The organism is Methanobrevibacter oralis (assembly GCF_001639275.1).
Taxonomy (GTDB): Archaea; Methanobacteriota; Methanobacteria; order Methanobacteriales; family Methanobacteriaceae; genus Methanocatella; species Methanocatella oralis.
In genome coordinates this window covers 1-57671 of sequence record NZ_LWMU01000114.1, presented here as the reverse complement: position 1 = coordinate 57671, position 57671 = coordinate 1, and the positions used below count along the sequence as shown (strand labels likewise).

Sequence of the window (57671 nt, the reverse complement as noted above, 5' to 3'; positions counted from 1 at the left end):
TTCTTACAGGTAAGTAAGTACCCATGTGGATAACTTCTGCGTGTTTGGATGCGTATGCAAAGTCTCCTGTTGCACCTTCACCAGCACATTGGTTGTATGCTGAAATCATTGACATACCAATTTGCATAGCAGACCATCTAGAGGTAGTACCTCCATCACAAACTCTTCCCACAATAGCAGGAATTCTTACAGCTTGCCATACACTTCCACCTACTTCAGCTTTTAAAGCTTCAGCTTGTTCTTCTGGGAACTCTTTATTAATATCTAAAACGAATGCTGAGTCAATTTCATCAGCTAATTCATCGTCACCAGTAAATACTTTTACGTAACTGTCAGATACTACTAATGGGTCAGTTTCTACCATGTGCTCTTGAACTACTGCTGCACCAGGCATAGCGTGGTTTACAGTTTCTAAGTAATGAGTAATAGTTTCTGGAGTTACTTCAATACCTAATCTTTTTTCAAGTACGTTGTGAGCAGTGTTTAAACCTACAATTACAGTTTTTCTAATGTCATCCCAAGCTTGTTGAATAGCTGAGTTGTTAATAAAGTGTAAATCGTCACCTTCAACAAAAGTATCAGTAGTAGATAATTGGTAAGACATTAAAGCTCTTTGACCTAAAGGAGTACCAATGTCTGGGTTGTACATTGGAATTCCCCTTTCTTCAGCTATTTTTTTACCTTCATTTACGAAAGCAGTTTTTCTTTCAGATTGTTTCCAACCACCCATGTTATAGAATTGTGTTCTTTTTTCAGTTGGATCTTCACTGAATTTTTGTTTCATTGCATCTAAGAATTTTTTATCTGCCATGTTAATTACCATCCTTCATTTGGATTAAATGCACCGAAAGATCTAGATACGTGAATATTTTTTAATACTTCAACAGCTTCTACATCGTCCTTGTATGCTTCACCATCAATTCTGTAAATAGTGGTTTTGGATTTTAATGTTTCTTCATCTAATGGTTCACCTAATACAACTGGTTCGTCTAAGTCTCTTCCAACTTGGTCTCTGACCATTTCAACATTACCAGTTTCTCTATTGAATACTTGTCTTCTAAGCATGTCAAACATCAAACCATTTTCATCTAACCTTAAAGAATGACCGTGTACACCTGCACCTCTAATACCAGTTCTTGCAGTATCGAAGTATTCAGTTTCTAAAAGATATTTTGAAATTCTTTCAATATCTCTTTCCCTTGCTTCGATTACTTGTCTTCCAGATAAGGTACCAGTATCAATTCCTCTAAATCTAAATAAATAAGATCTTGCCCTTAAGTAAGGTTGAGCTGGTGCGAAGTACATTGAATCTACGAATTGAATGTATCTAATCCTATCTCCTGCTTTTGCACCGTCAATAGGTGTTACTAATTCTCTTACAATATCATCAGGTTCATCGAGTTCTTCTAAAGGTGGGTGAACACTTTTGTATTCAGAACCTGGAGCTCTGTGACCTAATATTTTTACTACGTCTTCATCAGAAATTTCTCTTAACTTTTCTAATTCATAATCTGGATTAGTAAAGTTTCTTCTATTTTGAGCAACCTGAGAAGTACCTGGATAAATTTGTGCCATAATTATGCATCTCCTAATGCTAATTTAACTTTTCTAATAATTTCATCTAATTTTTCTTGTGAGATTGTTTCACCGCGAATAACTCCAGTGATAATATCATCAATGGACCCTTTAGTTTTAACATCTCTTTCAGATGGCATGACTTTTGAAGTTTTTACTCCAATTTTAGCAAAATCTTCACAATCAACTGGTGATTCACAAATAATAATACAATGTTTATTGATGTTCCTTAGAATCAACCTTGCTTTGTAAATAATATGATTGGCAACTCCACCTAAGTGAATGACTAACAATTTAAAATTACTCATTTGTTCTACTTCTTTATCAGTAAGTCCAAATAGAGTACCTCCTGAAGCAGGAGCGTCATGAGGAACACCCGCACCAGCATTTAAAACCATAGTACTTGTTAAAACATTAGCTTCACGTAATCCGAATGTAATTTCACAAACTGGTTTAGTAATGTGTCTACGTCCTGGAGACATAGCAACTGCACAAACATCAGTACCACATTCAGCAAAAGTCCCTCTTTGAGCAAGACTTCCACCTTTACCCATACCACTTGTTTCTCTACAATCAACAACGTGAGTACAACGTCCTATCATATTAATCAAAGTCATCCTTTTTAATAATTTTCACATGATCTTCAAAACTTGAATATTGATCTGTCATTCCAATTAATTCATCAGGTAAATCAGCTTCGCCATATTTAATACTATCAGAAACTGTTTTAACTTTCCTGATGTAGTTAGTTCTATCTTGATTAATATCAAAGCCATAAGGAATATTTTTCTTACAGACTTCTTCAATCTCTTTAATTGTTGACTCCATAGTTAGTTCAACAAAAATTCGACCAGTTTTTACCTTTAATTCAAGATCTTCACCATTAACTTGAATTACTCTACGTTCCCTATATTGAGGAGGTAAAGTCTCTTCAGTTTTTGGAAACCTAGGACCTTGAATAACAGTTCTTTTAACATCTTCAATGACTTCTAAGTCATTTAACAACTTTTCAGTTGTGTCACTTCCAAGAACTCTATAAGGAAATATTTCAATATCCATTTTTTTTAACCTTCTGAAAAATTAGATTTTTTAAATTAATTAGATGTCACCTTTAATATCATCAGCTGCTAATGCAACATATTTGAGAGGTTCTCTAAATTCGTCAATTTGACTGTATACTTCTTTAATTAAACCAGAAGTTGCTTCCGGTGAAAAGAGTTGTGTTCCTGCATCTAAAGACATAGCAGCAGCTACACAAGGAATACAGAATCCTTTACTGTGTCTTGTTACAACGTGGTTACCATTGAATAAACCAGGACCTCCACCACCATAAATAGAGTGACTGAAGAAGGAGAATCCTACAGCTACACCTTCTGCTCTACCATAGTCAATACTTGGTAAACCAGTAGCGAATTCAATATTATCATTGAAGTATAATAAAGTAGATGGTACACCTTGAGCTGCACGAGCTGCACCTATGTTAACCATAGTTGCTGCAACTGCACCAGCAGCAGCATAAGCGTTCCATTTAGCTGCATCATCAGTGTTGTAAATATTGAAATCAGTTAATGCTTTTTGTGGGGCAATTATTCCATCAGCTTCTGCTCTTTCAATAGTTGAGTTAACAACACTACCAACAGTTCCATTTGCATTTTCTTTAACTAAGTCAAATACTAAATTATCAGCGTTCATACCTTGATATGCCAATCCTAATAAATGTAATCTTTCGTAAACACCTAATGCATCAGCCATTTCAAACATAGCAGTTTGTTCGAAAATGGATGCTAAAGCTGTAGCTTGGAAAGTATTTTTTAAAGTTGCAGCGGCAAAATCATTTGCTTTTACACCTCTTAAAGCATAACCTGCACCTTCGAGTTTTTGTGGAATGTCTAACATGGTTGCAATGTTAGAACCTTTGTAATCTACAGATTGTGGGTATCTACCTAAAACTGCAGCTTTTACAAAGTTAGCATCGTAAATATCAACGTCTAAAATTTCAATTACAGATTGTACTAAAGCACTAGCTGTAGATAAAGGAGCTACAGAGTATTCAGCAGCAACATCAATTCTTTGAGTTGGTACCTGTACTAATAGTCTTTTACCTCCAGAAATAAGTTCAACTTTAGTATCGTCACTTTCAGAAATTTGAATAATTTCTTTCATTTTTTCTGCAATTGCTTCTGCATTACCTACAATATCAAGATCTAATTCTCTTCCCAATATTCTAGATTTATCTCCACCAACTGCACCAGTTTTTACAGATTTTTCAAGTCCTTCTAAATTTACAGCAACAGTTCTTTTTACACCTTTTACAATGTTTTGAATTGCTGGGTTTCTAAGTGGACTTAAAGCTTCAATAGGTACGTTAGATGCAATTTCTGAGCCTCTATCGTCATATAAATCGACTTTATCATCAAACTTTGCCATTTTTTCCCTCCTAAATAAATCAGAGTTTAATAATATACCACTCTCAATGGTAAATTTTTACCAAATTGAGCATTGAGCTACAAAGCAAGTTTATGCAATAGCCAGCCATATGGTATACAAATTTATTTTTAATTTAGATATAATATAAATATTACCCCTAAGAGATTTTAGAAAAGTTTATAAGCCATAATAAAACTTGTGATATTTAAGAAAAATGAGTACCAAAGTAATACTCATGATATCATATATATCTTTATTAAACATCAAAATATTAGTTAAAAAATCAAGATTAATATAATAATTGAATTTTAAATTATTTATTATATAAAAAATGAATGAACTAACATTAAATCAAAAAATAAAGTAAAATTATTAAAATATTACTTTTTATTTTGAAAGTAATAAAGGGTAAAAAAGTAATACTCGAAAATTCAAAAATAAGCGCCTCATTTATAAATAAAATGAATAAAATAATAATAATATTATGCAAGTTGTAGCTGATGTTGGAGGAATACCTGGTAAAGATTGTAATGGATTTTGCAAATACTGTTACTTCAGAAAGGTAAAAGAAATAAAAAGCTTTGGATGTGCTCACTGTCTTCCAAATAAAATAGGGTGTGAAAGATGCTCTAAAGGAATAGCTGATGCACAAAGTGACTTTAAATCACCTTTTGAAGTAATGAATGAAGTTCAAAATACAATAATGATGAATAGGGGTTTTGGAGATATTACAGCCAACATTAGTGGTGGTGGCGATGTTAGTTGTTATCCTTATTTAGAACAACTTACATCTAACCTTAATCAATTTTCAATTTCTTCACACTTAGGTTATACCTGTGGAAAAGGCATAACCGATAGTTCAATAGCTACAAGATTAATAAATAATAATGTTAATGAAGTAACATTTACTGTTTTTTCAATAGATCCTAAGCTTAGACATGAATGGGTTAAAGATCCAAACCCAATTGAAGCTTTAAATGCATGCAAAATCTTTTGTGAAAATATAAAACTAACAGGTGCTTCAGTTATTATTCCCGGTGTAAATGATGGGGATATTTTAAGGCAAACTTGTAATTCTCTTGAAGAATGGGGTGCAAAAGGATTTATTTTAATGAGATTTGCAAATACATTCAATGAAGGATTAATTCTTGGAAATGAACCCATTCTTAAAGATTTTGAATCTCAACCTGTTGAAGACTTTGCTGAACTTGTTGAACAAATTAATAAAGAATATAATTTTAGAGTAACAGGAACCCCATTATATGATCCTGAAACTGGTGGACCTTTTGCAATAGCTAGAGATGAAAATGAAATATTTTTACAATTTATTAAAAAAATTACTGGTGAAGCAACAATAATAACCTCAAAAATAGCTGCTCCATTTATAAAAAAAATATTTAATAAAATAGAAGCAGAGAGTGTTAATGTTGTAGCTGTTGAAAAAGAGATAGCTTGTTTAATTACAAAAGAAGATCTGGAAAAACTTGATTTAAATGAATTAAAACAAGCCGTGATTCTTCCTGGAAGATCATTTGTTCATCAACTTGATGCAGAAAGAATTTTAAGTGCCGATGGTATTGAACGAGTTGTTGGTCGTGGCCCAGATACTTTAACAGCCGATGGTGAACTAAGTATAGATATGAGCGATGAAAATGTAATTGAAAGAGAATTAGAAGATTTTAATGACTTAGTTGATGCTATTAATTTCTTTGGAATGAGAATAATTTAAAAAAAATAGTTTAAGCTTCAACAACAGAGCTTTCACTATTAATTTTAACTAATATATAATCATACATAAATGATTTTTTAATTTCTGCTAATTGTGATAATTTTTTACCATCAATTTCTATATTTTCTATTACTTTATGATATTTATCATAGTTTAATTTAACACGAACACCATCTAATTGAGAAGTAACTGGTGCTGGGGAAATAACATTTTTAATTTCTTCAACTTGATTTTCAATAGCATTTTTAACAACAATAGATGGAAGTAATGGTGGATCTAATGTCATTTCATGCTTTTTATTGTTTAAAGTTTCTTCAATGGTTTCAACTAACTTATCAAGTGCACGTATATCGGGTCCTCTTCTAAGTCTTCTTGGAATCCTACCAAGACCACCTACATATGCATCTGCTCCTGGAAGTTCTTCAATTGGAATATCTGGAGAACCAGTAACAATAACTGGAACATCCAAATCATCGTATAAAAATGATTTTTCTTTAATACAATTTTCAAAACTACCTAAAGCAAAAACAGCTACATCATGTTCTTCAATTAAGCTTTTTTCTTCTTCAGTAATACCAGATGTCCCTTTTCCATCTCCTCTAGCAAGTCCTATCATGTTATCTTTTGCACCAAATTCACGTAAATATTCTGAAATATCACATGCAGCATGAGGTAAGTGGTGTCTTGCAAGAGTTGGTGAAACAATAGCTATCTCTGAGCCCGCCATTGGAGCTACAGATATTTTAGCTAATAATTCTGAAGCTTTTTTCTCAATCTTATCAACATCTTCAATAGGAATGGCCATGTTTAAAACTAATTCCATTTGTAAAAGATTTTCTTGAAGAATAAATCCTCCTAAATCTTCAATTAATTCCTTAATTTCTTCACTTTTGTGGACTCCACCGGTAAATGTTAATGTTTCATACATATTACAACTCTCAATTACACATTTATATTAATAATTGTTCTTAATTTTATAGCTATATTAATTTTTCCAAAATAGAATATCTTAATTCAACTCTTTCAAATGGGTTTTTTGATGCAAAATTATGTGTTGGAATTTCAACTAATTCTTTATCCTCTCCGTTTACATCCTCTCTTAAATAATCTGGATAAATTACATAATCATAATCACTGGTAGATATATTAAATCCCATATCTAAAACTATATCCTTTAAAAATTTAGATAGTACTTTAACTTTGATATCATGTTTGAAATTATTATTAAGATATTTTTTGGTTAATTTATAATCTTCAAAAAATAATAATATTTCTTCATTAGATAATTCACATTCAGCGTATGTGGAAACTTTTTTAATACTATTAAAAATTTGAGATGCCGTATTCAGCTTAATAGGCATAGAATCCATCATAACTTTGCTTTCAGATAGTAATATCGCAAAGTCACCATCTTCTTTATCAGGATTTTTATTTACAAGATAATCATGAATTCCTGCTAATCTTAGAATTTCTTCACACATTGGTGTAGTTACAATCTTCATGATAATTAATTATATCATCAGTACTAATATACTATAATATGAAAATAACATTGAGTTTAGAAAAGACTATAAGTAATGATGTTTCGATAATGGTTGATGCCCTAAGGGCAAGTACTACTATTACATTAGCATTAAATAATTTTAATAAAATAATTCCTTGTTTTACTCCCGAAGAAGCATTTAAACTAAAAAAACTTGAAAACGGAATTATAGCAGGGGAACGTGGTGGAGAAATAATTGATGGTTTTGATATTGGAAACTCACCAAAATTAGTTGAATCTTATAAAAGTGATAAAAAAACTCTAATTTTAACTACAAGCAATGGTACAAGAATTTTAGAGAATATGAATTCTACCGTTCTTATTGGATCACTTGTAAATGCTAAAAGTGTTGGGAAAAAAAGTGTTGAAACAGCAGATAATCATATTGATGTTGTAATGGCAGGAGTTAATGGTGAATTTGCTTTAGAAGATTTTTTAGCATCAGGTGAAATACTATATTGGATTTGCAACAATTTAGATGAATATGATTTAAGTGATTATGCAAAAGCAGCTATAATTGCTAGTAAAGACTATGAATATCTAAAAAATGGATTTTTAAATTCTAAATCTGCTCAAAGACTTAAAAAACTCAATTATTACGATGATATTATCCTATGCTCACTTAAAAATATTTCAGATAATGTTGCTATTTATGAAAATAATGAAATAAAATTAATTAAAGATTAGATTTATATATTTAAATCCTATAATATAACTTAACATAAAAACTGAAAGAAGTGTTTTTTTAATGAGACGAGAATGTTTAACAATAATAGGTACTGCACATGTGTCTGCAAATAGTGCTAAAGAAGTTAAAGATGCTATTTACGAACAACATCCAGAAAGAGTAGCTATTGAACTTGACCAAGGACGATATATCAAACTTAAAAAGAAAATGTTAGGTATTGAAGAAGATGAAGAAATTTCAGTTAGTAAAATCATTAGAGAAAATAAAGTTGGCTTATTTTTAACAACAACAATCTTAGGCTATTTTCAATCAAAAATCGGAGCTGATTTGGATGTTGCTCCAGGTTCTGAAATGATTAGTGCAATTGAAGCTGCAGAAGACTTAAACATTCCAATTGCTCTTATTGATCGTGACATAAATATAACTCTTCAAAGAGCTTTAAATAAAATGGGTTTTATGGAAAAGATCAAATTCATGTTTGGACTCGTTACTGCTCTATTTGGCGGTGAAGATGAAGAGGAAATTGATGTTGAAGAGTTAAAAAATATGGATAATCTTGATGATTTAATGGAAATGTTTAAGGATGAATCACCAAGTGTTTATGAAGTTTTAGTAAAAGAAAGAGATGCATATCTTGCAGGAAACATTCTTAAAATTCCAGAAGACCATGTAATTGCTGTTGTTGGGGCAGGACATAAGCCAGGAATTAATAAATATTTGGATAATCCGCAATCAATACCTCAACTAAAAGAATTAGAAGAAATTAATAGTGGAAGAAATATTCCTTGGCTTAAAATATTTTTGGCATTAATTCCTATTATGTTTGTTGTGATATTTTTTCTTGCTTATATAAACGGAATTGATATAACTGGAAACATTTACGAATTTATTATAATTAGCATGATAATGGGATTTGTTGGTTCAATTTTATCTGGATCAAAATTACTTTCTGCAATTATTGGTGGAGTAGTAGCTCCTTTAACAATTATTCATCCATTACTAGCTGCAGGTTGGTTTTCAGGACTAGCTGAAGCTAAATTTAGAAAGGTCAAATCAAGTGACATAAATAATCTTACAAAAATTGAAAGTTTTAGAGATTTATGGAACAATAACATATTTAGGATATTGCTTGTGGTTGTTGGAACAAATCTCGGAGTTAGTATAGCTACACTTATTATACTTCCATCAAGAGTATTTTTACCCTTGTTTATGAAAATCTTCGGAGTCTAAAAGCTTTATATATTATATAATTTATAATATATTTACTAAAAATTTGGGAAAAAAATGTATTTTATATTTCGTTGCGATTGTGGTCGTGTATTATATGCAAAAAAAGGTGTTGCAACACGTAAATGTGTGTGTGGAAAAACATTAAAAGTAAAACAGCGCAGAATATTTAAAAAAGTTGCAACAAGAGAAGAAGCATCCCTTGCAGTTCAAAAAATGCAAGACGAAATATATGGGAATACTGACTTTAAATTAGCCAGTGATTTATGATTAATTTTATGGTCTGTTAAAAATGATTGGAACGACATTGGAAATAATTATTATGCTAGTTTTGATTATCCTTACTGGATATTTATCAATGACAGAATTAGCTATTGTATCTGTTAGAAAATCGAAAATACAAAAATATTTAAATGAAGGCAATGAAAATGCCAAAATTATTATGGATTTATTAGAAGATCCAAATCAATTTTTATCTACTGTCCAAATAGGAATTACCTTGATTGGAGTTTTAACTGGGGCATTTGGTGGAGCAACATTAGCTGAACCATTAGCTCAAATAATTGGATCTTATACTCATTATGGAGAAGTAATAAGTGTGGCGATTGTTGTAATAATTACTACTTATTTAACCTTAGTTATTGGAGAGATTGTACCTAAGGTAATTGCATTAAACGAACCTGAATCCATTTCACTAAAAGTAGCTAAAAGTATGCTTATTTTATCAAAAGTATCAAAGCCTATTGGAATGATACTTGCAAAATCTAGTAGATTTCTTTTATGGATTATGCGAGTGGAACATAAAACAGATGATGTAGTTACTGAAGAAGAAATCGAATTAATGATTGAAGAAGGAAGAGTAGACGGTACAATTGAAAAAGAAGAAGAAAACATTATTAAAAGAGTTTTCAAACTTGACGATCAAAAAGTTGAAAGTATTATGACTCCAAGAAATGAAATCATATGGATAGACTTAAAAGACACTCGTGAGCTTAACAAAGTAAAAATCATTGAAAGTAAAAGATCAATATTTCCAGTAGCTTATGAAGAATTAGATGACTTTATTGGAGTCGTACAAGCAAAAGACATATTATCTGTAATGTTTAGTGATAATGAATTTGATATTAATTCAATTGTTAAAGAGCCATTAGTTGTTTCTGAAAATCTTGAAACATTGGAATTATTGAAAGAATTTAAAGAAAATCAAGAATATGTGCATATGGCATTGGTAGTCGATGAATTTGGTAGTGTTGAAGGTTTAATTACTTTAAATGACTTACTAGAAGGCATTGTTGGTGACATACCTGCAATTGATAAAATTGATGAACCAACAGCCAGTCAAAGAGACGATGGAACTTGGTTAATAGATGGAAGATATAATATTGATAACTTTAAAGAACTCTTTGATTTCGATGAAGAATTACCCTATGAAAAAGAAGATAATTTTACCACACTGGCAGGATTCATTTTAAGTTTAAGTGGTACTATTCCTGATGAAAAAGACAAATATGATTGGAATCGTTTTAAATTCGAAATAATAGATATTGATGGACATCAAATTGATAAAGTATTAGTAAAAGATTTAGGCCCACTAAATGATTCAAAAGGAGAATAATATGGGTGTATCCATTATAATTCAAATAATCTTACTTATTTTAGGATTTGTATTTTTAATTAAAGGTTCAGACTATTTTGTTGAAGGATCAAGTAGTGTTGCTTCAATTTTAAAAATTCCAACAATTATTGTTGGATTAACTGTTGTTGCTTTTGGAACAAGTGCCCCCGAAGCAGCTGTTTCTATTACATCATCACTTACAGGCAATAATGCAATAGCTGTAAGTAATGTAATTGGAAGTAATTTGTTTAATATATTATTCATTATAGGGCTTTGTGCATTACTTAATGAATTAAAAATTGGAAAAGATGTTATTAAAAGCGACTTACCTTTTCTTGTAGCAATAACAATTATAACATCATTATTCATATTAGTTAATTGGAATATCTCAAGAATAGAAGGTATGATTTTATTAATAATAATTTTTGCTTATATAAGTTACTTAGTTATATCTGCATTGAGATCTGGCGGAGCTAAAGTAATTGAAAAACCGAAATTAACTCTTTCTAAGAGCATAATTTATATAGTTATAGGGATTATTGGTATTATTCTTGGTGCTGATTTAGTTGTTAATAACGCATCATCAATAGCTATTGCTGTTGGAATGAGTGAAACATTAGTTGGTTTGACCATTGTAGCAGTAGGAACTTCACTACCCGAACTTGTAACATCCTTAACTGCCCTTAAAAAAGATGAAAATCAATTAGTTATTGGTAATGTAATCGGTTCAAACATTTTTAATTTATTATTCATACTTGGATTAAGTAGTACTATTAGTCCTATTACTTTAAGCTCAAATATGCTAGTAGATATTTGTTTAATGGTATTTATTACCATTTTATGTTTAGTATTTGGTAAAACACAAAATAAGTTCGATAAAAAAGAAGGAATAATCCTTGTGGGACTATTTATACTATACATGATTTTCATAATTCTTAGAAACTAATTTTTTAATTTCACACGCTTTACAAATATTAGAAGATGTTGGTTCACCGCAAATCTTACATTCATTAAGATTTGTGGAAAAATCATTTTCAAAAGTTAAAATTTGTTTAAATGAATTCATTATGTTCTTTTTAATTCCAGGATATGCATCTTCATTTACATTTAAAAATTCTTTAATTTTAGCACGTAAGGATAAATGAGAATAAGGACATTCTTCTAAATGAATATCAATTTCATTAATCACTGCCCATATCCCTACTTCTTTTTCTGGAGTATTCCACAATGGTTTAATTCTTGGAACTAATTTTGGATGAATCGCATCTAATTGAGGGCCGAATTTTGAGAATTTAATTGTATCTCCACGAGCAAAACTCATTAAAAAAGACTGGATTTCATCATCTAAGTTATGTCCAGTAGCTAGTTTATTAGCTCCTAATTCATAAGTTGCTTTATTTAATATATTCCTTCTAAAAACACCACATGGAATGCAAGCACTTTTAAAATCCTGATAAATATCATCTAAAGCAAAACCTTCCTCTTCTTTAAATGATTTTTGAACCAATTCAACACCTAAATCTTTTGCATTTTTTATTGCAGAATCAATTCCATGTTGCCTATATCCATCAATACCCTCATCAACACTAATAGCTACTAAGTCAAAATCTAGGTAATTTTGATAATTTTTTAATGCATGAAGTGTTAAAACACTATCTTTACCTCCAGATAAAGCCACGGCTATTAATTCATTTTCTTTTATTAAATTATAATCTTTAATTAAATTATTAATCCTTGAGAAAATCTTTTCATTAAAATCATTCTTATTTAACTTAACCATACACTAAAATAATTTATAGAAAGATAAATAAATAATTTTACAAGGTGAAAATATGATAACTGCAGATTTCGCAATATTACCTGTTGGAACAAAAGACACAGAATGCAAAGAATACGTAACTATAGCTGTTCAATCAATAAAAAACTCTGGATTAAATTACCAGTTAACAGGAATGGGAACCCAAATTGAAGCAAAAAACTTAGAAGAACTTTACTCTGCAATAGCTAAAGCTCAAGAAGCTATTTTTGAAACTGGAATTGGTAGAGTATATACTGTAATTAAAGTTGATGACAGGCGAGATTTAGAAAACAGGACTTTGGATGCTAAGATAGATACTGTAGAAAAAATGTTAAAATAATAGGAATATTTCTAAAAATATCCTTTTAAAATTTAAAATTTCCATCCCCCTACCTCCTCCTGAATATTCCAAAATTGATAATAAAATCCTTTTTTATCTATTAATTCTTTATGTGTTCCCTTTTCAACAATTTTTCCTTCTTTTAAAAATATTATTTGATCTGCAGAACTTATAGTGTAAAGTCTATGAGCTATCATTATAACTGTTTTTGATTTAATCATTTTATTAATAGCTTTTTGAATTAAAAACTCGTTTTCAGAATCTAATGAAGAAGTAGCTTCATCTAATATTACTATTGGAGCATCTTTTAAAATAGCTCTAGCAATGGAAATTCTTTGTTTTTCGCCTTCACTTAATTTAGAACCTCTTTCACCCACTATAGTATCATAACCATTAGGTAATTTTTCTATAAAATCATGGCACATAGCATCTTTAGCTGCTTTAATTACTTCATCATCATTTGCATCTTTTTTAGCTATTTTAATATTATCCATTATAGAACTATCAAAAAGAAACACATCTTGAAAAACTATAGATATTAAATCAGATAATTGTTTTAAAGGTATTTCTTTTATATCATGTCCTCCAATAACTATTGAACCTTCTTGAATATCCCAAAATCTTAAAATTAAATTAGTTATTGTTGTTTTTCCAGAACCCGATGGACCAACTAATGCTGTTAAAGTTTTTTCCTCACAATCAAAATTAACATTATTTAAAGTTTTTTCATGGTTATAGCTAAAATTTACATTGGAAAAGTTTACATCATAGTTATTTAGTTCTACATCCTTTTTATTTTCTAAAATACATTTTTCGTTCATTAGATTATTAATATAATTAATACCTTGACCTACATGATTTTTAAGGTGTATATATCCAAACAGACAATCAGTCATTGCTGAAGATATTGTAGGTGTTGCAATAAAGAAAAAAATTATTTTAAAAAGACTAATTGAATTTGTTATATACAAATATACTGCAACAGGAAATAAAATTATTATACTAATACTTGCAAAAAATAGGACAAAAATATTTGGAATCATAGTAGCTTTAACATTTTCTATATTTTTATCTCTAAAATCTGTTGTAGCTAAATGAAACTTTTTAAAGTATTTTAAATCTAAATTATAAATTTTGATTATATTTATTCCTCTAACAAAATCCACAATAGCAGAATTATATTTAATTAAAGATTTCTCCCTATCTTTAACAACAACATTAGAAATTTTATCAGAATATTTAAATGATAAATAAGATAATGGAAAAACAATAGCCGAACAAATAGCAAGCCTCCAATCTAATACAAAAAAGATTATTGTGAGTAAAATAACTGTAATTTGAGAGGAAATCATAAACGGAGCAGTATATGTAACAAAATACTCAACTTTTGATACATATTCACTTACTATGGTATTAATCTCACCTAGTGCATTTTCATTAAAGAATCCCAAATATAATTCAGTCAGTTTTTTACCTATATCTAAACGTAAGCCATAGGAAATATCTAATCCCAAATTCATAAAACGTAAATAAATATGATGTTCTAAAACATTAAACACGATAAAATTAATAATTAAACCACATGTAAGGCAAATAATATTAAAAGTGCTAATACTACTCTTAAAAAATTCGATTACAAATAAAAATATTATTAAAATAGGAATAATACTAATAAAACTTCGTAATAATAAAAATAACAAAGATTCTTTAACTTTATAATTATTTTTATCAAAAAGAAAATAGATATCTTTAATCATTATTTCACTTTCCATTTATCTGTTGAACTATGAATATCCCATAATTTTTTATAATAATCATTTAAATCCATTAAAGTTTCATGATTTCCTTCTTCAACAATTTCACCATTGTTAAGAACAAATATGTGATCTACATTTTTTATTGTTGACAATTTATGTGCGATTATTATTACCGTTTTATTTTTTGTAAGCCTATCTAAGGCTTTTTGTATCAGATATTCATTTTCGGCATCAATGAATCCTGTAAATTCATCTAAAATTATCAAAGGAGCATCTTTTAAAATAGCTCTAGCAATAGCAATTCTTTGTTTCTCCCCATTACTTAATTTAGTACCACCCTCACCCACAACAGTATCATATCCCTTAGGGAGATTTTCTATAAATTCATGGCAGAATGTTTCCTTAGAAACTTTTATAACATCTTCTAAACTAGCATTAGGATTCCCAATACGAATATTTTCAAAAACTGTATCATTAAATAAAAAATTATTTTGAAAGACAATTGAAATAAATGATAATAATTTCTTTAAGGGAATCTCTTTTATGTCAATATTGTTAATTTTAATTTTACCTTCATAATCATCCCAAAATCGAAGAATTAACCTAGTTATAGTGGTTTTGCCAGACCCTGAAGGTCCAACTAATGCGTATTTTTTACCCTCTACAAATAAAATATTTAAATTTTTTAAAACTTTAATTTGATTATCATAAGAAAATGAAAGATTTTGAAACTCAATATAATTTATATCATCTAAAATAATTGATTTATCATTATCTTCAATAGATTGAAGAGATAAAACTTGATTAATTCTATTTAAAGACTCTCTTTCCTCCATATTATATCTAATAAATTCATATATCCTCATAAATTGATTACCAAAAATTGGTCCAATAATCATAAACAATATAAATGATTCAATAGTTAAGGTTCCATTTATATAAAAATAAAATCCTGATGGGATAATAAACAATAAAGTAGAACCAATGAATGCTTGATATAAAGTAAATGGCAATGCTCTTTGAGTTGACCAATTTTTCATACTGATATTCCACTTTAAAGCAGCATTTTTGTACTTATCAAATGAATCCTTAGATCTATTAAATACTTTAATAACTTTAATACCCATTACATATTCTAAAATAGTAGAATTAAGATATGACTGAGCCTTTAAATGATTGTTAATCATATCATTTAGAGATTTTAATTGGGAAAGAATTGGTATAAATGCTAAAATTATTGGAATCAAACAAATTAATGCCATTCTCCAATCAATATAAAATAAAAATAAAGCTGTAAAAAAAGGAACAAAAATCGTGCTTATCATCTCAGGAAGATGATGTGCTAAAAAGAGTTCTAAGATTTCAGAATTTTCATTTAAAACCGTTTCAAAATCACCAGTGTGTTTTTCTTGAAAATTACTTAAAGGTAAAGTGATTAAATGATTGGCTAACTCAATACGAACCTCATAAATAATTTCATAAGCGGCCCTATGAGAAATATTATAAGCAAACATCATTACAAAAAATTCCAAAGCATAAACAATTGGTATAGTTATCAAAATAAGTGCAAGATAGTAAAAATCAATTGAATCTTGGAAAAAAATTAAAATAATCAAATAAATCATGAAAAACGGGACAATTGACATTCCTGAAGATAAAAAATGCAAAAAAGAAGCAAATATCAATTTATTTCGGCGTTTTCCTGCAAGCAACAATAAATCTTTAAACATCCCTATCACCAATTAACTCATCCACATTTAACAATGGTGGTTTAATACCGGCTTTCATACTTATATCTGTAATAACAGAAGGTTTTATATCATAATTTTCAAAAGTGCTTAATTTCTCAAATGCTTTTCGAGTATCTAAATTAAACACTATTCCACCATCATCCATTAAAATAACTTTTTTACAATATTCTCCAACTACCCTCATATCATGAGTTATTATTAAAATAGTTTTACCATTATTGTTTAATTCTCTTAAAATATCCATAAATGCTTTAATATTATTCCAATCTTGACCTGTTGTAGGTTCATCAATTATTAAAATTTTTGGATTATGAGCAAGTGCTGTTGCTGTGGCAACTCTTTGCCGTTCTCCCCTACTCAAAGTTAAAGGATGATTATCTTTTAATTTGCCAAGATTCATCTTATGCAATATTTTATCTATATCCTCTCCTTTTTCAAGACCGTAGTTTATCTCTTCAGTTACTGTATTACAAAATAATTGATGTTCAGGATTTTGAAATAGAAATCCAACTTTTTTTCTTATCTTTTTAATATTGATATTTGTTTCACCTAAAATATTTATAACACCATTATTTTTTTTGAGAATACCCATTATAATCAAAGCTAATGTTGTTTTTCCAGCCCCATTTTTTCCAATTAAAGCTACAAAATCTCCTTTTTTAATTTCAATGTTTATATTACTTAAAATTTCATGACCATCTCTTTTAAAAGATAAATTTTCAATTTTAATGGCGACTTTATTCACGGAATTATTTACTAAATCTTGATATTGAATAGAAAACTGTTTATTAGAGATTTTTTCTTTTAATAATTTGACAACATTACTATTATCCATCAATATTTCATTTGATTTTAGTTTTAAAAGCATTTGAACAGATTGTGGAAGTCTTAAACCTAATGATTCTACAATTGAAGATTTTAAAATATTATCAGTTTTTCCAAACATCTTTATTTTGCCCTCATCTAATAAAACCAATTTATCAGTTAATTTATAAACTTCATCTAAGTTATGATCAACCAGTATAATAGTCATTCCATCATTTTTAAGCTTTTTTAAAGTTTTAAATACCATTTCTTTTCCTTTTGTATCTAATTCAGAAGTAGGTTCGTCTAAAACTAATATTTTTGGATTTACAGTTAATACAGAAGCCATTGCAACTTTTTGTTTTTCACCTCCAGATAAATCAAATGGATATTCATCTTTTAAATGTCTAATTCCAATTGTATCTAATGCAAAATCAACAGATTCTCTAATTGTATCAACAGGATATGCAAGATTTTCACAAATAAATGCTAATTCATCTTCAACACTAATATTAAAAAGTTGATTTTCGGGATTTTGAAAAACTACTCCTAATTGATTAGTTATTTCTACAATTTCATGTTCATCAGTATTTAAATTATTTATTTTAACCAAACCAGATTTTTCTCCCTTAATTTCATGTGGAATAATCCCAGTTAAACAATGAAGTAATGTTGATTTTCCACTACCTGATTTACCAATAATACCAATAAATTCTCCTTTTTCAACATTTAAATTAATATTTTTAAGAGCAAAATCATCACAATCAAAATACTTAAAAGACAAATTTTTAACATCAATTATAGGTTCCATTATCTAAAACCTCCAGAATATAAAATTATTGAAAAAATAAAAATTGAAATTGAAAAAATTGAAAAAAATAAATCATTTTTCTTAAAACTAATATTTTTCATTGAAGTTCTCTTTTTACTATAACCAAAGGATTTTACATCTAATGTTAAAGCCATTTGTTTAGCAGTTCTAAGAGAAGTGATTATAATCGATTCTAACATCAATAATAAGTCATTTAATCTTATTTTATCTTTTCTAATTTTTTGTGCATTTCTAGTAATTGAAATATTTTGAATTGTTAATGGTAAAAAGCGAATTGCCATTGTGAATAATAAAATCATCCATTCTGGAAATTTAAATTTCCTCAACATTAATATGATTTCACTAGGATGAGTAGTAAATGGTAAAATTAATGGTGGAATAAATATTGCTACCATCCTCATTGAAAAAATAATGCCATAAACTAATCCTTCAACAGTAACTGGCAAATATCCAATAAATGGAATATTAAAAGGCATTAAATTAAAAATAATCGTTTTAGTTCCATCATAACCAGGTTTTTCTGTGAAAAAAATAGCTTGACTAATGATTCCAACCACAACTATGACAAAAATCATTAAAAAAAATGGTTTGAAATTTTTAATTGGAATATTTGACATTTTCCATATTATTAAAGAAATAAAAATTAATAAAAATAAAATAGGAATTGAATATGTTACTATTGCAGAACCCAATATACAAAATGAAAATAGGAGCTTTGAACGAGGATCTAATTTATGTACAAATGAATCAGATTTAACATATTCAATTATAATAACATCTCCTATAAAATTGCGCCTTTTATCCTATTACCCATTTTATAACCTATCCAACTACCTATTGGAAATGTAACTAAATGAGGCAGTATGAAATAAGATATTGCTAAATAAAATGGAATATTCATACCATATACAAGTGTTACGATAAGCACATAAACTGTTCTCGCAACTAAAGCAAATAAAATCATCCCTATCAAATTTATCTTTAAATCTGAAGCATAATCTTTGCTAAGTTGTAAGAAAAACTCTAAAATTAAAACACCAGCTAAGGTATTAATTGCAGAAAGAGTTCCTCCATACATGCTTGCTGAAGTAAAGTCAATTAATGTATAGACAACCCCCAATACTAAAATCGTATATTTTTTATTAACAACAATAGCAGCTATTGTTAAAATTATTCCCCAAACTATGCCATAAAATATAATACCTATAACGGGTCCAGCAAACCAAACACAACCCCCAATAAGCAACATTACTAAAAAAGTAGAAATTAATGCTGTTTCTTTATTATTAAAATAAAATTTGTTTCTATTTTGGTTATCCATGATTTTTACCTACAAATTAATAATAATTAAAAATACATTTAAATTAAATATTTTTTCTCTTTTTTCTCTAAATGAGTTAAAAATACTTATTACAAAAAAATAATCCCTAAATTAATATTATTTTAATAAATAATAGCTTTAATAAATACTTTCAATTAATATAGTTCCACATTTGTAATATCCTCAAATACATATATTTGCAAATTAAAATAAAATGGTAAAATAACCTCCAAACCTAATACTTAAATCTATTTTAACCAATATATTCAATACTAGTAAGTTAATAAATTTACAAAAACCTCATAAAATTGAAAACTTCTAATAAATCAAAAAAGAATATGAGAAGATAATTTTATTATTTAATACAAATAATCTCTCATAATCCCCATCTAAACAGAAAACAAAACTTTCTTAACTCTCTTACCAAACGAAGTTCCAATAAACCCACCTATTGCAAATGAAATGGTTGGAACAATGACCATAAATGCAAGTAATGAATTAGGTAAAACCATTCCATAAAAAGTCATGCTAACCCCTAAAAAAACAATCCTGCTTATTATACCATAAACTGCAGATCCTATAACATTTATTTTTAAACTTTCACCATATGGATTATAAGTCATTAAAATGACTTCTAAAAATACAGCACAAATAATGTACGAAAAAGCAGTCAAACTTCCAACAAATGCTCCAGCTATAATAAACTCTGCTAATGTTCGAACAAAACCTAATGTTATCATAGTATATTTTTTACCAATTACAATAGATGCTACAATTAATATAATACCTTCAACCACACCATAAACTACATTACCGACCATAGGTCCCAATGCCCAAATAAAATTATCTGCTAACAACAAAACAAAAAAAGCAGCTAACAATGCTATTTCTTTGTTATTAAAATAAAATTTGCTTTTATTTTTATTATCATCCATAGTATCCCATTAAAAATTTATTAAACAATATTAAAGTATTAATTATTATTAAAAAAATATTATATAATTAATACAATTTTGATTAATGTTATTATTTAATTTTCTATAACTACTATTTAAATTTTTTCTTAATAATAAAATATAATTATCAAATATTTTAATTTATAAAAAAATTTTCTATAAATCATTGAATTATTTTAGATTAAATCTACAATTTATACTATGAGTTATAAAATTTACTGAAAAATATATCTCCATACATTACATAATAAAAAACATTCATTGGGAAAATTTTTTATCAGTAATTGGACTTTATTAAATAGATTTTATACAAATGAAAATTGAATTATTATTAATCCATCAAAATTTAGATGATATTCAAGATTTAATTATGTCTGAAAAAATCTATTTTCAGTTTGGACAAAAGATTACATATAATAGAACTTTATACGCATTTAATGGATCAAAACAAATTAAACCTACCCATGAACAGCCTAAATAATAGAAAACTACTGTGGCAAAAAAGAATAATAAATAGAATACATATATTCAAATTCTTAAAATTATAAACATCTTCCAAATACTATGAAAATTATTTCAACTTACGAATATAACAAAACAAAAAGAAAAAAGGATTTAAAAAGAAATGTTATGTCAACCAACTACTTCAATATGAAAACTAAAAAAAATACTTACCCATAATGATTTAAACTCAATACCATCAATAATAAAAATTTACACGAAAAAAATTAATAAAATCCCATATAATCAGCATCAAACAAAAAATGAAAAAAAAACTAAAACCACTCAAAATTCACCAAAAAGCACGAAAATTCAACAAGAACTACAAATCAACAGAATAAGTATCATTGAGAAAATTTAAACTTGTTGAATAATAAAAAGAAAAATAATAAAATAATATGATAAATTTTAATAAAATATTAAATTTACAGAGTATTTCAATAATATAAAAAAGATTATATAGTATAATATTCATTATTATTAATAACAATTAACTAATTATTAATTAGTTATTACTAATTAATAGTATTAGTATTAATTGTAAAAAGAGAATAGGTGATAAATTATGAGCTATGAAGAATTTTTGATGTTAGGTTGCAAACATAACCATTAAACATTGGAAAACAGAATGAGGGGTAAAATATATTTTGCCTCTCATTTAAAATAAGGTGATATTATGGAATTTACTCCGTTTTTATTAGTATTTCATATAACTGGTCGTTGTAATTTAAATTGTGGTTATTGTTATGCTAGTAAATATTCAAAATATGATGATTTATCCTTAGAAATAATTAAAAATATACTAAACCAAGCCGTTGATTTAGGAACTAAAAATGTGATATTTAGTGGAGGAGAACCATTATTACATTCAGAAATATATAAAATTTTAGAATATTCTCATAATTTGTCATTAACTAACCATATTACTTCAAATGGAACCACAATAACTGAAAATACTATTAAAAAACTAAAAAAATACAATGTTGATGTTACAATTAGTGTTGATGGATCTTGTAAGAAAATTAATGATTCAATTAGAGGAAAAGGAACTTTTGATAAATCAATCAAAGCAATCCAAAATCTGAAAAAAAATGGAATTTATACCTCTCTAAGGATGACATTAATGAAAAATAATTATTACGATGTCAAAAATTATTTAGACTTAGCATTGAACAATAATGTTGACAGATGCATTATAGAGAGAGTTACTCCAATAAATAAAAACGAAAATTACAATCAATTAACATTTAAAGATATAATAAATGTATTTAAATTAATGAAATCCTATTCAGATGAAACTGGATTAAATGTTGGATCAAATGATCCATTATGGTTAATATTTAGCGAAAATTTAGAAGCATACCTAAATAAAACTCACATATGTGGAGGATGTACTGCTGGAACATCAGCATTGTGCATCAATCAAGATTTATCTGTCTTTCCATGCCCCAGATTACAAATTAATTCAGGAAATTTAAATAGACTGACTTTGAAAGAAATTTGGGAAAAATCAATTATTTTTAAAAATCTAAGAAATAGAAATTTAATTGAAAATTGTATTGATTGTAAATATAAATATTTGTGTGGAGGATGCCGAGGCGCTGCACATTCAAACGGTTATTATTTAGGAAATGATCCTCAATGTTGGATGTTTAAAGATGAAATGTGTAATGAGAGTTACTGAATACTGCAATTTAAAATGTTCTTATTGTTATATGAATTCAATAAATAATAATTATAATTTTGAGTCATTGACCACCATTTTAGAAGTAATTAATTCTTTGAATGAAATAAATATTGATAAATTAATAATAACTGGCGGAGAGCCTTTTTTGAGACCAGATATTTTTGATATAATTAAAGAATCAAAAAAATATTTTGAAACAACTATACTGACAAATGGTTCTTTAATAAATAATAAAATAGCAAAAAATTTATCAAAAATTGGTATAGATGGAGTTAGCATAAGCTTTGAGTCTACAAATGCAAATATACATAACGAATATAGAGATAATTCATATAATAGTGCAGTAAATGCAGCAAAACTTATTAAAGATCAAAATATTCCAGTAGATATGAGTATCTGTGTGAGTAAAAATAATGTTCACGATTTTATAAATTTAATAAAACTGGCAAAAGACTTAAAATTAGATTCCATTACATTTGAAGCATTAAATCCTAGTGGAAGAGGAATAAATTTAAAAAATTTAATGTTAAACTCTTTAGAAACCGAAAAATTTTTAGATAATGTTTATAAGTACATGAAAAATCAAAAACCATCAATAAAAATTTTCATGTTTTATCCACAATGGATTCTTTGGGATGATAAAGCTAGTGGTTGTGAAGTGGGAAAATCTCTTTTTGCTGTAAAATATAATGGGGATATTTTGCCTTGTAGTAATTTACCTATAAAATTAGGCAATATATTAAAAGATGATTTTAATGAAATTTGGAACTCTGATTTATTGAAAAATTTAAGATGTAAAAGAATAGGAATTTGTAATGATTGTTCGCATAAATATAAATGCGGAGGCTGTAGAAGTCAAGCATTAAAAGATGGAAACATATTTTCTTCAGACCCTACATGTAATTTTAAATAAAATATAACATCCAAATTATAAAATAATTACTATTTTAATTTTCAAAGAAAGTTCGAATGGGTGAAATTCTTAAATAGAAAGAATTTAGTTAATTTCATCAGATGCCTTTTTAACAGCACTAATTACTAAATCTAAATCTTTTTTTGTTAGTGAAGGATGAACTGGCAATGAAATCACATTGTCTGCAGCAAGTTCAGCATTAGGACATTCACCATCAAATCCTAATGATTTGTATACTGGTTGATTGTATAATGGAATTGGATAATGAATACCTGTACCTACACCCTCATCATTTATAATAGTAACCCAATCATCACGATCTCCTTTTTCAACTAGAATAGTATATTGATGGTAAACATGTTTTGATTTTTCCAAGCAACATGGTGTTTTAATCCCATCTATCTCTTTTAAACCCTCATTAAGATAGTTAGCATTTTTTTGTCTTTTTTCATTAAACATGTCGATTTTATCCATTTGTGCAAGACCAATAGCTGCACTTATGTCAGTCATTCTATAATTATAACCAATTTCATCGTGGTGATATCTTACACTAGCTCCATGAGCTCTAAATATTCTTGCCATGTCAGCTAAGTCATCATCATCAGTAGTAATCATTCCTCCTTCCGAGGTTGTCATGTTTTTAGTTGGGTAAAAACTAAAACAAGCCATATCTCCCATACTTCCAACGGTTTTATCATTATAAGTAGCTCCATGAGCTTGAGCCGCATCTTCAATAACAATTAATCCATATTTTTCAGCGAGTTCATTTATTTTATCCATTTCTGCAGATTGACCATATAAATGAACTGGTAAAATTGCTTTTGTTTTATCGGTGATTAATCCTTCAATGGAATCAAGATTAATCGTGTAGGTGTCTAAATTTATATCTGCAAAAATCGGAGTAGCTCCAGTGTAAATAATTGCATTACCACTTGCAATAAATGTAAATGGAGTTGTTATTACTTCATCACCTTTACCTACACCACAGGATAATAAAGCAACGTGCAATGCAGCAGTTCCAGAATTTACAGCTATACCATGTTTTACCCCTACCCATTGAGCAAATTTTTTCTCAAATTCTTCAACTTTAGGTCCCTGAGCAATCATTCCTGATTTAAGAACATCGACTACATTATTTATTTCTTCTTCGCCTATTATTGGTTTTGCAATTGGAACTTTAATATCTGACAAATTTATCACCATATCTTAAAAAATCGATTAACGTATTCCTTATACTTAAATATTTAAATCTAATAATATTTAAAATATTACTTAATAAGCTAATTTAAGAGTGAGAATTAATGGATGAAAATAAAATTAAATGTATTGAAGAAGGATTAACAAAAATAGAATTCCCTGAATTCGATAAAATTTCATCAGATGCACCTGTATTTTATAATCCACACATGGAACTAAATAGAGATTTATCCATATTAGCCATACAAATTTTTCAAAAAGAGCAAAACCGCAAATTAAATGTTTGTGATTTGTTTGGAGGTAGTGGCATTAGAGGAATCCGATATAAGAATGAAATTAATGGTATTGAAAATGTAGCTATTAATGATATCGATGAGTTAGCTAACTATTTTGAAAGACATAATATTGAATTAAATAATCTTTCAAATGTTGAAGTGAATCAACATGATGCTAGTATGTTTTTAAGGCTCAATAGAGGAAAATTTGATGTAATTGACATTGATCCATTTGGAACTCCTTCACCATTCTTAGATTCCACAGGTTATTGTGCTCGTAAAGATTCATTATTATGTGTAACTGCAACAGATACATCTGCACTTTGTGGAACTTACAAAGAACCTTGCATACGTAAATATAATGCTAAACCTTACAAAAGTGAATATTGTCATGAAAATGGAATCAGGATTTTAGCAGGATTTGTTGCATTAACCCTTGCAAAATACAAAAAGTACATTGAAATTAAATTATCCCATAGTACTGAACATTATATGAGACTTTATATTGAAGTAAAAAAAGGTTCAAAAAAAAGTGATGAATCTTTAAAAAATATTGGATACATAAGTCATTGTAAAGAATGTTTACATCGTCAAATTAATTATGGACTAGCTAGTAGTCTTGATGATGTTTGTCCTATTTGTGGTGAAAAATTAATTCATGCAGGACCAATGTGGCTTGGAAAAATCGGAGATGAAAAATTTATTGAAAAAATGATTAATGAAATAAATCATAAAAAAATAAATAGTGAAAAAATAGCATTAAAATTATTAAATAGCTGTCTTTCAGAGTCAAATGCTCCAATTACATTTTTTGATGTCCACACAATCTGTAAAAATCTTAAAATTAGTGCTCCAAAATTAGATTTGGTTTTTGATGAACTTAAAAAAGAAAACTTTGTAGCATATAAAACACATTTCAATCCATTAGGAATAAAAAGTGATGCTACAATCACTGATATAAAAAGAATTTTATTAAGACTAACTGAATAAAAAATTATTAAAATTAAGGTATTCCTAAATTTGTTTAAAAATATTTGAACAAAATTTTAATATAAAACAAATATAATAAATAACATTGCATTTTCATTGCAAGTTAATGATTTTAATATAATGCAAAATAAGCTTAAAAAAAATAAAAATAATTCATAAACATCTTAAAAAAAATAATAAAATAAAAGTTAAATTGTAAAAAATTAATTACTTAAATAAAAAAGTTTTAAATAATATAAGTTAAATAACTAAGGTTAAAGTAAAATTGAATTATAAAATTTCAATTATAAAAATGTGATAGTATGGTAAAAACTAAAGATGACGTAATAAAACTAGATGACACCGACATTAACATACTCAAAATAATTAATGAAGATGTAAGAACTTCATACAGACAAATTTCACGTAGTTTAGATGTATCTGTTGGAACTATACACAATCGTATTGACAAAATGGTCAAATCTGGAGTAATTAAAAAATTCTCACCAGTAATAGATCATGAAAAACTCGGTTTTGTTCTTACAACAATTATTGGTGTAAGAGTAAAAGGTGGAAAACTTAAAAATTGGGAAGAAAAAACATTCTTTAATAAAAATGTTGTTGGAATATACGATGTTACAGGAGAATATGATGCATTCTTAATTGCTAAATTTAGAAATACAACCGAACTGAATGTATTTATTAAAGAATTGTTAAAAGACCCTATGATTGAAAGGACTTACACCCAGACAGTATTGGATGTAATCAAAGAAGACATGGGTTCTTCAAACATTTTATAAAAATATATTAAAAAGTGAAACTAAACCAATACTTTTGATAAATAACCATCACTTTAAGAATTTTTTTATAAATTTTACAAAAAAACATTCATTTTACAAGAAAAAATTAAAAAAGATATTTATAAAACTAATAATCAATAATAATATAAATATTTAATTAATAATTTGAGGTTATCACATTGGTCGTATGTTTACCTGATACACAAGACGATACTCCAAATATTCCTATTAAATTAACTAGAGTAGGTGTAACTGGAGTTAAGAAATTATTACAAGTTGAAAGAAAAAATAAGAGACCTATTATTTTATTACCCACATTTGATGCATTTGTAGACCTACCAAATAATCAAAAAGGAATACACATGTCTAGAAATCCTGAAGCTATTAGTGAAGTTGTTGAAACTGTAGCTAATGATAATACAATAGACATTGAATCATTATGTGCTAAAATAGTAGATAAAATGATGATTAAACACGAATATGCTAAACGTGTCGAAATAAATATGACAACAGATTTCATGTTTATGAGGGAATCACCAGTAACTAAAAATAAAACCCAAGAAATGGCTAAGCTAAAAGCAAAAGCTATTGGTTTTAGAGATGAAGCAGGAAATATCACAATTAGAAAAAGCATTGGTGCTGAAGTGATTGGAATGACCGTTTGTCCTTGTGCTCAAGAATCTGTAAGAGAATCTGATAAAAATAAATTATTAGAATTCTTAGATGAAGAAACCACACAAAAAGTATTAGATACTGTAACATTTGCTTCACATAATCAAAGAGGAATTGGAACATTATTCATTGAAGTTCCTGAAAATAAAAAAGTAGAAGCCGAAGATCTCATCCATATTATTGAGGATTCAATGAGTTCACCAGTTTGTGAACTATTAAAAAGACCCGATGAAAATGCAACAGTTATGAATGCTCATAAAAAACCGGTTTTCGTTGAAGATTGTGTTAGAAATATGATGGAAAAAGTAGCTAAAAAATATGCTGATTTCCCAGATTTCATTTCAGTTACTGCACGTCAAGAAAATCAAGAGAGTATCCATAGACATAATGCATTTGCAGAAAAAACAACAACAATTGGCGAATTAAAATCTGAACTAAGGGTTTGATTAAATGAAAAAAACTTATGAAATTGCTGGTCAAGTAATGGGATTTTTTGATGCATTTAAAGGTTCAAGACCAGCTATTGATAATGATGAGATTTTAATTGTAAGAGGAAAATCAAGAAAAATTATTCCTATTAATGAATTTTCTTTAAAACTTTCAAAAATTGGAGAACAACTTGGAGGAAGTGAAATAGAAGCTAGTTCGGAGAAAATAACTGAAATTTTAAAATCAGGAGATAAACACATTCAAAAAAATGATTTAAACTCTGCTAACATCGATAACAGAGGATTCATTAGGATGCAAAAAGAATTAGAATCCTTAGGTCTTGTTGTTGAATACAAAGTTTTTGAACTTCCTAATTTTGATGTTGTAATAGCAATATGGGAAGATAAAAATGAGCTTCCACCGCTTTATGTTGAAGTAACTGTTTCAAAAAGAGAAATATGACATCAAATTTAACAAAACAAGATATTTTCGAAATATTGAGCTCAAATGATGATGAAATAATAAAATACATAGCTGAGATTTCTAAATATCGAAAGAATAATCTTATTACTTATTCTAAAAATATTTTTATACCATTAACCGAAATCTGCAGAAATGATTGTGGATATTGTAATTTTAAAAAGAATCCTAATGATCCTGATGCAATTATTTTAAAAAATAAAGAAGAAATTCTATTAGAATTAAAAAATGCAGAAAAATTTGGGTGTAAAGAAGCTTTATTTACTTTTGGTGAAGATGCTGATGAAGATGAAAATGTTCGCATTAAATTAAATGAATACGGCTATGACAAAATGACAGATTATGTTGTAGATGTATGTAAAATGACACTGAATGAAACATCATTATTACCCCACACTAATGGAGGTAATTTTAGCTATGATGCATTAAAACAACTAAAAGAAGTCAATGCATCAATGGGACTTATGCTTGAAAATTCATCGCAAAGATTGATGGAACTTGAAGCTCACAAAAAAAGTCCTGGAAAAAACCCTAAATTACGATTAGAAAGTATTGAAAATGCTGGAAAACTTAAAATTCCATATACAACTGGAATATTAATAGGAATTGGAGAAACAACCGAAGAAATAGCTGAATCTTTACTAAAAATTAGAGAGATATATGATAAATATGGTCATATTCAAGAAATAATCATCCAAAATTTCACACCAACGCCGGATATTGAAATGTGCAATTGGCCAAAACCGAGCTTTTTAGATATGATTAGAACTGTAATTGCTGGAAAATTATTATTTAAAGATACTGATGTGAGTATACAAGTTCCACCTAACCTAAATTATGATACTGCCCAAATTTTCTTATTATGTGGTGCGGATGATTGGGGAGGAGTTTCACCACTTAGCCATGACTTCGTAAATCCAAAAAGTCCTTGGCCAACTTTAGATGAACTTGAAAAATTAACTACTGATGCTGGTTTTAAATTAATCGAAAGATTATGTATTTATGAGAAATACATTAACAATGAATGGTTAAATGATAATCTTTTAGAAAAAATAGCTAATTTATCCGAGCGTCAATAACTACATGTTCTACACCTGGAGCATATTTTTTTATTTTATTTATTTTTAAGAGATCTACTTGTCTATCTCCAGATTCTAATTTAATTCTTTCAATTGGTCTTGTTTCGATTAATTTATCAGGAACAGTTTCATGATAGTGAATAATACCACCTTTATTTAAACTATCAATAGCTACTTTTAAGTAATGGTGAGTTGTTTTAATATAACCCATTACTATCCTATCTGCTTTATATTTTGGAGTTTCAACCATACAATCCCCTAAAATAGGATTTATACAATTTAAATTGTTTAATTTAATATTTTCACATAAAAAATAATATGAGTTATGATTAATTTCGATAGAATTAACTTCTTTAGGATTAGCATGAACGCCTATTGGAATTGAAAAATAACCAATTCCCGCAAACATGTCAAGAACCTTTTCACCATCACCGACAAGTTTAGCTATTCTTAAACGTTCATTATTATTTCCTTTAGACCACATTACCCTCCTTAAATCTAATTTAAATAAACAAGCATTTTCTTTATGGACTGTTTCTGTCGAATTACCATAAATAAGCTCATAAACAGGTTCTCTTTTAGTTCCTTGAATATGTTTGATTTTCATTATTGTTTTAACATCGTGTTTTTTAGATAATTCCTCTAAATCACTTTTTGAGCCATATTCATAGTTATTATCTAAAATTAATATATTTCCTATTTTTTTCCATTTCATTTTATACCTTCAATAAGAAAAGTTTATATATCAAAATAACTAATAGTATATTGTTAGTTTTTACTAATATATTGATTCTGATTTTAAATAAAATTAATAGTAAATTATTTAATTGATTTTATTGTATTAACCTATGAAGTAGTTGAAATAAAACATTTTAAATGCTTATATGAGGTGAGTTTAAATGAATGATAAAATATTAGAAGGTACAACAACAGTAGGAATTACCTGCAAAGACGGAGTTGTATTTGCAAGCGAAAGAAGGGCTAGTATGGGGAATTTAGTAGCTCATAAAGTCGCGGAAAAAATATTTAAAATTAATGATCATATTGTAACAACCATAGCTGGTTCTGTTGGAGATGCACAAAGTTTAATGAAAGTTATTGATGCTGAAGTTTCACTTTATCAAATGAGAAACAATGATAATATGAGTGTTAAAGCTGCTGCATCATTAACTGCAAACATCTTACGTTCCGGACCAATGTATGTTCAAACATTACTTGGAGGAATAGATGAAGATAAGCCATCTTTATATTCTCTAGACCCGGCCGGTGGGATGATTAAAGATAAATACATATCAACTGGATCAGGTTCTATCGTTGCATACGGTGTTCTTGAAGATAGATATGATGAAAATATTACAACCGATGAAGGTATTGAAATAGCCATAAGAGCTATTAAAGCCGCTGCTGAACGTGACACATATTCTGGAAATGGATATTTAGTTGCAAAAGTAGATGCAAACGGCGTCGAAATGTTAGATAATGGAAAAATTAATGAAGTTCTTGAAAAGATATAAATAAAACTAATTTTTCATAACTAACTATTTTTTTATATATAAAGTGTAAATAGTTTATGAAATTTATCTTCTTATAGCTAAATGCTTTTCATAAATTATTATATACACTCACTTTTTTTGAAGGGATTATATGACTTCAGATATTTTAGATGACATTAAAAAAGAGATTTTAAGTAAATTACCAAAATCAATTCAGGTTTCAAAAGTTGAATTTGAAGGTCCTGAAGTAGTAGTTTACACTAAAAATCCAGAGATTATTACCGAAAATGGAGATCTTATAAGGTCTCTTGCAAAAGAATTTAGAAAAAGAATAATTATTCGTTCTGATAAAAGTGCATTACTTGAACCTGAACATACAATTGAAAAGGTTCATGAAATTGTTCCAGATGGAGCTGAAATCACTGATATTTACTTTGATACTGTAACCTGTGAAGTTGTAATAACCGCTAAAAAACCAGGTTTAGTTATTGGAAAATATGGTGCAACTTCTAGAAATATTGTTAAAAATACAGGATGGGCGCCTAAAATATTAAGAACCCCCCCAATAAGTTCAGATGTTATTGGAAAAATAAGAACAATACAAAAAAATAGTAGTAAAGATAGAAAAAAAATGTTACAACGTCTTGGTCGTCAAATTCACCAAGGAAGTAAATATCCTAATGACTGGGCAAGAGTTACATCAATGGGTGGATTTAAAGAAGTAGGACGTTCTTCAATGCTTTTACAAACACCTAACAGTCGCGTTTTATTAGATTGTGGAGTTAATGTTGCTGCATCAGATAATAAAAATGCATTTCCTTATTTAAATGCACCTGAATTTTCAATTGAGGAATTAGATGCAGTTATTATTTCACATGCCCATTTAGATCACTGCGGATTCGTACCATACCTTTATCATTATGGATACGAAGGACCAGTTTATTGTACAACCCCAACAAGAGATTTAACAACACTGTTACAATTAGACCATTTAGATATTGCTCATAGAGAAGGTAATCCTTTACCATTTAATGTTAAACATGTTCAAAAAGCTATTAAAAATACAATTACTCTCGATTATGGTGAAGTAACAGACATTTCCCCAGATATTCGATTAACATTACACAATGCTGGACACATTTTAGGTTCTGCAATATCACATATGCACATTGGGGATGGAGCTCATAACCTTGTTTATACTGGTGATTTCAAATATGAACCAAGTAGGTTACTTGAACCTGCAACAATTAGATTCCCACGTGCTGAAACTGTAATTATGGAAAGTACCTATGGTGGAAAAGAAGATATACAACCCTCCAGGAACAATGCAGAAAAAGAAATGATGAAAACTATATATAAAACTCTCAAACGTGGAGGAAAAATTTTAGTTCCTGTATTTGCTGTAGGAAGAGCACAAGAACTAATGGTAGTATTAGAAGAATATATGAGGCATGGATTAATCGAAGAAGTACCAATTTACATTGATGGAATGATTTGGGAAGCTACTGCAATTCATACTGCAAGACCTGAATATTTAAGTAAAGATTTAAGAGATCAAATATTCCATATAGGAAGAAACCCATTTGTATCTGATATGTTCAAAAAGGTTCAAAACTTTGATCAGAGAAAAGATATTATTGAAAGTAATGAGCCAGCAATTATATTATCTACTTCAGGTATGTTAACCGGAGGAAATTCTGTAGAATACTTCAAATGGTTATGTGAAGATGATAAAAATACACTAATCTTTGTAGGTTATCAATCTGAAGGTTCACTTGGTAGAAGAATTCAAAAAGGTTGGAAAGAAGTTCCTCTCGAAGGTGAAGACGGTAAAACCAAAGAATTCCATGTGAAAATGGAAATTAAAACAATTAACGGATTCAGTGGACATTCCAACAGAAGACAATTAATGGAATATGTTAAAAGACTTAATCCAAGACCTGAAAAAGTTATTACTTGTCATGGAGACCAATATAAAACTGTAGATTTAGCTTCATCTATACACAGAAGTTATAAAATCGAAACAAAAACACCAATTAATTTAGATTGTGTAAGAATACATTAAATATTAAATACTTTATTGAACATAAATACTAATAAGGATATTATACTGAGAGTATAACATCATTCATTTTATTTTAATAAAAAAATAAGCCAATAGGTGTGAAAATGGTTACTTATTCAGAGTCTGGTGTTGATATTGACCTTGAAGCTGTTACTGTTTCAGAATTAGCATCAAAACTCAAATCAACATTAGAATGTAGAGACATAATAACTGACAGTGGTCATTATGCTGCTTTAGTAAAATTAGGAGATAAAGCAATAGCAATGAGTACTGATGGTGTAGGAAGTAAAATATTAATCGCTGAAATGATGAACAAATACGATACAGTTGGTATTGACTGTATTGCAATGGTTGTTAATGATATTCTCTGTGTAGGTGCAGAACCAATAGCCCTTGTAGATTATCTTGCAGTTGAAAAACCAGACCCTCAAAAAGCTTCAAAAATAGCTGAAGGTCTTGTTAAAGGAGCTATAGAATCAAAAATAGCAATAATTGGTGGTGAAACAGCTTCACTTCCAGAAATTATAAAAGACTTTGATTTAGCTGGAACTGGTATTGGATTTGTTGATATTGATAAAATAATTACTGGTGAAAATATTGAACCTGGAAATGTTTTAATAGGAATTGAAAGTAATGGAATTCATTCCAACGGTTACAGTTTAGCTAGAAAAGCATTATTCAATGATGCTGGTTATACTGTTAATGATAAAATGCCAAATGGAGAAACCACTATTGGTGAAGAATTAATAAGGCCAACTGAACTTTATGTTAAACCTATCGTAGCATTATTTGAAAAAAATTATAATATTAATGGACTTGCCCACATTACTGGTGGAGGATTTACAAACCTTAGGCGCTTAAAAAAAGGAGTAGGCTACGAAATAACTGATCTTCCAGAAATTCCAGAAATATTTAAACTTATTTACAAGCAAAATGTAGACATCAAAGAAATGTACAAAGTTTTTAACATGGGTGTTGGTTTTGTTGTGATTGCAGATGAAAATGAAACTGATAAAATAATTAATACTTTAAAAGAACATTGCAACTGCCAAATCATTGGAAAAGTAACTGATGATGAGAAAATAGTTGTTAATGCTTTTGAAGGAAGTCGAATTGAATACTAATTAATGGAGGAAACTTACTATGAAAATCATGAAAGATAAAGAAATAGCTCTTGTAAAAGAAATTCTAAGAAAATTAGGAGCTAGTGAAGAAGATTGTGAATTGGTAGCAGAGGCTACAATTGATGCGGATTTAAAAGGATTTACTTCACATGGACTTGGTAGATTCCCACAATATATAGTTAGTATTGATGCTGGAACAATTAATTTAAAAGACAATATAACTATTGAAAAAGAAACCCCAGCTATAGCATTAATAAATGGTAACAGTGGATTTGGACAAGCAGTGTCCTACAAAGCAATGCAAATCGCTATTAAAAAAGCTAAAGAAATAGGTATTGGATGTGTTGGTGTTCATAATTCAAATCATTTTGGAGTTACAGGATTTTATTCTGATTTAGCATTAAGAGAAAATTGTATTGGTATTGTAATTGCAAATACCGATCCAGCTATTGCTCCATTAGGTGCAAAAAAAGCATTAATTGGTACTAACCCTCTTGCTTTAGGAGTTCCATCAGAAACTTATATTAGTGTAGATATGGCAACATCTGCAACTGCACGTGGAAAAATAATTGAAGCAAAAAGAAAAGGATTAGAAATTCCAGATGATTGGGCCTTAGACAAAGATGGAAAACCAACTACTGATCCTGAAGAAGCTCTTAATGGATCATTATTACCCTTTGGTAGATTTAAAGGATATGCCTTAGCTGTAATGATTGAAATTTTAACTGGACCATTAGTTGGTGCAGAATATGGAACAAAAGTAACCGGTACTGCATCCCCAACCCAAAATTGTACAAAAGGGGATTTATATGTAGTCATTGATCCATCTAAATTTGGAGACTTTAACGAATTTGTAGAAAATACTGAAGACTTTATTTCACAAATCAGAGCTACAGGAGAAAATATAGCTATTCCTGGTGATTTAGAAGTTAAAAAAATCATTGAAGCTGAAACTAATGGAATTGAAATTGATACAAAATTATACGAACAATTAAAAGAAATCTGTGATAATTTAAATATTGACATAGATTCTTACTTAGAAGAATAACAATAATTCTTCTTTTTAATAATTTAATAATTATATTTTTAAAAGATTTAATCTTCTTTTTTTCAAAAACCAAAATAAATAATACAATGTTATTAAAATCTAAAGATTATTTATTTCCATGTTTATTAATCAAAACATTTATTGTTTAGAAATTAAAAAAAATAAGTTTTAGATGAAAGTCTGTAAAATAAAAATGATTATATATACCATGAAAATATAATATTAAATGTTTATAAATGTAATATAAAAATTACATCTATAATGAAAGTCTCAAAAGGAGGATAAAAAATAATGAATTTAAAGAAATTGCATATTTTATTATTAATGATGTGTATGATATTGTTAGTATGTATTGGATCTGTTTCTGCAATTGAAAATAACGAAAGTAATGTCGATGATATTGCAACAGATTATGAATCAAGCATATCTCCTACACTATCAAATGGAAATAATGCAACAAATAATAATGATACAAATGGAACTCAAAACAATTCTGAAAAAATAAATACTGAAATAAATGCAGAAGATATTGAAATAAATTCTAATGATTCAGCTAAAATTAATATTAGTGTAAAAGATAATGAAAGTAATAAATTAAACATTACAAAATCTGATCTTAATGTATCAGAAAATAATAAAACACTTGCGTTTACATTCAAAAATTCTACAATAACCATTTTATCTGATTTAAATATTGGAGAACATAACATAATTATAACTTATTTAGGTAATGCAACCTATGCTAATTCTTCAACAAACATTAGTATAAAAATACATGGAATGGATGTTCCTAAAAGCGTTAATGTTAATAGTACAAATACAGTTGTTATACCAATTACCATAAGTAATGGAACAATTACTGAAATTGATAAAGATAAATTAAATCTGACTGTCAGTATGAATAATACCACAAAAGTGATTGATAATTTTGAGCTTAAAAATGGAACTATTATTTTCCAACTAAACAATTTTAAGACTGCTACATTGACAATTACCTATCCTGATGAAAAATATAATAAAACAACAAAAACAGTTGTTTTAAAATCAATTATTAACGTGGATATAATTCCAATTAAAACCGTTAATCAATATAAAAATGGTGCATTTACATTTAAATTAATAGATGTTGATACAGGAGAGGTTTTAGCTAATAAGACTATTAAAATTTCAATAGCTGCACCAGGATCTTCAATTAATTCAGGATATTCAATTAAAACAAATAATGAAGGAATTGCTAGTATAAATACATCCAATATCGTGATTTATAGTATGAAAAATAACACTTTTACTCAATCTTTCATGGATGTTGGAAAATATAATGTAACTGTATCTGTTGAAACTACAAATACTACAATAGTTCAAAAATCAAAAAAAGTCTTACTTGAAATAACAAAAGCGGATATTGTAATTCAAATGAAAGATTTAAAAGATTACTATGGAACTAATAAAAATTTAACAATAACAGTAACTAATAAACTTAATGGTGAACCAGTTAGAGGAATAATTCTTAAATTACACATTCCTAAAACTAATAAAAAATATTACTATTTCGTAACTGATAAAAATGGTACCAGTAAAATTTCAATTAAACAATTAGTTGGCGGAATATATGATGTAACTGTATCAAATAATGATACTACTAATATAAAAGAAACTAGTGCAAACGCTAAACTCACTATTCTTAAAAAACCAGTTGTTATAACTACAAAAAGTAAAACCATGTATTATAACAGTGGTGAAACAGCTATAATTAAAATAAGTGATAAAAATGGTAAAGCAGTTCCTGGTGCAGCAGTTTTAGTAACTTTACACACAAAAGGAAAAAAAGCTCAAAACTATTTATTCTTAAGCGATAAAAAAGGTTATATTAAATTTATTGCCCCATTATCCGTTGGAAAACATAAAATGGTTGTTAATAGTGCAGACACTAGATTTGCAGCAAAAAGTGTAACTAAATATATTACTGTGAAAAAAGCTAATGGAAAATTATCTGCTCCAAAAACCACTGCTTTTTACAAACAAAATAAATATTTCACTATTAAATTAACTAATAGTAAAAACAAAAAAGCAATTTACAATGCGAAACTTAATATAAGAGTTTTTATTGCTAAAACAAAATATTATAACTTTAATGGAAAAACTGGAGCAAATGGACAATTAAAATTGTTAATTAACTTAAATCCAGGTAGTTATAAAGTAATGGTTCTTGATAAAGATCCAAACATGGTAGCTAAACAGATTACCTCAAAAATTATTGTTAAAAAAGCACCAACAAAACTAATTCCAACAAAAGTAAACGCTAAAGTAAAAACTTCAAAATTATTCAAGGTAAAAGTAATAAATAAAAAGACTAAAAAAATAATTTCTGGAGTTAAAATAAAAATCAAAGTTTACACAGGCAAACAGTTTAAAACTTTCAATGTTAAAACCAATAAAAATGGAATTGCACAAATTAACACAAAATCTTTAAAAGCTGGAAATCACAATGTAATCGTTACATCAGCAGATAAGTATTGTGTTGCTTCTGCTGCAAAATCTACAATTAAAATAACAAAATAAATCAAAGAGAATTAATTTCTCTTAATTTTTTTCTTTTTTATATTTAGCATAAAAACCATCAGTATCTGCATATATTGCATAAAAACCGTATTCTTCTGCTTTTTTTATTGATGATTTAATATATTCTCTTCCCCAAGAAGTAATAGCTTTTGCACATTCAAATGAATACCATCTAAAACGTGGAAAACCATAAATACCATACATAGTGTTAGCAAGTCTTTTAATAGCTTGCTGTTGTACATTTAATGCTTTTTTTTCAGTTTCATCATTACTCTCTTTCATTTCACGTTTAATTCTAAAACGCTCTTGTAATATTTTATCAATAACTGATGGAATAAACCCTTGGGGAGATTTTTTAAACTTAAGTCCATGTTCTGGAGATATATTATACTCATTTTTATTTTCAATCTCACCTAAAACCATAACATCAGGAGATATATTTTTAGAAATAATAATACTAGGATATAGACTTCTAAAATCAAATTGAACAAGATTTTCGTGTAATCCTTTTTCAGGTTCTCTTACATATCCTCCTTCATTATCCTCTGCTGAAGCCCTATCTGCAAAATTAGAACCTGTTTTATTTGGAACAATTTCTTCATCAAAATAAGCCTGTTTTACTAAAAACCATTCGGCTTGTTGACCAGTTGCCATACGACTTACATCAAACAAAGGTTGACCAATAATACGAGTAAGCTCTAAATTAAGAGGTAAAGTTTGTTCAGCTATTTTTAAAGTTGAAACAACATCATCTAATGAATAATCAAATAAATTATCTAATTCTTCTCCTCCATTATCCCAAAATTCCCATATCCGCTCACCAGGAACATCAATTTTTTCTTCACCAAACAGTTCATAATAAACTCTTTCTAAAGTATATCTCTCTAAAGTCATGTATCTTCTCATAACTAAATATAAATCAACATGAATTAATCCTTTAAGAGAAGCAGCATTTGCATAGCCTCGTCTAATAAATTTAACATCACTACCATCCATACCAATGTCCAAATCAACACCTAATAGTTTCGCCCTGTCTTTAATATAGGGGAAGTCAAAGTTATCTGAGTTATAACCCACAATAATATCAACATTATTTTCTTTTATAATTTTGACAAATGTTTCAATCATCTCTTTTTCAGATCCAACTTGATTTACAAAGTCATCACGAGAGCTAGAATTTGTTTTGGTTGAAATGACCTGATTAACTCCAAAATTACTAGCTAATCCAATCATGATTATTTCATCCTCATTTGAATTTGGCATTCCATGAGGATTTCTAACTTCTAAATCAAAACTCAATATTCTAAAGTTTAGAGGGTAATCATCCATACGTTTTAAAGGTTCTGTTAATTTAATAATCTCCAAATCTTGTTTTGAAGAATCTAATTTTAAAAAAGAATCAATTTTTTCTCCAATAGCTAAAACTTCAGTCATTGGAATAATATCTTTGTCCATTAAATATCTTCTGTAAAATGGAATATCAAATTCCCTAATCTGAATTACAGAATCTAAATCTCTTAAATCATCTCTAGATCTAGCTAAATCTTGCGGATTTCTAAAAGTTACTTTTAGAATAGTATTTTCTATTTGGAAATCTTTTTTAATAATCTCTTCTATTTTTACAACATCAATATTTTCTTCTATTTCTTTTTTACAAGATTTTAAATCTTTTGAGAATACATATAAATAAGGTTCAAAAGTATCATCAATTAATACAATATTTTTATCCTTTTCTTTTGAAAATAATCGAATTACAGGTTTGTCTTCATGAATAACATAATCAATATCTAAAATTACAACATTTCTCTGCATCTTAATCCCCTGAAAAATTCTCTTTTCTATAGCTATCTAAAATTGCATATGTTATTCCAAGAATTAATGGTCCAACAATAAATCCTACTATACCATATACCAATGGTCCCGATAAAAATCCAACAAGTAAAATCAACGGATGAATATCAGCATAATGACTAGATAATGCTGGTCGAATGTACATATCTACCAAACTTAAGAAAAATCCAAATATTAGTACAATTGGAATTCTTAAGTAATTCCCACCAACAACATCACTAATAGCTAATGCCCAATATATAGGCCATGGCCCAAGTACTGGAATTAATTGTAAAATACCTGTAATTACTCCTAAAAATATTCCATAAGGATATCCAAGGAGTGAATAACCTATACAACCAAAAATTCCAATTATTAATGAAGTTAAAAAGTGTCCATAAAATATACTTCTTAAAACATCTTTTACTGATTGTATTGTTTTATCAAAAAAATCTTTTGAATCAACTGGAACAAATGATCTAACAAAATTTAAACAATTATCCCCATCTTTTACAAAATAATAAACAGAAAATACTAAAATAAATAGATCTAAAGAAATGTTTGGAACTTTACTAGCTAAACTTACAATATAATTAAGAACATACCTACCTATACTTTCAATTGAAGAATTAATAGAGGAATCAAGGCTATTTGCATCAACATTAGCTGGTAAATAACTTACAATTTGATTAATAATATTTCCAATATCCCCATAAGGGTTTGAAACTAAAAAATTTGATAAAAACCCTGAAATTACAAATACAATATATGCAATTAACAATATTAAAGGAATAATAACCAGAATCATGGCCATTATAATTGAAATAGATTGAAATTTAATTTTGGAATTAATTCTAGTAGCTATCGGTTTAATACCATAAGCTAAAATTGCCCCTAAAATCACCATATTTAAAACAGGAAATATAATCATTAAAGACACTGCTAATAAAAACAAAATCAATAATATTGGAGGAGTTAAAAACTTTTCTAAATTAAATCCCATCATATCAACCTAAATTTAATATTTTACACCTGAAGCATCTCTTTTGTATTTACCAAATTCAGAAATCTGTTTAATTTGATTATTATCAAAAACTGGCCCTTCAACACAGATTCTCCACCCTTCATCATCAACACAACATTGTCCACATAGACCTATTGCACACTTCATATATCTTTCAAGAGAATACTGTGCATTAATTCCATCATTTTCTAAAATATTAAAAATGCCTTTCATCATGATTTCTGGACCACATACAAATGCATAATCATAGAAGTTATTTTTAAGTAATTCTAAAGTACAATCGGTTGCAAAACCTTTAAATCCAAAACTTCCATCATCTGTACAAGCATGAACATCAGCACCTTCATTTTTAAGTTTTTGATAAAAAAGTAACTCTTCTTTATTAATCGCTGCAACAACAACTGAAACATTATTTCCTTTAGCTAACAAATCACTAGCTATTGCATTAATTGGAGCCATTCCTACTCCCCCACCTATTAATAAAATATTTTTACCTTCAAATGAATTATTAAAAGCATTACCATAACTACCTCTAATACCTATTTTATCTCCAATTTGTAAGTTGTGAAGTTGTGAAGTGAACTTGCCAATATTTTTAACACTAATAGCTAATTCGTTATTATTAATTTGAGATATTGACATCGGTTTTTCATTTGAAAAATTCCAAACCATGACAAATTCACCAGGATTTGGAGTTCCAAATTTTTCCATGTTCCAATCAAATAAAAATGTTTTAATTGTTGGTGTTTCATCAATTATTTCTTTAATTTCAACAATTTGAGGTTCTCTTATCATGATTACAACTCCTTGTGAGCAAGTCCAACCATCTCATAAATTGAAGAATACCCTTTATCCCGCATAAATTTCTCTAAAGAGAGGTTAATTTTATTGAAAACATCAACACCTTCGTCCATAATAGCTGTACCTATTTGAACAGCTCTTGCACCTGCAAAAATAAATTCAACAACATCTTCAAATGTATATACTCCACCTACTCCAATTAAAGGGATATCTACATTTTCATATACAGAATAAACTTTACTAATTGCTATTGGTTTAATTGCACGGCCACTCATCCCTCCAAATTTATTTGATAAAACTGGACGAGCCACATCAATATTAATTTTCATTCCAGGACCTAATGTATTAATTAATGATAAACAATCAGCTCCTGCATCTTCACAAGTTTTAGCAATTTCAACAATGTCTGTTACATTTGGAGTTAATTTAGCTATTATTGGAACATCAGAAGCGTCTTTTGAAGCAGACACTATAGTATGACTTAAATTACAATCCTGACCAATTGAAGCTCCAAAACCCTCCATAGCATGAGGACATGAAATATTTAATTCAATCATATCTACATAATCTTGAACTTCACTAACTACTTTTGAAAATTCATCTGAAGTTGCACCATAAATTGAAGCAATAACTACATTATTTTCTCTTTCAATTTTTTGTAGTTCCTCTTTAAAATTAGCTACTCCCGGATTAGAAAGTCCAATGGCATTAATAATTCCTCCTTCAACACCAACAGTTGTGGGATTTACATAACCTGGATGAGGATTTAAAGAAAAAGATTTAGAAACAACTCCTGCAGCACCTGATTTTAAAATCCAATTCATAGAAGAAGCATTACTCCCCATAATGCCTGCAGCCAACATTAAAGGGTTTCTAAATTCCACCCCACTAATATTTGTATTTAACATATAAATCTACCTAAATATAATATTTATTTTCATTAATTATTTATTTAACTTTTCCTCATATTTTTCAATGATTTGTTTATAATTGTCATTTTGTAATTTTAAACTAATTACATTTGTCTTATTAGATTTTATAATTTCTTCTTTGGATTTAATTAAGTTTTTAATATTATCATCTTGCTTTTCAATAATCATGTCTTTTTGAGACAACAAACTTTCATAAGCTTTAGAAATTTTTCTAAGTTGAATCTCTAAATTCTGAGTATTTTGCTTAATTCGTTCTTTATAATCATCAATTAAAGATCTTAAATATTTAACTTGATCATGTTTATCTTCAATAATAAGGTCTTTTTCCTTAATTTTTTTCTCTAAATCATCAAGTTCCTTGATTCTAGCTTTATCATGATCGATTTTTGTATCTAATTTATCTTCTAAATTTTTCTTTTCATATTTCAATTTAGTAGAATAAAGTTTTAGTTTATTTATCTCATCATTTTTTTGAGCTAACTGAATATTTAACTCATCAATTTCACCATCTTTTAAACTGATTTCATCTTTTAAATCTCTAAAACTTTTCTTAGCCATACTCACAAATCCAAATTAATGTAATCTAATATTAAATTAGAACAATTATTTATATAAAAATATTTATTAAAAATAAAAAAAATATCTTAAAAACATGGAATGTTATATTACTTATTGTATTAAGGGGTTTTTAGCCTTTAATAGTAAAAATGAATTAATTTGTGAAAAATTATTCCCTAAAGATGAAATAATTAACCGTTTAATTCAAATTGATTCAAAAGAGATTGTTCTAGAAGAAAAAAAGATAATTGATGAATTATACCCAGATTATGATGAAATCATTATTGAATCTAATAAAAAATCATCTGACTATAATCTTGAAAAATTAAAAATCAAAACACCTAATCCGGCTGGAGACTATTTAAGAGAAAATTATGAGAAATTTGGCCTTAATGAAAAAGAAGTTGTTAAAATTTATCAACAGTTAGCTATTTATAAAATTAAAAAAGAATCTGCATCTGAAGACAAGCACTTAATTCAAGCTATTAATTCCATTGATGAGGTAGATAATGCAATAGCTAAATTGAATGAAAGAATTAGAGAATGGTATTCATTATACTTTCCTGAAATGGAAATTATTAGAAATAATGAAACATACATTAAATTAATCGCCGAAAACAAAACAAAATTAGACATCGTGAATGCTAAAAGAGAATCATTTCCTAAAGAAATTATTGATATTGAAGAAGAAATTAATCCAATGGATTTAGAAATAATGAATAATTATGCTAATTCGATTTATGGGCTTCAAAAAAGTCGTGAAAATATGGAAAAATATATTGGTGAAAAAATGGAGTCAATTGCACCTAATTTAAAACTTCTTGTAGGATCTACGCTTGGTGCAAAACTAATTTCACATGCAGGTGGGCTTAAAAGATTAGCAACATATCCTTCAAGTACTGTGCAGATAATGGGTGCTGAAAAGGCATTATTTAGACACTTAAAAAGTGGAGACAGACCTCCAAAATATGGGCTAATTTACCAACATCCACAAGTTCGTGGAGCTAAATGGTGGAATCGTGGAAAAATAGCTAGAATGCTTGCAGGTAAGATTTCATTGGCTGTTAGGAGAGATGTATTTACAAAAACATTCGATGAAAATGTTTATGATGATTTTTTAGAAAATATAGAGCTAATTGAGAAAAATAATCCATTTCCAACCAAAACTACTAAAAAAAGAAAAGAAGAAAGGTCTAAATCCAAAACTAGAAAGAAAAAATCCAAAAAGAAAAATAAAAGGAGATAAATCATGAAAGTTTATTCTAAAGATGGAAAGATAGCTACTAAAAATTTAACTCCAGGAATATCGGTTTACGGTGAAGAATTAATTAAAGAAAATGAAGAGTACAGATTATGGAATCCTAGACGTTCTAAATTAGCTGCTGCTCTTTTAAATGGATTAGAAAATTTAAAGATTACTAACACTTCAAAAGTTTTATACCTTGGTGCTTCAACAGGAACAACTGTTTCACACATTTCAGATATTGCAATTAATGGAAGAATATATGCCATTGAATTTTCACCAACTACAGCAAAAAAATTAGTTCAACTATCACATAGACGACTTAATATTGCTCCTATTTTAGGTGATGCAACAAAACCAAAAGAATACATGAATATTGTTGAAAAAGTTGATTTAGTATATTGCGATGTTGCACAATCAAAACAAAGTGAGCTTTTTATGAAAAATATGAATTTATTTGCAAAAAATGGTGGATTAGGGTTTTTAGTGATAAAATCTAGGAGTATTGATGTAGTTCAAAAGCCAAAAAGGATATTCAAGCAAGAAGAAAAAAAATTGAAAGAGAAAGGATTTAAAATTATTGAAAAAGTAAAATTAGAACCCTTCGAAAAAGACCATATGGCATTTCTAGTTGAAAAAAATTTTTAAAATAAAACAAGTATTTACATACATATTTTAACGAAAAAACACCCATTACAATATTTAATAAAATAGGATTAAATAATAAAAAAGTATTACTTCAATAGCTTTTTATACTATAAAATAAAATATTATATATGCTAATGCAAATTAAAAATAAGTTCATTAAAAAGACCTTTAGGTTAATTCACTCGAAAAGTCACTCCATTTAACTAATGCCTAAAGGTATGAACTTTTTTTATAAAATAACTAATTTTAATAAGAATTTTTTTTGATGGTTAAAAATCTTGCTTTAAAGCAAAAAAGTATTACTAATTTAAGCCTAATAAATCTAATTTTATAATGAATTTATCAGATAATAATATACTTAGAAAATATAATATCAAACATTATTTCTAAACAAAAAAATATCAAAAATATTAAAATAGCAATCAGACAGTTTAATTTAGTAACACCTAAATTATATAATAAGAAGATATCCTAATTAATATTAGATTAATATAATTAAAAATAGGTCTAAAATATAGTGATGTTAGAAAAAAATAATTAAAATAAAAATATCTGAATATAAAATAATTAAATCAAAAGAATAAAAAAAATTGTTTTAAAGATTACTAGTATATAATTAATCAATTTTTTGAGAAATCACATCGAAAATTCCTTTTGCAATATTTTTTTTAGATGAAAGTGGAATTTCTAAAATATCATCACTAACAATTAAAACTTCATTATCGTCAGATCCAAAATGACAACTATCCTGAGAAATATCATTAGCAACAACTAAATCTGTTCCAGCATTGTTAATTTGTTTTTTAGCACAACAAATTAAATCATCTCTTGAAATATTAAATTCGGCTTTAAATCCAACAAGAAAAATATCTGGATTGATTCTTTTAATTTGGCGAATGATTTTTGTTGTTGGTTTTAAATTAAGAAATAGAGAACTTGAAGAATCTAATTTTTTATCGAATTTATCTATAAATTCAAAATCAGAAACAGCAGCAGTAGATATGAAAATATCATAATCCTCAACCAAAGACAAAATAGTATTATTCATCTCCATACTTGTTTCAACATTAATAACATCAAATAAGTAAGAAATATGGACACTAACATTAGCTACTACTAAAGTTACATCAGCACCTCGAATATATGCTTCTTTTGCAAGAGCTAAACCCATTTTTCCAGATGATTTATTAGTAATCCCCCTAACAGAATCAATAGGTTCATAAGTTCCACCCATACTTATTAAAATCTTTTTACCTTTAATCATGTCATTCATTATTTAAGTTAATTAATCTTAAAGATTCTAAAATAATATCTTCTTGGAAAGGGAATTTAGCTTTACCTTCATCCATTCTAGGTTCCATAAATTCAGCAGACCCCTCTTCTTTAATTTTATCAATATTTTCTTTAATCGCAGATAACATTGAATCATGCATGGATGGAACAAATAAAATGGGAGTATTATGCCCATATGCAGTTATTAAAAGTGTAGAAATAGGATCATCAGCTATTTTATGTGCAAATTTACTTATTGTATTTGCGGTAGCTGGTGCAACTAATATCAAATCCTCTTGAGAGTATTTAACATGTTCAATTTTACCTGTCAACTTAGTTACAACTTCACTACCAGTTGCAAATTCCATTGCATTTGGATGAATAATTTCACAAGCAGCATCACTCATAAAACATTTAATTTCAACACCATTTCTTTTAAAATCTCTTGCTAATCTAATTGCTTGAGTAGCAGCTATACTGCCAGTGACACATAAAATAATCATTTAATAACCTCATTAAAAAAGAAAAATTAAGCAAATTGAATATCTTTTACAATATAATCAAAGACATATAAATTTGCTTCAAATTGATCAAGTGGAGCACTATATAATAAAACACATGCTTGACCATTCTTATCAAACCAAACAGCTTTATGTTCCCTAATTACTCCATTATCTGTAGAAGTATAAATATATTCATAAGCAGTATTAGTTCCAATAGCAACCTCACCAGATGAAATTAACTCAAATGAAGAATCATACTCCATAGATTTATATGTATTTTCAAGATAAGAACTTAAATTTTCACTAATTGCTCTTTTCTCTACATTAATATTAACTTGTCCAATTCCCGCAGAGTCAATGGAATCCAATTTAGAAATTGCCATGACAGAATCATTAGAACTTGCTTGAGAATAACCCCAATCAGAAGGATAATTCATTATAATACCCCCTTTTGATAAAGTTAACATTTTAGTTGCATTATCTTGAGTATCTGCACTAACATTAACTATGATACAACTTAGAAGTAGAATAATAGCGATAATTATTATACTAACACTAAAAACTTTACTTTTCATAATATCACCTTAGAAATCATTCTCCACTATTTCCATTATCAATAGTTCCCCCACCATCAGAGGAACCTCCATCAGAAGAGCCCCCTCCATTATTATCAGAAGAACTACTTCCCCCATCAGAAGAACCTCCTCCATTATTATCCTGAGGCACATATGATGAAGGATTATCAGTTGACCCCGTATCAGAAGCATCATCTGCATTATCAATATTTTCTTCAGATGAAGTATTTGTATAAGTAGCATTAGTTTCATTTGGTACAACAGCTTGAATTTCAGGGAATGCTGTATCATGCACTATAGCTACGGCAGAAGTTTCTGATACTGTTTCATAATCAAAATTAAATATTCCATAAGCAACACCAGCAGTAAATGCTATTACCAATATTAATAGTAAAATTAACTTAAACGTATTGCTTTCAACACCAGTTTTTTTCTTTTTAAATGTTTCATCGCCTTTTTTAGGATTGATGATATATTTTTGAACTAAATCTTCTTCTTCTTTTCTTCTATCTCTGGTAGGTTTTTTATTTATTTTATGAGCTTTATTAGATTTTTTGCCTTGCATAGATCTAATTCTATTAGTAGCTTCTCTTGCATCAATTGTATTTAGTTTATCTTCATATTTTGAACGAAAATAACTATATTTTTCTGCAGAAATTCTACCACTTTTATAATCAGATTCTAAACTACTCATAATTGCAAGAAGTTTATCTCTATCACTTGGCATACCTACCCTCCCCGAAATTTTTATAATAATATTAATTTTATATAAATGTTAATTATATAGTTTACCTAAATTCAGGATAAGAACCTAGAACCTTTAAAAAATATGTTTGTTCATCAATTTCATTTAAAATTTTTCTAATTACATCATCTTTTCTATGACCATAAAAATCAACAAAAAACAAATATTTACCTAAACCTTCTTTAGAAGGCCTTGATTCAATCTTAGTCAAGTTAATATTTTCTTTTTCAAAAACACCTAAAATTTTATATAAAGAACCTGGTTGATCTTCATAAATTGAAAAAATAATAGAAGTCTTGTTTATTTTTGAGGGTTCACAATCCTCCTTTGAAACAACAACAAAGCGAGTTTCATTATTATCATTATCTTGAATATTATCTTTAAGAATTTTTAAATCATATAATTCTGCAGATTTTGCATTACCAATAGCTGCTTTAGTATTATCCCCAATTATGCTCTTTACTGCACTAGCTGTACTAACTGCATAGTGAGATTTCATATCATGATTGTTTATAAATTCTTGACATTGTGCTAATGCTTGTGAATGAGAATAAACATCTCTGATATCTTCAATTCTTGTTTTTGGATTTACAATTAAATTTTGATTAATAGGAAGTATAATCTCTTTAAAAATTTTTAAATCAAATTTATTAGCTAATGAATCTAAAGTAATTCCAACAGGCCCCTCAATTGAATTTTCAATAGGAACAACACCTAATAAAGACTCTCCATTATCAACACTTTCTAAAACTGCTGGAATAGTACAATATGAAATTAAGTTATTTCCTAAAATACTGGCAGCTTCATGTGTAAATGTTCCTTTAGGACCTAAAAATGATATTAAACTTATTTAAATCCCTCCAAAAAATAAAAAAGAAAGTATAGCAATAGCTATACATAATTTAAGATTCTAATCTTCCAATTAGTCTTACAATATCAGTTTGTGTAATTATACCCACAACTTCATTGTTTTCAACAACTGGTAAGCCATTATAACCTGTTTCAACCATTATTCGAGTTACTTCTGAAATAGACATGTCTTTTGTAACAAATTTAGCATTTTTAGACATGATATCTTCAACAAGAATTTCTTTGATTTGAGCTTTTTGATATTTTTCAGGGACATTTTTCTTAAAATTAATATAAACCCTCATCAAATCTTTTGAAGTAATAATACCTACTAATTCGCCATCATCAACAACAGGCAATCTACCAACATTAGATTCTAATATTTGTCGTCTTGCATGAACTAATCTTTCAGTTGAAGATACAGAAATAATATCTTTAGTCATTATTTCTTTAACAGAAATTTTATTGAATGCAATTCCGTCTGCAAGGGTGATTATATCAGCTTTTGAAACAATGCCCCTCATTTTATCTTCGCAAATTACCGGAACTGAACCAATACTATTTTCTATCATTAAACTTGCCACATCACCTAATCTCATAGTTTCTGGAACGGTTATTAAATCTTTTACCATCACAGATGAAACATGAAGTCTTGAAGCAGGAATGTTTTCATATTTTGATGATCCAAGTTTATTTGCAATATCCCTTTCTGAAATAATACCAACTAATTCTTTATTATTCAATACTGGCAAACGTGAAATATTGTTTTTACGTAGTAATTTTAAAGCATCCGAGAGGCTTTGATCTTTATCGATTGTAATTAGCTCTTCAGACATTAAATTTTTAATTTGCATATCATCACTCCATAGATTAATGATTATAATTTTTTAACTGCCCTTAAAACATCTCTTTCAGTTATAATACCTATAACTTCATCATCTTTAATTACTGGTACACCACCAATGTTCTTTTCAGAGAAAATTTCGCATAAATCACCAATTCTTTCCATAGGCCCAATAGTGACCACATCTTCAACCATAATTTCAGAAACTTTATGATTTAAAACTTCACTAGCTGCATTAGAACTTAAATTATCAAATAAATCTTTAGCATTGAAAAATCTGATAATGTCTGTAGAAGTTACTATACCTAATAATTTTTTAGGAGCTTTAGATATGTCTGCTTCACCACCAACAATAGGAATCCTTCTTAAACCATTTCTAAACATTATTTTAGACGCACTTTCAATAGGTGTTCCTGGAGTAGTTGTGAATACTTTTGTAGCCATGTAATCTTGAGCAATAGCCTCTGTAAGAACTCCAGCTAAGGATAATGCAATATCTCTTTCAGTTACGATACCTACGAGTTTTCCATCTCCATCAACAATAGGAATAGCTCCTACACGATCTGATAACATAACATTAATAGTCTCATCAATAGAAGCCTTGTTAGAAAGTGAAATAACATCACGAGTCATTATTTCTCTAACTGGTTCATTAATAGCGGCTAAAAAGTTATCCTCATATTTATTTTCAATAATGTTAAATTTACTCCCTCCACCTAAGAAGTCTAATATATCCATTACTGTAATGATACCTAATACCTTTCCAGAACCTGGATCTGTAACTGGTAGCCTTCTAAATTTATGTTCCATCATAACTTCAGCAGTATCCTTGATACTTTTAGTAGGAGGAATAGATACAACATCTTTAGATGCAATAGCCATTATATCTCCTTGCCTATCATGAACTTTTGTTTCATGTTCAACTGAGCCTCTATTCATAGATTTTCTCACGTTAATGGATGTTTTGTCTTTCATTTTCATACCTCTAAATAGTATCTATATGCCCGAAAAAATCAAATCAAAAAAACAAAAGTCCCCTATTCAATATTTAAAATTTTATGAATCTGAGGAATGGTGGAAACTTCAAAATATTGCCCAACAATCTCGGAAAACTCAAATAATTTAAAATTAAGACCTTTCCAATCACTTAATGGACTAGACGGTTGGATAATTATTTGAATATTACTTTTGTTTAAAACATTTTCGGATAATTTTTCGATTACCTCACGAATTGACTTAATTTTAGTTGAAGGCAATATAACTACTTTACAATATACACTTATGGATTTTGATATTAATAAATTTAGTGATTTGATTTCATTAATAAAAATATTTTTATCGAATTCTTCATCAAAATGTTCATTTAGCTTAATATCAAGTGAAACAATATCTAATTGTTCAATTAAGTCAATATTATTTGGTAAAGTTCCATTAGTTTCAAGCATTATTTTTAAATTAAAATTTTTAGAAACTTCGCTGATAAAATCAGGATATAAACTTGGCTCACCACCAGTGAATGAAATTGTAGCACAATCCGGTGTCAAAATTTCATTAATTTTAGATACAACCTCACGAACACTCATTAATGTACCTGCATTTTTAGATTTACTATCTTGAGTATCGCAATAACTACAATTTAAATTACAACCTGCAAATCTCACAAATATTTGTCTCTGGCCAATTAATGGACCTTCACCTTGAAAACTTGAAAAAATTTCAATAATAGGGACTTTCATTATAAATCTTTCCTATAAAGAGCTCCCTGACCAATTCCTTCATTAACACAAACTGAAACATATTCTAAATTTTTATAATCCTCAGATAGCTTTTTAGCTAATGTTTCTGCAAAAAATTTAGCTAATTCCTCAGCAGATGTGTAAGGAAGCGGTAAAAAAACACAGTCCTGAGATGGAAGAGAGTAACCCTTTTTGTTAATCTTAAAAGAAAATGTTTTTAATTTCTTTAAAGTGAAAATTGAATCCTTTTTCTTATCAAAATCTTTAATATAAATTAAATTATTGTAAATTGGAATTAATAGTCTATGATCAAGTTCATCACAAATTGCTCTTGTATAGGATTTTATATCTTTAAAATCGACCACGAATTCAAAATCCCCTTGCCTTTCTCCTTCAATTTCAACATCTACAAAATAAGAATGACCATGAATAAATCCACATGATTCATGACCTGGAATTATATGGGCTGAGGAGAACCTTAAATTAGATTGTATACCATTAATTAAAATTTTCATTCTAACACCTTAGTCTTACTTATATCTTTTTCAATAGTTGCAATTTCACAAATGAATTTACTAACTACTTTATTAATTAAATCTAATAAATTATCTTCATTAAATACCTGATTGCCATCAACTTTAATATCAAATAAGCCAATAGTTTCTACATCATCAGGAGTTCCTAAATCCTCTAAATTAAATGCAAAATGTATTTTAGCAGAGCTTAAAGAAACACTAGCTATTGAAATACTTAATTTCCTATTATCAAAGAATATATCGTCGCCTTCTCGTTTAGTTACAATCCCATTTTCAAATAAAATCTCTCGAAAAATCATAACAAGAAGTCTTTGGCGAAGATAAGCTATTCTCATATTAGCTGGTTGACAATCAAAAAATTCACAAATGAAATTAACCATTGCATTAGACTTAATTTCCAAACCAACATCTGCAAAATCTTTTAAATTATCGGGAGTAATATTTACTGGACCAATCCAAGTAATTACAGATGAACCATAAATACCAAACTGATTAAATGCCCAAGAAGGATTAATTTGGCTTCCATCATACTCAAAAATTTCATTGATGTGTTTATGAATAATACTCATAAGTTAATTTTAGATTATGTTTTTATATAAAAATTTGCAACATTACTAAAATAAAATTTAGGAGAATTTTATTAAAAAACTTCAATTACATCACATCATTTAATAATAATTTTACTAATAAATTTACCATAGTAATTAGTATTTTTAGGAGAAATGAATACTTTATGAACACCTCTTTTAAAATTTTTAGTATTTAAATAAGCTAATCCTTTATTGTTTGTTTTAAGAGTGCGTGTTTTGTATTTCTTACCAATAGAAATCTTAACTTTAATCTTAATATTTTTTACTATTTTTTTAGCTTTTTTATTAATTAATTTAATAGTAAATTTTTTTGATTTCTTATATTTAGCAACTATTTTTGGTGCTTTAATAGTTAAAGGTGTTTTATAAATCTTAAATTTTGATTTTAGAGATTTAATCTTATAATTTCCATTTATAGCATTGATAACAATTGAATAATGGCCCTGATTAAAATTATGTTTTAAAATAGCCATCCCTTTAGAATTTGTAGTTACATAATAATTTTTAAACTTATTTTTAGATAAATAAATTTTAAACAAAAACTTAACTCCTTTAATAGCTACTCCATTATTATCTACTAATTTAACATATAAATGCTCATTTGAATTATAAAAAATTCTTAAATTATAACAAAACAAAGAAGTATCACGCTTAATAACCGATAAAGAAGATTGGTTAATTAAAATACTATTAAAATCATAACAAAGTTTACCACTCTCATTAATATGGTAATAATCACTTTTTTTAATATATGAATCCAATATCTGTTTAAGATAATATTTAATATTATAATTTCCAACACTTAAATTAAAAGGTAAAGAAACCCTTGCAAATCCGTTTTCATCAATAATGCTTTCCAAATACAAATTATAATTTTTATTATAAATATGTACTTTAAAAATATCATTAACAAAAGGTAATCCTTCTTCATCAGTTAACTTAATAATCAGTTCACCATTATATAAAACCGGCATATTAACAGTTAAAACACGACGAGCATTAACTGAAACATTTTTTAAAAAACTATTTCCAATTAAATCCCCATCATAAAAACCATTGACAACACCCCCAATGAATCTACAACTAGGATTAGAACCTCCTATTATAAATTCATATTTAAAAGAAGGAGGGTTATCTTTAAAAGATGTGTTAAATATTTTTCCATTATGCCCCTCCCATGCAACAATTCCTCCATCCCCATAACCATGGTTACCTGAAAATGAAGAATTTATCAGAGTACCATTAGCACCAACCCAATAAATAGCAGCTCCATTAGATATTAACTCATAATTGTTCAAATTTGTAAAATTATATGGTGCTTTAGCATTTATTATTTTTAAGTTCTTCAATATAACATTGTTCGAAGAGATATAAAATATTCCAGATAACATTTGTGCATCTAAAATAGCTCCATCACCTCTTCCTTCAATAACAAGAGACTTATTAACAATTATTAAATTACCCTGACCATAATAAGTTCCATTAAGTTGTATAGTATCATTTTCTTCTGAATCATCAATGAGCTTTTGAACATCCGAAAAACTATTTTGACTATTATTATTTTTTCCAAATACCTCTTTCACATTACTATTACAATACTCATCAGAATTATCTAAATTAATATTTTTATAATGAGTATCATTTAAAACTACATCATCTTCACTTAAATTAACATCAACTGCACATACATTACTCAGACTCAATAATGCTACAAAAATTAATGTAATAATTAAAATTTTATATTTCAATCTAATCACCATAAAATTATTTTTTCTTAATAACAATTGAACTGTAACCACTAACAGAATAATGATCATCTAACGAACTAATTGTTACTTTATGAGTGCCAACAGAAAACATTGCAGTGTTTAAATAAGCCATTCCTTTATTGTTAGTAGTTATAGTATAAGTTTTATATTTACTTCCAGTGTAAACCTTAATACAAATTTTAAGATTGCTAATTATTTTACAACTACTTTTATGTTTAACAGTTACTTTAAAATAACTTTTAACTTTATAAACATTAATTACTTTCGGAGCACTAACAATAGTATTTGCTTTAGAAATTTTAATAGTGCTTTTAACTTTATTAAATTTCACATATTGATCTCCAGAATAAACATGAATATTATGTAAACCAATACTCAAACTGGAAGCACCAAACTTAGCAACACCATCTTTCCCCGTAGTGACTGTATAAATTTTGTAATTAGAAGAGGTATACACTTTTATTTTCAAGTTAATACCCACAATTATTTTATTTGTTTTAGTATTAAATACTTTAATATTAAATGTTTTCCCTGATTTATATGGAGAACTATAAGCATTTAAACTCAACTTGGCAGGAGCATTACAAACAGTGAAAGTTAATTTCTTACTTGAAGATTTATAAATAGAGTCTCCAGCAAAGCTAATAGTAACAGGATATTTATTATTTTTTAGTTTTATATTTAAAATAGCTTTACCATTATTATCAGTCATTTTATAATAATTTTTACCATTAATATTAATAGAAATTTTTTTACCACTTAAAAATTTAATGCCTGATTTAATAGTAATTATTAAATTATCACCATAATAACACCAGTAATTACTACTTATTGAAGAAGATTGTTTATTAATTGTAATCCACACAACTTTATCCGAACCTGTAAAATTATCATCACCACCAAAAGAAAAAATCCCCCGATAATTTCCAATGTTAAGATTTATCTTCCAAATAACTTTGCCATTAAAATCACTGACTAAAGAATACTTACCTAAAACTCTACTGCTATTAATTTTATCAAGAATAGTTAAAATAACTTGCTTACCCACAATAACATTACCACTACCATCCTTTAAAACAGCAACCAAACTTTTATTATCACCATAAACCATAGAAATATCACTAGAACTAATACTACTCATACCAACATCAGAACTAAAACCAGTATATGCTTTAATACACAATTTAGGGCAAAAATACCAAGTATTATTTAAACAGATATAAGAAAGATTAGAAGATTGTAAAGAAGAAAATGGAACTAAATAATTATTATTATTCAGAATTATTCTAATTTGAAAAGTATCATTTTGTGTTAAATTAATATAATCATTTTTATCTAAATCAAATGTATGATACCCTGCACAAATATCAGTATATACTTTACTAAATCTACATAAATTATTTACTATAATTTTAATTGTGCAATTAGTATTTTGTAATGCATAAAATCCAATAGCTACGATTGTTTCATTAGACTCTGAAATAAACATGTTAGATAAAACTATAGAAGTATTAGTAAAATTTTTATAAGCAAGGATTCCTAAATTATCAGATTGATAAATAGATTTATAATTAGTTACATTTTCAACATTAGTAAAAACAAAAGAACCAATTCCTCCAAATGAACCAAACCAACCTAATGAAGGATCTTCATAAGAAACATATAACAACTTTCCAGTTGCACTATCTTTAATAATAAATGCTCCATTATTTTTTGGAACAAAAGATATGTTATTCCAACATATACCCTCACCATCTTCAAAAAATTTTAAAGTTCTTTTAAATGCATTTGCAGAATAACTATCATCCCAACCCACGATAACAACAGAATGACCACTCACCATGTTAGAAATCATATTTTTAACTTCAGAAGTAGATTTATGGAATATTTCTTCCCAAGGAAAATAATAAGTATTACCTTCAACATAATTTGAATCCAATATCATATTAGTTGCTACAGCACCATGCTTTAAAATAGCTTCTTTAATATGATTATTATCTGAAGAATTATAACGTGATGAAATAAACAATACATCTTGAACATGTTTTAGAGGTGAAAAATATTCATAAGAATAGTTTGTACCATTATAAGGATCATTAATCTCATTTATAGGCCCACTCCAACGAAGTAAATAAGCTAAAGCTAAAAATAAATTACCTCCCTCAAATTTACTAGATCCATTTATTCCTCTTGAACTCATCACATTTTTAAGATGATTTTCAGAAAAATCATTAGAAAAATTATAAGAAATATTTTCAGATTTAAGTAAAAAAGATTCTAAAGCAGAAATAACTGCAAAAGACCAACAATCGCCATAAATTTGTTTTTTAATGGGACTAATCCATCCATAATCATCTAAATTATAATATATGGGTAAATTACTGTAATTTATATTAATTAACTCATGAGGAAAATAAATTGATGTTCCAGAAGAATAAGAATTTAAATTGATAAAATTATTATAATCCTCTTCAAAAACATCATTTAAAAGAATATTTTTATTAGTAAAATTCAAAACTACTGAACCAAAATTACTTGCATTTAGTCCTTGATTATATTTTAACCAACTTAAATAATCTTCATCAAGATAATAAGTTCCATTAACCATATAAATCACATCTGGATAACATATTCCACCCAAATAATAATCTACTCTATTTTCAAATGAAACATAGTATATTCCACCAATAGGAACTGTATAATTTTCACCCGAATATAATTTAAATGTGTGATTTTTACTAGAAATCAATAAAAAATCATTATTTTCAAAATTAGAATTATTAACATCCAAATAAAAACCACAATCTATAAGATAAAGTAAAAAAGAAGAATAATTTGATCCATCTTCTTTTAGATTATCATAAAAAAAGCTAACATTATAATCAAAATCACCAACATCACCCGAATCATTCAAATCACCAACATCACCCAAATCATTCAAATCACCAACATCACCCAAATCATTCAAATCGATATTACAATCAGTTGCAGAAATAACATTAACACCTAAAATAAGAATAAATAAAATAATAATTAATATACCCTTCGTTTTTATTAATGAAACATTCAAATCCATTATATCATTCTCTCCTGAAATCATGAATATTAGTTCAAAATATAAAATAATATTTAATAATTTTCATTAATAAAATAAGTGATATATAAAGTTATGGTACATTAAGCATTTCGACACTTTCAAAAACTTGAGTGATTTTTAGAAAATCGTGTTGTCTTTGTTCCAATACATTAGTTTTAAGTCAAATCTTTTTAAAATTCCTTTTTTCGATTTGAATAATTTTTTGATATGTTTGGGGAAGTTTTTTAGGAAGCAGTTTTCTATTTTATTTGATGTTATTGGTATTTTTGAATCATTCAGGTGATTTGTGATTTTTTTGAATTCTGGGATTATTAATTTTGAAGCTAAATCTTGAATAACTTGTGGAATGTTGGATTCTAAATAAAATAGTTGATTTCTTTTTTCTTGTGCTTCATTTATTGATTTTGCGTTGATAATATTGAAAAATAGTTGTTTATAGTTGTGTATTATTTCTATTTCTTCTTC

At 27.6% G+C, this 57671-nt stretch carries 54 protein-coding genes and 1 pseudogene (1 of these 55 running past the window's edge); 21 read left to right on the top strand and 34 right to left on the bottom strand.

Features of this window, described 5'->3' with window-relative positions; all coding sequences use genetic code 11:
• The 5 genes in view from mcrA to mcrB are tightly spaced (at most 39 nt apart) and all read right to left on the bottom strand, a layout consistent with a single transcriptional unit that may run on beyond the window.
• Window positions 1-811: the 5' portion of a coenzyme-B sulfoethylthiotransferase subunit alpha gene (mcrA, locus tag MBORA_RS09205; protein WP_063720576.1), read on the bottom strand. Its footprint begins 845 nt before the window's first position; only the first 811 of its 1656 coding nucleotides appear in the window; the start codon lies at window positions 809-811; the stop codon falls past the left edge of the window.
• 5 nt (window positions 812-816) lie between these two features.
• Window positions 817-1575, bottom strand: coding sequence for a coenzyme-B sulfoethylthiotransferase subunit gamma (mcrG, locus tag MBORA_RS09200; RefSeq protein WP_042691688.1), 759 nt, complete (start codon window positions 1573-1575; stop codon window positions 817-819).
• 2 nt (window positions 1576-1577) lie between these two features.
• Window positions 1578-2177 (bottom strand): methyl-coenzyme M reductase I operon protein C, encoded by a 600-nt coding sequence (gene mcrC / locus MBORA_RS09195; RefSeq protein WP_042692147.1) that lies wholly within the window; start codon window positions 2175-2177, stop codon window positions 1578-1580.
• 1 nt (window position 2178) lies between these two features.
• Complete coding sequence (gene mcrD / locus MBORA_RS09190) at window positions 2179-2634, bottom strand: methyl-coenzyme M reductase operon protein D (RefSeq protein ID WP_042691691.1); 456 nt, start codon at window positions 2632-2634, stop codon at window positions 2179-2181.
• A 39-nt stretch (window positions 2635-2673) separates the two neighbouring features.
• Window positions 2674-4002 carry a coenzyme-B sulfoethylthiotransferase subunit beta gene (gene mcrB, locus MBORA_RS09185; protein WP_042691694.1) on the bottom strand — a complete coding sequence of 443 codons (1329 nt, stop codon included), beginning with the start codon at window positions 4000-4002 and terminating at the stop codon, window positions 2674-2676.
• Between the two features lie 484 nt (window positions 4003-4486).
• Between mcrB and mmp10 the strand changes: the two genes are divergently transcribed.
• Window positions 4487-5731 carry a methyl coenzyme M reductase-arginine methyltransferase Mmp10 gene (gene mmp10 / locus MBORA_RS09180; RefSeq protein ID WP_063720575.1) on the top strand — a complete coding sequence of 415 codons (1245 nt, stop codon included), beginning with the start codon at window positions 4487-4489 and terminating at the stop codon, window positions 5729-5731.
• Window positions 5732-5741: 10 nt separating this feature from the next.
• Here mmp10 and MBORA_RS09175 read toward each other — a convergent pair whose 3' ends face one another.
• Window positions 5742-6659: a methanogenesis marker 7 protein gene (locus tag MBORA_RS09175; RefSeq protein WP_042691696.1), complete on the bottom strand. Its 918-nt coding sequence runs from the start codon at window positions 6657-6659 to the stop codon at window positions 5742-5744.
• Between the two features lie 52 nt (window positions 6660-6711).
• Window positions 6712-7233 (bottom strand): hypothetical protein, encoded by a 522-nt coding sequence (locus MBORA_RS09170; protein WP_042691698.1) that lies wholly within the window; start codon window positions 7231-7233, stop codon window positions 6712-6714.
• Window positions 7234-7271: 38 nt separating this feature from the next.
• On the opposite strand from MBORA_RS09170, the gene comB reads away from it, so the two are divergent.
• The 5 genes from comB (at window position 7272) to MBORA_RS09145 (ending at window position 11750) form a co-directional block, all read left to right on the top strand.
• Window positions 7272-7961: a 2-phosphosulfolactate phosphatase gene (comB, locus tag MBORA_RS09165; RefSeq protein WP_042691700.1), complete on the top strand. Its 690-nt coding sequence runs from the start codon at window positions 7272-7274 to the stop codon at window positions 7959-7961.
• A gap of 61 nt (window positions 7962-8022) precedes the next feature.
• A complete protein-coding gene (locus MBORA_RS09160; RefSeq protein WP_042691703.1) occupies window positions 8023-9192 on the top strand; it encodes a TraB/GumN family protein in 1170 nt (389 codons plus the stop codon).
• A 54-nt stretch (window positions 9193-9246) separates the two neighbouring features.
• A complete protein-coding gene (locus tag MBORA_RS09155; protein ID WP_042691705.1) occupies window positions 9247-9459 on the top strand; it encodes a DUF1922 domain-containing protein in 213 nt (70 codons plus the stop codon).
• A 22-nt stretch (window positions 9460-9481) separates the two neighbouring features.
• Window positions 9482-10804 (top strand): hemolysin family protein, encoded by a 1323-nt coding sequence (locus tag MBORA_RS09150; protein WP_042691708.1) that lies wholly within the window; start codon window positions 9482-9484, stop codon window positions 10802-10804.
• 1 nt (window position 10805) lies between these two features.
• Complete coding sequence (locus tag MBORA_RS09145; RefSeq protein WP_042691711.1) at window positions 10806-11750, top strand: calcium/sodium antiporter; 945 nt, start codon at window positions 10806-10808, stop codon at window positions 11748-11750.
• On the opposite strand, the gene MBORA_RS09140 is transcribed toward MBORA_RS09145, so the two are convergent.
• On the bottom strand, window positions 11718-12584 hold the full coding sequence (locus MBORA_RS09140; RefSeq protein WP_042691713.1) for a TIGR00269 family protein: 867 nt from the start codon (window positions 12582-12584) through the stop codon (window positions 11718-11720). The genes MBORA_RS09145 and MBORA_RS09140 overlap by 33 nt on opposite strands.
• A 52-nt stretch (window positions 12585-12636) precedes the next feature.
• On the opposite strand from MBORA_RS09140, the gene MBORA_RS09135 reads away from it, so the two are divergent.
• Window positions 12637-12942: an MTH1187 family thiamine-binding protein gene (locus MBORA_RS09135; RefSeq protein WP_042691716.1), complete on the top strand. Its 306-nt coding sequence runs from the start codon at window positions 12637-12639 to the stop codon at window positions 12940-12942.
• Between the two features lie 32 nt (window positions 12943-12974).
• On the opposite strand, the gene MBORA_RS09130 is transcribed toward MBORA_RS09135, so the two are convergent.
• The 6 genes from MBORA_RS09130 to MBORA_RS09105 form a co-directional block, all read right to left on the bottom strand.
• Window positions 12975-14699 (bottom strand): ABC transporter ATP-binding protein, encoded by a 1725-nt coding sequence (locus MBORA_RS09130; RefSeq protein ID WP_063720574.1) that lies wholly within the window; start codon window positions 14697-14699, stop codon window positions 12975-12977.
• The gene (locus tag MBORA_RS09125; RefSeq protein ID WP_082853411.1) at window positions 14699-16429 is read right to left on the bottom strand and encodes an ABC transporter ATP-binding protein; all 1731 of its coding nucleotides are present in this window, start codon (window positions 16427-16429) and stop codon (window positions 14699-14701) included. Before MBORA_RS09125 ends, MBORA_RS09130 begins: the two co-directional genes overlap by 1 nt.
• On the bottom strand, window positions 16422-18065 hold the full coding sequence (locus MBORA_RS09120; RefSeq protein ID WP_063720573.1) for an ABC transporter ATP-binding protein: 1644 nt from the start codon (window positions 18063-18065) through the stop codon (window positions 16422-16424). Before MBORA_RS09120 ends, MBORA_RS09125 begins: the two co-directional genes overlap by 8 nt.
• Window positions 18065-18853, bottom strand: coding sequence for an energy-coupling factor transporter transmembrane component T family protein (locus MBORA_RS09115; RefSeq protein ID WP_261795565.1), 789 nt, complete (start codon window positions 18851-18853; stop codon window positions 18065-18067). The genes MBORA_RS09120 and MBORA_RS09115 overlap by 1 nt, the downstream gene beginning before the upstream one ends.
• A 14-nt stretch (window positions 18854-18867) precedes the next feature.
• Window positions 18868-19407, bottom strand: a complete 540-nt coding sequence (locus MBORA_RS09110; protein ID WP_042691729.1) for a hypothetical protein — start codon at window positions 19405-19407, stop codon at window positions 18868-18870.
• Window positions 19408-19796: 389 nt separating this feature from the next.
• Window positions 19797-20342 (bottom strand): hypothetical protein, encoded by a 546-nt coding sequence (locus MBORA_RS09105; protein WP_063720572.1) that lies wholly within the window; start codon window positions 20340-20342, stop codon window positions 19797-19799.
• 1198 nt (window positions 20343-21540) lie between these two features.
• Here MBORA_RS09105 and MBORA_RS09100 point away from each other — a divergent pair.
• A complete protein-coding gene (locus MBORA_RS09100; RefSeq protein ID WP_052331741.1) occupies window positions 21541-22548 on the top strand; it encodes a radical SAM/SPASM domain-containing protein in 1008 nt (335 codons plus the stop codon).
• A complete protein-coding gene (locus MBORA_RS09095; RefSeq protein ID WP_042691733.1) occupies window positions 22523-23464 on the top strand; it encodes a radical SAM/SPASM domain-containing protein in 942 nt (313 codons plus the stop codon). The genes MBORA_RS09100 and MBORA_RS09095 overlap by 26 nt, the downstream gene beginning before the upstream one ends.
• A gap of 84 nt (window positions 23465-23548) precedes the next feature.
• On the opposite strand, the gene MBORA_RS09090 is transcribed toward MBORA_RS09095, so the two are convergent.
• Window positions 23549-24655 (bottom strand): DegT/DnrJ/EryC1/StrS family aminotransferase, encoded by a 1107-nt coding sequence (locus MBORA_RS09090; protein ID WP_081738314.1) that lies wholly within the window; start codon window positions 24653-24655, stop codon window positions 23549-23551.
• Between the two features lie 110 nt (window positions 24656-24765).
• On the opposite strand from MBORA_RS09090, the gene MBORA_RS09085 reads away from it, so the two are divergent.
• The 5 genes from MBORA_RS09085 to cofG all read left to right on the top strand — a co-directional run bounded on the left by MBORA_RS09085 (window position 24766) and on the right by cofG (window position 29365).
• Window positions 24766-25926 carry a tRNA (guanine(10)-N(2))-dimethyltransferase gene (locus MBORA_RS09085; protein WP_042691738.1) on the top strand — a complete coding sequence of 387 codons (1161 nt, stop codon included), beginning with the start codon at window positions 24766-24768 and terminating at the stop codon, window positions 25924-25926.
• 302 nt (window positions 25927-26228) lie between these two features.
• Complete coding sequence (locus tag MBORA_RS09080) at window positions 26229-26705, top strand: Lrp/AsnC family transcriptional regulator (protein ID WP_042691742.1); 477 nt, start codon at window positions 26229-26231, stop codon at window positions 26703-26705.
• Window positions 26706-26884: 179 nt separating this feature from the next.
• Window positions 26885-27823 carry a GTP cyclohydrolase MptA gene (gene mptA / locus MBORA_RS09075; RefSeq protein ID WP_063720571.1) on the top strand — a complete coding sequence of 313 codons (939 nt, stop codon included), beginning with the start codon at window positions 26885-26887 and terminating at the stop codon, window positions 27821-27823.
• A gap of 4 nt (window positions 27824-27827) precedes the next feature.
• Window positions 27828-28268, top strand: a complete 441-nt coding sequence (locus MBORA_RS09070) for a DUF2120 family protein (protein ID WP_042691745.1) — start codon at window positions 27828-27830, stop codon at window positions 28266-28268.
• Window positions 28265-29365 carry a 7,8-didemethyl-8-hydroxy-5-deazariboflavin synthase subunit CofG gene (cofG, locus tag MBORA_RS09065; RefSeq protein WP_042691747.1) on the top strand — a complete coding sequence of 367 codons (1101 nt, stop codon included), beginning with the start codon at window positions 28265-28267 and terminating at the stop codon, window positions 29363-29365. Before MBORA_RS09070 ends, cofG begins: the two co-directional genes overlap by 4 nt.
• Here cofG and MBORA_RS09060 read toward each other — a convergent pair.
• Window positions 29343-30080 carry a class I SAM-dependent methyltransferase gene (locus MBORA_RS09060; protein ID WP_042691749.1) on the bottom strand — a complete coding sequence of 246 codons (738 nt, stop codon included), beginning with the start codon at window positions 30078-30080 and terminating at the stop codon, window positions 29343-29345. The genes cofG and MBORA_RS09060 overlap by 23 nt on opposite strands.
• Window positions 30081-30264: 184 nt before the next feature.
• On the opposite strand from MBORA_RS09060, the gene psmB reads away from it, so the two are divergent.
• From psmB to MBORA_RS09035, 5 genes are all read left to right on the top strand, one after another.
• Entirely contained in the window at window positions 30265-30879 is a 615-nt protein-coding gene (psmB, locus tag MBORA_RS09055) for an archaeal proteasome endopeptidase complex subunit beta (protein WP_042691752.1), read from the top strand.
• A gap of 130 nt (window positions 30880-31009) precedes the next feature.
• A complete protein-coding gene (locus MBORA_RS09050) occupies window positions 31010-32923 on the top strand; it encodes a beta-CASP ribonuclease aCPSF1 (protein WP_042691754.1) in 1914 nt (637 codons plus the stop codon).
• A gap of 104 nt (window positions 32924-33027) precedes the next feature.
• The gene (purM, locus tag MBORA_RS09045) at window positions 33028-34047 is read left to right on the top strand and encodes a phosphoribosylformylglycinamidine cyclo-ligase (protein ID WP_042691757.1); all 1020 of its coding nucleotides are present in this window, start codon (window positions 33028-33030) and stop codon (window positions 34045-34047) included.
• Between the two features lie 19 nt (window positions 34048-34066).
• Window positions 34067-35095 (top strand): L-sulfolactate dehydrogenase, encoded by a 1029-nt coding sequence (comC, locus tag MBORA_RS09040; protein ID WP_042691759.1) that lies wholly within the window; start codon window positions 34067-34069, stop codon window positions 35093-35095.
• Between the two features lie 291 nt (window positions 35096-35386).
• On the top strand, window positions 35387-37654 hold the full coding sequence (locus MBORA_RS09035) for a hypothetical protein (protein WP_042691762.1): 2268 nt from the start codon (window positions 35387-35389) through the stop codon (window positions 37652-37654).
• 21 nt (window positions 37655-37675) lie between these two features.
• On the opposite strand, the gene MBORA_RS09030 is transcribed toward MBORA_RS09035, so the two are convergent.
• Genes MBORA_RS09030 through MBORA_RS09010 form a run of 5 tightly spaced genes read right to left on the bottom strand, consistent with a single transcriptional unit; the run spans window position 37676 to window position 42799 of the window.
• Window positions 37676-39466, bottom strand: coding sequence for a DNA-directed DNA polymerase (locus MBORA_RS09030; protein WP_063720570.1), 1791 nt, complete (start codon window positions 39464-39466; stop codon window positions 37676-37678).
• A 1-nt stretch (window position 39467) separates the two neighbouring features.
• On the bottom strand, window positions 39468-40487 hold the full coding sequence (locus tag MBORA_RS09025) for an AI-2E family transporter (RefSeq protein WP_042691766.1): 1020 nt from the start codon (window positions 40485-40487) through the stop codon (window positions 39468-39470).
• A 15-nt stretch (window positions 40488-40502) separates the two neighbouring features.
• Complete coding sequence (locus MBORA_RS09020) at window positions 40503-41303, bottom strand: dihydroorotate dehydrogenase electron transfer subunit (RefSeq protein ID WP_042691769.1); 801 nt, start codon at window positions 41301-41303, stop codon at window positions 40503-40505.
• Window positions 41304-41305: 2 nt separating this feature from the next.
• Window positions 41306-42217, bottom strand: a complete 912-nt coding sequence (locus tag MBORA_RS09015; protein WP_042691771.1) for a dihydroorotate dehydrogenase — start codon at window positions 42215-42217, stop codon at window positions 41306-41308.
• 36 nt (window positions 42218-42253) lie between these two features.
• Window positions 42254-42799, bottom strand: a complete 546-nt coding sequence (locus MBORA_RS09010; protein ID WP_042691774.1) for a coiled-coil domain-containing protein — start codon at window positions 42797-42799, stop codon at window positions 42254-42256.
• A gap of 94 nt (window positions 42800-42893) precedes the next feature.
• On the opposite strand from MBORA_RS09010, the gene MBORA_RS09005 reads away from it, so the two are divergent.
• The gene (locus MBORA_RS09005; protein WP_063720569.1) at window positions 42894-44045 is read left to right on the top strand and encodes an NOP5/NOP56 family protein; all 1152 of its coding nucleotides are present in this window, start codon (window positions 42894-42896) and stop codon (window positions 44043-44045) included.
• Window positions 44046-44048: 3 nt separating this feature from the next.
• A complete protein-coding gene (locus MBORA_RS09000; RefSeq protein WP_042691777.1) occupies window positions 44049-44690 on the top strand; it encodes a fibrillarin-like rRNA/tRNA 2'-O-methyltransferase in 642 nt (213 codons plus the stop codon).
• A gap of 616 nt (window positions 44691-45306) precedes the next feature.
• Here MBORA_RS09000 and MBORA_RS08995 read toward each other — a convergent pair.
• The 13 genes and pseudogenes from MBORA_RS08995 to MBORA_RS11005 all read right to left on the bottom strand — a co-directional run.
• Entirely contained in the window at window positions 45307-45924 is a 618-nt protein-coding gene (locus MBORA_RS08995; protein ID WP_042692157.1) for a phosphopantothenoylcysteine decarboxylase, read from the bottom strand.
• 31 nt (window positions 45925-45955) lie between these two features.
• On the bottom strand, window positions 45956-46465 hold the full coding sequence (locus tag MBORA_RS08990) for a flavoprotein (protein ID WP_042691779.1): 510 nt from the start codon (window positions 46463-46465) through the stop codon (window positions 45956-45958).
• Window positions 46466-46491: 26 nt separating this feature from the next.
• Window positions 46492-47040, bottom strand: coding sequence for a PsbP-related protein (locus MBORA_RS08985; RefSeq protein ID WP_042691782.1), 549 nt, complete (start codon window positions 47038-47040; stop codon window positions 46492-46494).
• Between the two features lie 16 nt (window positions 47041-47056).
• Entirely contained in the window at window positions 47057-47767 is a 711-nt protein-coding gene (locus MBORA_RS08980; protein WP_063720568.1) for a hypothetical protein, read from the bottom strand.
• Between the two features lie 61 nt (window positions 47768-47828).
• Window positions 47829-48635 (bottom strand): prephenate dehydratase, encoded by an 807-nt coding sequence (gene pheA, locus MBORA_RS08975; protein WP_042691785.1) that lies wholly within the window; start codon window positions 48633-48635, stop codon window positions 47829-47831.
• Window positions 48636-48687: 52 nt separating this feature from the next.
• Complete coding sequence (locus tag MBORA_RS08970; protein ID WP_042691787.1) at window positions 48688-49488, bottom strand: CBS domain-containing protein; 801 nt, start codon at window positions 49486-49488, stop codon at window positions 48688-48690.
• Between the two features lie 23 nt (window positions 49489-49511).
• Window positions 49512-50453: a CBS domain-containing protein gene (locus MBORA_RS08965; RefSeq protein WP_042691791.1), complete on the bottom strand. Its 942-nt coding sequence runs from the start codon at window positions 50451-50453 to the stop codon at window positions 49512-49514.
• Between the two features lie 62 nt (window positions 50454-50515).
• On the bottom strand, window positions 50516-51214 hold the full coding sequence (locus MBORA_RS08960) for a 7-carboxy-7-deazaguanine synthase QueE (protein ID WP_042691792.1): 699 nt from the start codon (window positions 51212-51214) through the stop codon (window positions 50516-50518).
• Window positions 51214-51729: a 6-pyruvoyl trahydropterin synthase family protein gene (locus MBORA_RS08955; RefSeq protein ID WP_042691794.1), complete on the bottom strand. Its 516-nt coding sequence runs from the start codon at window positions 51727-51729 to the stop codon at window positions 51214-51216. The genes MBORA_RS08960 and MBORA_RS08955 overlap by 1 nt, the downstream gene beginning before the upstream one ends.
• Complete coding sequence (locus MBORA_RS08950; RefSeq protein WP_042691797.1) at window positions 51726-52319, bottom strand: DUF366 family protein; 594 nt, start codon at window positions 52317-52319, stop codon at window positions 51726-51728. Before MBORA_RS08950 ends, MBORA_RS08955 begins: the two co-directional genes overlap by 4 nt.
• A gap of 95 nt (window positions 52320-52414) precedes the next feature.
• A complete protein-coding gene (locus MBORA_RS08945) occupies window positions 52415-54088 on the bottom strand; it encodes a right-handed parallel beta-helix repeat-containing protein (RefSeq protein ID WP_156482718.1) in 1674 nt (557 codons plus the stop codon).
• 16 nt (window positions 54089-54104) lie between these two features.
• Window positions 54105-57209, bottom strand: coding sequence for a C1 family peptidase (locus MBORA_RS08940; RefSeq protein WP_157944490.1), 3105 nt, complete (start codon window positions 57207-57209; stop codon window positions 54105-54107).
• A gap of 114 nt (window positions 57210-57323) precedes the next feature.
• Window positions 57324-57671, bottom strand: a pseudogene (locus tag MBORA_RS11005) (hypothetical protein); the annotation flags it as partial.

Bases quoted from the DNA above. Each gene is read 5' to 3' on its own strand.
- MBORA_RS09080 (WP_042691742.1), top strand. From the start codon at position 26,229: ATGGTAAAAACTAAAGATGACGTAATAAAACTAGATGACACCGACATT.
- mcrB (WP_042691694.1), bottom strand. From the start codon at position 4,002: ATGGCAAAGTTTGATGATAAAGTCGATTTATATGACGATAGAGGCTCA.
- MBORA_RS08995 (WP_042692157.1), bottom strand. From the start codon at position 45,924: ATGGGTGGAACTTATGAACCTATTGATTCTGTTAGGGGGATTACTAAT.
- psmB (WP_042691752.1), top strand. From the start codon at position 30,265: ATGAATGATAAAATATTAGAAGGTACAACAACAGTAGGAATTACCTGC.
- MBORA_RS09035 (WP_042691762.1), top strand. From the start codon at position 35,387: ATGAATTTAAAGAAATTGCATATTTTATTATTAATGATGTGTATGATA.
- MBORA_RS08990 (WP_042691779.1), bottom strand. From the start codon at position 46,465: ATGATTATTTTATGTGTCACTGGCAGTATAGCTGCTACTCAAGCAATT.
- MBORA_RS08985 (WP_042691782.1), bottom strand. From the start codon at position 47,040: ATGAAAAGTAAAGTTTTTAGTGTTAGTATAATAATTATCGCTATTATT.
- MBORA_RS09160 (WP_042691703.1), top strand. From the start codon at position 8,023: ATGAGACGAGAATGTTTAACAATAATAGGTACTGCACATGTGTCTGCA.
- MBORA_RS09145 (WP_042691711.1), top strand. From the start codon at position 10,806: ATGGGTGTATCCATTATAATTCAAATAATCTTACTTATTTTAGGATTT.
- MBORA_RS09095 (WP_042691733.1), top strand. From the start codon at position 22,523: ATGAAATGTGTAATGAGAGTTACTGAATACTGCAATTTAAAATGTTCT.
- MBORA_RS09060 (WP_042691749.1), bottom strand. From the start codon at position 30,080: ATGAAATGGAAAAAAATAGGAAATATATTAATTTTAGATAATAACTAT.
- MBORA_RS09150 (WP_042691708.1), top strand. From the start codon at position 9,482: ATGATTGGAACGACATTGGAAATAATTATTATGCTAGTTTTGATTATC.
- MBORA_RS08965 (WP_042691791.1), bottom strand. From the start codon at position 50,453: ATGAAAGACAAAACATCCATTAACGTGAGAAAATCTATGAATAGAGGC.
- comC (WP_042691759.1), top strand. From the start codon at position 34,067: ATGAAAATCATGAAAGATAAAGAAATAGCTCTTGTAAAAGAAATTCTA.
- mmp10 (WP_063720575.1), top strand. From the start codon at position 4,487: ATGCAAGTTGTAGCTGATGTTGGAGGAATACCTGGTAAAGATTGTAAT.
- MBORA_RS09110 (WP_042691729.1), bottom strand. From the start codon at position 19,407: ATGGATAACCAAAATAGAAACAAATTTTATTTTAATAATAAAGAAACA.
- MBORA_RS09175 (WP_042691696.1), bottom strand. From the start codon at position 6,659: ATGTATGAAACATTAACATTTACCGGTGGAGTCCACAAAAGTGAAGAA.
- MBORA_RS09000 (WP_042691777.1), top strand. From the start codon at position 44,049: ATGAAAGTTTATTCTAAAGATGGAAAGATAGCTACTAAAAATTTAACT.
- purM (WP_042691757.1), top strand. From the start codon at position 33,028: ATGGTTACTTATTCAGAGTCTGGTGTTGATATTGACCTTGAAGCTGTT.
- MBORA_RS09015 (WP_042691771.1), bottom strand. From the start codon at position 42,217: ATGTTAAATACAAATATTAGTGGGGTGGAATTTAGAAACCCTTTAATG.
- MBORA_RS08950 (WP_042691797.1), bottom strand. From the start codon at position 52,319: ATGAGTATTATTCATAAACACATCAATGAAATTTTTGAGTATGATGGA.
- MBORA_RS09025 (WP_042691766.1), bottom strand. From the start codon at position 40,487: ATGGGATTTAATTTAGAAAAGTTTTTAACTCCTCCAATATTATTGATT.
- MBORA_RS09105 (WP_063720572.1), bottom strand. From the start codon at position 20,342: ATGGATGATAATAAAAATAAAAGCAAATTTTATTTTAATAACAAAGAA.
- MBORA_RS08980 (WP_063720568.1), bottom strand. From the start codon at position 47,767: ATGCCAAGTGATAGAGATAAACTTCTTGCAATTATGAGTAGTTTAGAA.
- mcrD (WP_042691691.1), bottom strand. From the start codon at position 2,634: ATGGATATTGAAATATTTCCTTATAGAGTTCTTGGAAGTGACACAACT.
- mcrG (WP_042691688.1), bottom strand. From the start codon at position 1,575: ATGGCACAAATTTATCCAGGTACTTCTCAGGTTGCTCAAAATAGAAGA.
- MBORA_RS09005 (WP_063720569.1), top strand. From the start codon at position 42,894: ATGGAATGTTATATTACTTATTGTATTAAGGGGTTTTTAGCCTTTAAT.
- MBORA_RS08955 (WP_042691794.1), bottom strand. From the start codon at position 51,729: ATGAAAATTTTAATTAATGGTATACAATCTAATTTAAGGTTCTCCTCA.
- MBORA_RS08970 (WP_042691787.1), bottom strand. From the start codon at position 49,488: ATGCAAATTAAAAATTTAATGTCTGAAGAGCTAATTACAATCGATAAA.
- MBORA_RS09135 (WP_042691716.1), top strand. From the start codon at position 12,637: ATGATAACTGCAGATTTCGCAATATTACCTGTTGGAACAAAAGACACA.
- MBORA_RS09100 (WP_052331741.1), top strand. From the start codon at position 21,541: ATGGAATTTACTCCGTTTTTATTAGTATTTCATATAACTGGTCGTTGT.
- cofG (WP_042691747.1), top strand. From the start codon at position 28,265: ATGACATCAAATTTAACAAAACAAGATATTTTCGAAATATTGAGCTCA.
- MBORA_RS09170 (WP_042691698.1), bottom strand. From the start codon at position 7,233: ATGAAGATTGTAACTACACCAATGTGTGAAGAAATTCTAAGATTAGCA.
- MBORA_RS09155 (WP_042691705.1), top strand. From the start codon at position 9,247: ATGTATTTTATATTTCGTTGCGATTGTGGTCGTGTATTATATGCAAAA.
- MBORA_RS09140 (WP_042691713.1), bottom strand. From the start codon at position 12,584: ATGGTTAAGTTAAATAAGAATGATTTTAATGAAAAGATTTTCTCAAGG.
- MBORA_RS08960 (WP_042691792.1), bottom strand. From the start codon at position 51,214: ATGAAAGTCCCTATTATTGAAATTTTTTCAAGTTTTCAAGGTGAAGGT.
- MBORA_RS09070 (WP_042691745.1), top strand. From the start codon at position 27,828: ATGAAAAAAACTTATGAAATTGCTGGTCAAGTAATGGGATTTTTTGAT.
- MBORA_RS09020 (WP_042691769.1), bottom strand. From the start codon at position 41,303: ATGATAAGAGAACCTCAAATTGTTGAAATTAAAGAAATAATTGATGAA.
- MBORA_RS09120 (WP_063720573.1), bottom strand. From the start codon at position 18,065: ATGGAACCTATAATTGATGTTAAAAATTTGTCTTTTAAGTATTTTGAT.
- mcrC (WP_042692147.1), bottom strand. From the start codon at position 2,177: ATGATAGGACGTTGTACTCACGTTGTTGATTGTAGAGAAACAAGTGGT.
- MBORA_RS09130 (WP_063720574.1), bottom strand. From the start codon at position 14,699: ATGATTAAAGATATCTATTTTCTTTTTGATAAAAATAATTATAAAGTT.
- MBORA_RS09085 (WP_042691738.1), top strand. From the start codon at position 24,766: ATGGATGAAAATAAAATTAAATGTATTGAAGAAGGATTAACAAAAATA.
- MBORA_RS09125 (WP_082853411.1), bottom strand. From the start codon at position 16,429: ATGTTTAAAGATTTATTGTTGCTTGCAGGAAAACGCCGAAATAAATTG.
- MBORA_RS08940 (WP_157944490.1), bottom strand. From the start codon at position 57,209: ATGATTTCAGGAGAGAATGATATAATGGATTTGAATGTTTCATTAATA.
- MBORA_RS09050 (WP_042691754.1), top strand. From the start codon at position 31,010: ATGACTTCAGATATTTTAGATGACATTAAAAAAGAGATTTTAAGTAAA.
- MBORA_RS09010 (WP_042691774.1), bottom strand. From the start codon at position 42,799: ATGGCTAAGAAAAGTTTTAGAGATTTAAAAGATGAAATCAGTTTAAAA.
- comB (WP_042691700.1), top strand. From the start codon at position 7,272: ATGAAAATAACATTGAGTTTAGAAAAGACTATAAGTAATGATGTTTCG.
- MBORA_RS09030 (WP_063720570.1), bottom strand. From the start codon at position 39,466: ATGCAGAGAAATGTTGTAATTTTAGATATTGATTATGTTATTCATGAA.